This window comes from Mesorhizobium sp. M1182 (genome assembly GCF_040318335.1).
Taxonomy (GTDB): domain Bacteria; phylum Pseudomonadota; class Alphaproteobacteria; order Rhizobiales; family Rhizobiaceae; genus Mesorhizobium.
The window spans coordinates 113,191-168,167 of the sequence record NZ_JAMYMD010000005.1; the positions used below are offsets into that span (position 1 = coordinate 113,191).

55 protein-coding genes, 2 tRNA genes and 1 pseudogene (2 of these 58 only partly in view) are annotated in these 54,977 nt (G+C 63.6%); 30 read left to right on the plus strand and 28 right to left on the minus strand.

The window, feature by feature from the left end; translation table 11 throughout:
- The 3 genes from NKH33_RS09000 to NKH33_RS09010 all read right to left on the minus strand — a co-directional run.
- Positions 1–296 carry the 5' portion of an ABC transporter permease gene (locus tag NKH33_RS09000; RefSeq protein ID WP_352918995.1) on the minus strand. Its footprint begins 592 nt before the window's first position, so 296 of the gene's 888 nt are visible here — the first part of the coding sequence; the start codon lies at positions 294–296; its stop codon lies beyond the left edge, outside the window.
- Entirely contained in the window at positions 293–1,330 is a 1,038-nt protein-coding gene (locus NKH33_RS09005; protein ID WP_352919151.1) for an ABC transporter ATP-binding protein, read from the minus strand. The genes NKH33_RS09000 and NKH33_RS09005 overlap by 4 nt, the downstream gene beginning before the upstream one ends.
- A 126-nt stretch (positions 1,331–1,456) precedes the next feature.
- On the minus strand, positions 1,457–2,497 hold the full coding sequence (locus NKH33_RS09010) for an ABC transporter substrate-binding protein (protein ID WP_352470335.1): 1,041 nt from the start codon (positions 2,495–2,497) through the stop codon (positions 1,457–1,459).
- 33 nt (positions 2,498–2,530) lie between these two features.
- Between NKH33_RS09010 and NKH33_RS09015 the strand changes: the two genes are divergently transcribed.
- Positions 2,531–3,694 (plus strand): LacI family DNA-binding transcriptional regulator, encoded by a 1,164-nt coding sequence (locus NKH33_RS09015; protein ID WP_352766854.1) that lies wholly within the window; start codon positions 2,531–2,533, stop codon positions 3,692–3,694.
- A 12-nt stretch (positions 3,695–3,706) separates the two neighbouring features.
- Here NKH33_RS09015 and NKH33_RS09020 read toward each other — a convergent pair whose 3' ends face one another.
- Positions 3,707–4,291: a TetR/AcrR family transcriptional regulator gene (locus tag NKH33_RS09020; protein WP_352815731.1), complete on the minus strand. Its 585-nt coding sequence runs from the start codon at positions 4,289–4,291 to the stop codon at positions 3,707–3,709.
- A 107-nt stretch (positions 4,292–4,398) separates the two neighbouring features.
- On the opposite strand from NKH33_RS09020, the gene NKH33_RS09025 reads away from it, so the two are divergent.
- The 3 genes from NKH33_RS09025 to NKH33_RS09035 all read left to right on the plus strand — a co-directional run bounded on the left by NKH33_RS09025 (position 4,399) and on the right by NKH33_RS09035 (position 7,255).
- Entirely contained in the window at positions 4,399–5,214 is an 816-nt protein-coding gene (locus tag NKH33_RS09025; protein WP_352470337.1) for an oxidoreductase, read from the plus strand.
- An 86-nt stretch (positions 5,215–5,300) separates the two neighbouring features.
- Positions 5,301–6,248, plus strand: a complete 948-nt coding sequence (locus NKH33_RS09030; protein ID WP_352918997.1) for an alpha/beta fold hydrolase — start codon at positions 5,301–5,303, stop codon at positions 6,246–6,248.
- Positions 6,249–6,253: 5 nt separating this feature from the next.
- Complete coding sequence (locus NKH33_RS09035) at positions 6,254–7,255, plus strand: NADP-dependent oxidoreductase (protein ID WP_352918999.1); 1,002 nt, start codon at positions 6,254–6,256, stop codon at positions 7,253–7,255.
- On the opposite strand, the gene NKH33_RS09040 is transcribed toward NKH33_RS09035, so the two are convergent.
- Complete coding sequence (locus NKH33_RS09040) at positions 7,248–8,177, minus strand: sugar kinase (RefSeq protein ID WP_352919001.1); 930 nt, start codon at positions 8,175–8,177, stop codon at positions 7,248–7,250. The two genes, NKH33_RS09035 and NKH33_RS09040, sit on opposite strands and share 8 nt — an antisense overlap.
- Positions 8,178–8,334: 157 nt before the next feature.
- Here NKH33_RS09040 and NKH33_RS09045 point away from each other — a divergent pair, with 157 nt between their 5' ends.
- Positions 8,335–8,781, plus strand: coding sequence for a FixH family protein (locus NKH33_RS09045; RefSeq protein WP_352470464.1), 447 nt, complete (start codon positions 8,335–8,337; stop codon positions 8,779–8,781).
- A 7-nt stretch (positions 8,782–8,788) separates the two neighbouring features.
- Positions 8,789–9,988, plus strand: coding sequence for a cytochrome-c peroxidase (locus tag NKH33_RS09050; protein ID WP_352816925.1), 1,200 nt, complete (start codon positions 8,789–8,791; stop codon positions 9,986–9,988).
- A 24-nt stretch (positions 9,989–10,012) separates the two neighbouring features.
- On the opposite strand, the gene NKH33_RS09055 is transcribed toward NKH33_RS09050, so the two are convergent.
- Positions 10,013–10,465, minus strand: coding sequence for an Lrp/AsnC family transcriptional regulator (locus NKH33_RS09055; RefSeq protein ID WP_023676441.1), 453 nt, complete (start codon positions 10,463–10,465; stop codon positions 10,013–10,015).
- Between the two features lie 162 nt (positions 10,466–10,627).
- On the opposite strand from NKH33_RS09055, the gene putA reads away from it, so the two are divergent.
- Positions 10,628–14,239, plus strand: a complete 3,612-nt coding sequence (gene putA / locus NKH33_RS09060) for a bifunctional proline dehydrogenase/L-glutamate gamma-semialdehyde dehydrogenase PutA (RefSeq protein ID WP_352919003.1) — start codon at positions 10,628–10,630, stop codon at positions 14,237–14,239.
- A 69-nt stretch (positions 14,240–14,308) separates the two neighbouring features.
- Here the strand turns inward: putA and NKH33_RS09065 are convergent, their stop codons facing one another.
- Genes NKH33_RS09065 through NKH33_RS09075 form a run of 3 tightly spaced genes read right to left on the minus strand, consistent with a single transcriptional unit; the run spans position 14,309 to position 18,287 of the window.
- Positions 14,309–15,589, minus strand: coding sequence for an energy transducer TonB family protein (locus tag NKH33_RS09065; RefSeq protein ID WP_352919004.1), 1,281 nt, complete (start codon positions 15,587–15,589; stop codon positions 14,309–14,311).
- Positions 15,590–15,637: 48 nt separating this feature from the next.
- On the minus strand, positions 15,638–16,069 hold the full coding sequence (locus tag NKH33_RS09070; RefSeq protein WP_352919005.1) for a hypothetical protein: 432 nt from the start codon (positions 16,067–16,069) through the stop codon (positions 15,638–15,640).
- A 4-nt stretch (positions 16,070–16,073) separates the two neighbouring features.
- The gene (locus tag NKH33_RS09075; RefSeq protein ID WP_502906729.1) at positions 16,074–18,287 is read right to left on the minus strand and encodes a TonB-dependent hemoglobin/transferrin/lactoferrin family receptor; all 2,214 of its coding nucleotides are present in this window, start codon (positions 18,285–18,287) and stop codon (positions 16,074–16,076) included.
- Positions 18,288–18,488: 201 nt separating this feature from the next.
- Between NKH33_RS09075 and hemP the strand changes: the two genes are divergently transcribed.
- Genes hemP through NKH33_RS09100 form a run of 5 tightly spaced genes read left to right on the plus strand, consistent with a single transcriptional unit; the run spans position 18,489 to position 22,591 of the window.
- Entirely contained in the window at positions 18,489–18,695 is a 207-nt protein-coding gene (hemP, locus tag NKH33_RS09080; RefSeq protein ID WP_352451949.1) for a hemin uptake protein HemP, read from the plus strand.
- 9 nt (positions 18,696–18,704) lie between these two features.
- Positions 18,705–19,763, plus strand: coding sequence for a hemin-degrading factor (locus NKH33_RS09085; protein WP_352919007.1), 1,059 nt, complete (start codon positions 18,705–18,707; stop codon positions 19,761–19,763).
- A gap of 11 nt (positions 19,764–19,774) precedes the next feature.
- Positions 19,775–20,683 carry a heme/hemin ABC transporter substrate-binding protein gene (locus NKH33_RS09090; protein WP_352919008.1) on the plus strand — a complete coding sequence of 303 codons (909 nt, stop codon included), beginning with the start codon at positions 19,775–19,777 and terminating at the stop codon, positions 20,681–20,683.
- A gap of 5 nt (positions 20,684–20,688) precedes the next feature.
- The gene (locus NKH33_RS09095; RefSeq protein ID WP_352539708.1) at positions 20,689–21,792 is read left to right on the plus strand and encodes a FecCD family ABC transporter permease; all 1,104 of its coding nucleotides are present in this window, start codon (positions 20,689–20,691) and stop codon (positions 21,790–21,792) included.
- Between the two features lie 10 nt (positions 21,793–21,802).
- Positions 21,803–22,591, plus strand: a complete 789-nt coding sequence (locus tag NKH33_RS09100; protein ID WP_352919010.1) for a heme ABC transporter ATP-binding protein — start codon at positions 21,803–21,805, stop codon at positions 22,589–22,591.
- 245 nt (positions 22,592–22,836) lie between these two features.
- On the opposite strand, the gene rirA is transcribed toward NKH33_RS09100, so the two are convergent.
- On the minus strand, positions 22,837–23,298 hold the full coding sequence (rirA, locus tag NKH33_RS09105) for an iron-responsive transcriptional regulator RirA (RefSeq protein ID WP_023676431.1): 462 nt from the start codon (positions 23,296–23,298) through the stop codon (positions 22,837–22,839).
- Positions 23,299–23,489: 191 nt separating this feature from the next.
- Between rirA and NKH33_RS09110 the strand changes: the two genes are divergently transcribed.
- The 3 genes from NKH33_RS09110 (at position 23,490) to NKH33_RS09120 (ending at position 25,940) form a co-directional block, all read left to right on the plus strand.
- On the plus strand, positions 23,490–24,794 hold the full coding sequence (locus NKH33_RS09110) for a DUF445 domain-containing protein (RefSeq protein WP_352919011.1): 1,305 nt from the start codon (positions 23,490–23,492) through the stop codon (positions 24,792–24,794).
- 82 nt (positions 24,795–24,876) lie between these two features.
- The gene (locus NKH33_RS09115; protein ID WP_352830992.1) at positions 24,877–25,305 is read left to right on the plus strand and encodes a phasin family protein; all 429 of its coding nucleotides are present in this window, start codon (positions 24,877–24,879) and stop codon (positions 25,303–25,305) included.
- 137 nt (positions 25,306–25,442) lie between these two features.
- Positions 25,443–25,940 carry a MaoC family dehydratase gene (locus NKH33_RS09120; protein WP_023676428.1) on the plus strand — a complete coding sequence of 166 codons (498 nt, stop codon included), beginning with the start codon at positions 25,443–25,445 and terminating at the stop codon, positions 25,938–25,940.
- Positions 25,941–25,970: 30 nt separating this feature from the next.
- Here NKH33_RS09120 and NKH33_RS09125 read toward each other — a convergent pair whose 3' ends face one another.
- Entirely contained in the window at positions 25,971–27,374 is a 1,404-nt protein-coding gene (locus NKH33_RS09125; RefSeq protein ID WP_352919013.1) for an aminotransferase-like domain-containing protein, read from the minus strand.
- A gap of 104 nt (positions 27,375–27,478) precedes the next feature.
- Here NKH33_RS09125 and NKH33_RS09130 point away from each other — a divergent pair, with 104 nt between their 5' ends.
- Positions 27,479–28,402, plus strand: a complete 924-nt coding sequence (locus tag NKH33_RS09130) for a DMT family transporter (protein WP_352919014.1) — start codon at positions 27,479–27,481, stop codon at positions 28,400–28,402.
- A 42-nt stretch (positions 28,403–28,444) separates the two neighbouring features.
- Here the strand turns inward: NKH33_RS09130 and NKH33_RS09135 are convergent, their stop codons facing one another.
- The gene (locus tag NKH33_RS09135) at positions 28,445–29,893 is read right to left on the minus strand and encodes an MFS transporter (RefSeq protein ID WP_502906730.1); all 1,449 of its coding nucleotides are present in this window, start codon (positions 29,891–29,893) and stop codon (positions 28,445–28,447) included.
- Between the two features lie 139 nt (positions 29,894–30,032).
- On the opposite strand from NKH33_RS09135, the gene NKH33_RS09140 reads away from it, so the two are divergent.
- Positions 30,033–30,926, plus strand: coding sequence for a LysR family transcriptional regulator (locus tag NKH33_RS09140; protein ID WP_352919157.1), 894 nt, complete (start codon positions 30,033–30,035; stop codon positions 30,924–30,926).
- A gap of 19 nt (positions 30,927–30,945) precedes the next feature.
- On the opposite strand, the gene NKH33_RS09145 is transcribed toward NKH33_RS09140, so the two are convergent.
- The 3 genes from NKH33_RS09145 to NKH33_RS09155 are packed head-to-tail and all read right to left on the minus strand — an operon-like array spanning position 30,946 to position 33,377.
- Positions 30,946–31,986, minus strand: coding sequence for a zinc-dependent alcohol dehydrogenase family protein (locus NKH33_RS09145; protein WP_352919016.1), 1,041 nt, complete (start codon positions 31,984–31,986; stop codon positions 30,946–30,948).
- Positions 31,987–32,019: 33 nt separating this feature from the next.
- Positions 32,020–32,670, minus strand: a complete 651-nt coding sequence (gene maiA / locus NKH33_RS09150; RefSeq protein WP_352919017.1) for a maleylacetoacetate isomerase — start codon at positions 32,668–32,670, stop codon at positions 32,020–32,022.
- Positions 32,667–33,377, minus strand: coding sequence for a fumarylacetoacetate hydrolase family protein (locus tag NKH33_RS09155; RefSeq protein WP_352816891.1), 711 nt, complete (start codon positions 33,375–33,377; stop codon positions 32,667–32,669). Before NKH33_RS09155 ends, maiA begins: the two co-directional genes overlap by 4 nt.
- 373 nt (positions 33,378–33,750) lie before the next feature.
- Between NKH33_RS09155 and NKH33_RS09160 the strand changes: the two genes are divergently transcribed.
- Positions 33,751–34,773 carry an acyltransferase family protein gene (locus NKH33_RS09160; RefSeq protein ID WP_352919019.1) on the plus strand — a complete coding sequence of 341 codons (1,023 nt, stop codon included), beginning with the start codon at positions 33,751–33,753 and terminating at the stop codon, positions 34,771–34,773.
- A gap of 19 nt (positions 34,774–34,792) precedes the next feature.
- Here the strand turns inward: NKH33_RS09160 and NKH33_RS09165 are convergent, their stop codons facing one another.
- Both NKH33_RS09165 and NKH33_RS09170 read right to left on the minus strand, forming a co-directional pair.
- Entirely contained in the window at positions 34,793–35,290 is a 498-nt protein-coding gene (locus NKH33_RS09165) for a GNAT family N-acetyltransferase (RefSeq protein WP_352919020.1), read from the minus strand.
- Positions 35,291–35,309: 19 nt separating this feature from the next.
- Positions 35,310–36,074 carry a copper homeostasis protein CutC gene (locus NKH33_RS09170; protein ID WP_352771473.1) on the minus strand — a complete coding sequence of 255 codons (765 nt, stop codon included), beginning with the start codon at positions 36,072–36,074 and terminating at the stop codon, positions 35,310–35,312.
- A 241-nt stretch (positions 36,075–36,315) separates the two neighbouring features.
- Between NKH33_RS09170 and NKH33_RS09175 the strand changes: the two genes are divergently transcribed.
- Positions 36,316–36,771 (plus strand): carboxymuconolactone decarboxylase family protein, encoded by a 456-nt coding sequence (locus NKH33_RS09175; protein WP_352771471.1) that lies wholly within the window; start codon positions 36,316–36,318, stop codon positions 36,769–36,771.
- Between the two features lie 27 nt (positions 36,772–36,798).
- Here NKH33_RS09175 and NKH33_RS09180 read toward each other — a convergent pair whose 3' ends face one another.
- Positions 36,799–37,707 (minus strand): LysR family transcriptional regulator, encoded by a 909-nt coding sequence (locus NKH33_RS09180; protein ID WP_352919022.1) that lies wholly within the window; start codon positions 37,705–37,707, stop codon positions 36,799–36,801.
- A 128-nt stretch (positions 37,708–37,835) separates the two neighbouring features.
- Here NKH33_RS09180 and NKH33_RS09185 point away from each other — a divergent pair, with 128 nt between their 5' ends.
- From NKH33_RS09185 to NKH33_RS09200, 4 genes are all read left to right on the plus strand, one after another.
- Entirely contained in the window at positions 37,836–38,339 is a 504-nt protein-coding gene (locus tag NKH33_RS09185; RefSeq protein ID WP_352614021.1) for a nuclear transport factor 2 family protein, read from the plus strand.
- A 59-nt stretch (positions 38,340–38,398) separates the two neighbouring features.
- Positions 38,399–39,382 (plus strand): alpha/beta hydrolase, encoded by a 984-nt coding sequence (locus tag NKH33_RS09190; protein ID WP_352919024.1) that lies wholly within the window; start codon positions 38,399–38,401, stop codon positions 39,380–39,382.
- Positions 39,379–39,933, plus strand: coding sequence for a nuclear transport factor 2 family protein (locus tag NKH33_RS09195; RefSeq protein WP_352539717.1), 555 nt, complete (start codon positions 39,379–39,381; stop codon positions 39,931–39,933). Before NKH33_RS09190 ends, NKH33_RS09195 begins: the two co-directional genes overlap by 4 nt.
- A gap of 130 nt (positions 39,934–40,063) precedes the next feature.
- The gene (locus NKH33_RS09200) at positions 40,064–40,510 is read left to right on the plus strand and encodes a nuclear transport factor 2 family protein (RefSeq protein ID WP_352454540.1); all 447 of its coding nucleotides are present in this window, start codon (positions 40,064–40,066) and stop codon (positions 40,508–40,510) included.
- Positions 40,511–40,565: 55 nt separating this feature from the next.
- On the opposite strand, the pseudogene NKH33_RS09205 reads toward NKH33_RS09200, so the two are convergent.
- Positions 40,566–40,996, minus strand: a pseudogene (locus NKH33_RS09205) (cupin domain-containing protein).
- Between the two features lie 69 nt (positions 40,997–41,065).
- Positions 41,066–41,896 (minus strand): AraC family transcriptional regulator, encoded by an 831-nt coding sequence (locus NKH33_RS09210; RefSeq protein WP_352919026.1) that lies wholly within the window; start codon positions 41,894–41,896, stop codon positions 41,066–41,068.
- A gap of 84 nt (positions 41,897–41,980) precedes the next feature.
- Between NKH33_RS09210 and NKH33_RS09215 the strand changes: the two genes are divergently transcribed.
- The gene (locus tag NKH33_RS09215) at positions 41,981–43,180 is read left to right on the plus strand and encodes an amidohydrolase (RefSeq protein ID WP_352919027.1); all 1,200 of its coding nucleotides are present in this window, start codon (positions 41,981–41,983) and stop codon (positions 43,178–43,180) included.
- Here the strand turns inward: NKH33_RS09215 and NKH33_RS09220 are convergent.
- From NKH33_RS09220 to NKH33_RS09245, 6 genes are all read right to left on the minus strand, one after another.
- Complete coding sequence (locus tag NKH33_RS09220; RefSeq protein WP_352919029.1) at positions 43,158–45,380, minus strand: xanthine dehydrogenase family protein molybdopterin-binding subunit; 2,223 nt, start codon at positions 45,378–45,380, stop codon at positions 43,158–43,160. The genes NKH33_RS09215 and NKH33_RS09220 overlap by 23 nt on opposite strands.
- A complete protein-coding gene (locus tag NKH33_RS09225) occupies positions 45,377–46,366 on the minus strand; it encodes an FAD binding domain-containing protein (protein WP_352919031.1) in 990 nt (329 codons plus the stop codon). Before NKH33_RS09225 ends, NKH33_RS09220 begins: the two co-directional genes overlap by 4 nt.
- Positions 46,363–46,848 carry a (2Fe-2S)-binding protein gene (locus NKH33_RS09230; RefSeq protein ID WP_352919033.1) on the minus strand — a complete coding sequence of 162 codons (486 nt, stop codon included), beginning with the start codon at positions 46,846–46,848 and terminating at the stop codon, positions 46,363–46,365. Before NKH33_RS09230 ends, NKH33_RS09225 begins: the two co-directional genes overlap by 4 nt.
- 880 nt (positions 46,849–47,728) lie before the next feature.
- Positions 47,729–47,932, minus strand: coding sequence for a cyclophilin-like fold protein (locus NKH33_RS09235; protein WP_352919035.1), 204 nt, complete (start codon positions 47,930–47,932; stop codon positions 47,729–47,731).
- A 66-nt stretch (positions 47,933–47,998) separates the two neighbouring features.
- Complete coding sequence (locus NKH33_RS09240) at positions 47,999–49,045, minus strand: alpha/beta hydrolase (RefSeq protein ID WP_352816860.1); 1,047 nt, start codon at positions 49,043–49,045, stop codon at positions 47,999–48,001.
- A gap of 50 nt (positions 49,046–49,095) precedes the next feature.
- Positions 49,096–49,323, minus strand: coding sequence for a hypothetical protein (locus tag NKH33_RS09245; protein WP_352470377.1), 228 nt, complete (start codon positions 49,321–49,323; stop codon positions 49,096–49,098).
- A gap of 186 nt (positions 49,324–49,509) precedes the next feature.
- Between NKH33_RS09245 and NKH33_RS09250 the strand changes: the two genes are divergently transcribed.
- The gene (locus NKH33_RS09250) at positions 49,510–50,415 is read left to right on the plus strand and encodes a LysR family transcriptional regulator (protein WP_352919037.1); all 906 of its coding nucleotides are present in this window, start codon (positions 49,510–49,512) and stop codon (positions 50,413–50,415) included.
- A gap of 255 nt (positions 50,416–50,670) precedes the next feature.
- Here NKH33_RS09250 and NKH33_RS09255 read toward each other — a convergent pair.
- Positions 50,671–50,745: transfer RNA gene (locus NKH33_RS09255), tRNA-Asn, on the minus strand.
- A 220-nt stretch (positions 50,746–50,965) separates the two neighbouring features.
- Here NKH33_RS09255 and NKH33_RS09260 point away from each other — a divergent pair.
- Positions 50,966–51,226: a hypothetical protein gene (locus NKH33_RS09260; protein ID WP_352919039.1), complete on the plus strand. Its 261-nt coding sequence runs from the start codon at positions 50,966–50,968 to the stop codon at positions 51,224–51,226.
- Positions 51,227–51,290: 64 nt separating this feature from the next.
- On the opposite strand, the gene NKH33_RS09265 is transcribed toward NKH33_RS09260, so the two are convergent.
- The gene (locus tag NKH33_RS09265; RefSeq protein ID WP_352451402.1) at positions 51,291–51,491 is read right to left on the minus strand and encodes a hypothetical protein; all 201 of its coding nucleotides are present in this window, start codon (positions 51,489–51,491) and stop codon (positions 51,291–51,293) included.
- 217 nt (positions 51,492–51,708) lie between these two features.
- On the opposite strand from NKH33_RS09265, the gene NKH33_RS09270 reads away from it, so the two are divergent.
- The 4 genes from NKH33_RS09270 to NKH33_RS09285 all read left to right on the plus strand — a co-directional run.
- A tRNA-Cys gene (locus NKH33_RS09270) sits at positions 51,709–51,782 on the plus strand.
- Positions 51,783–51,871: 89 nt separating this feature from the next.
- Positions 51,872–52,540, plus strand: a complete 669-nt coding sequence (locus NKH33_RS09275) for a protein-L-isoaspartate O-methyltransferase family protein (RefSeq protein WP_352771452.1) — start codon at positions 51,872–51,874, stop codon at positions 52,538–52,540.
- Positions 52,541–52,727: 187 nt separating this feature from the next.
- Positions 52,728–54,119 (plus strand): TolC family outer membrane protein, encoded by a 1,392-nt coding sequence (locus NKH33_RS09280; RefSeq protein WP_352470406.1) that lies wholly within the window; start codon positions 52,728–52,730, stop codon positions 54,117–54,119.
- 199 nt (positions 54,120–54,318) lie between these two features.
- Positions 54,319–54,977, plus strand: partial view of a DUF2497 domain-containing protein gene (locus tag NKH33_RS09285; RefSeq protein ID WP_352685024.1) — the 5' portion only. 202 nt of this gene lie beyond the right edge of the window; the window shows 659 of its 861 coding nt (coding positions 1–659); its start codon is at positions 54,319–54,321; its stop codon lies beyond the right edge, outside the window.

Consider the following 54,977-nt stretch of genomic DNA (forward strand, 5'->3'; position numbering starts at 1 on the left):
CTGGCCAGCGCCAGCGCCAGAGGAGTGCCGAGGAGAATGCAGCCCGCCAGCGTACCCAAGGACAGTTCGAGGGTCGTGACGAGCGCCGACCACGTCAGTCCGCTCGAAAGGACCTTCTGGTAGTTGCCGACGGTGTACTCACCCCCGGTGGTCAGGAAGGATTGCCGGATGATCCAAAGGATGGGCAGTATCGCCGCCAGTCCAACGATGAACAGCGCCGGGAGCGAAAGTGAAAGAAAAAACCGCCGCTCGCGCCGCGCATCCGCCGCGAGCGCCGGGTCCCGGAGGACGATCACGCCATCGCTCCCGGTATCGCGTGAACCTTCGCTGCCGGTGCATATGCGGTCATCCGCTGACCGGCGGCAAGCTCGGCGCAGCCGCCGGCCAGCGCTGCCGGAATGCAGACAAGAACCTCTTGCCCGCCGTCAAGCGCCAGCGTCAAAAGCCAGTTCTCGCCGCGGAACGCTTTGGAGCGCAGTATTCCTTCGAGAGCCACTCCGTCTCCCCCGACGAGCTTCGCATCAAGATGGAAGCTTTCGGCGCGGATCATCAGGGTTTCGCGTGATGCTTCGGCGCCGTCGATTCTGCGCGCTGAGCCCGGGGCCACAATGTTGGCCTCGCCCATGAACTCCGCGACGAAGCGGGTCGATGGACGATCATAAATCCGCTGCGGCGTATCTATCTGCTGGATGCGGCCAGAATTCATCACCGCAATCCTGTCAGACATAATCAGCGCTTCGCGCTGGTCGTGGGTTACATAGATCGTGGTGATCCGTAGATGATCATGCAGACGCCGGATCTCATACTGCATGGTCTCGCGCAGGTTCTTGTCGAGCGCCGACAGCGGCTCGTCCATCAACATCACGCGCGGTTCGAAGACGATAGCCCGCGCCAATGCCACCCGTTGACGTTGGCCGCCGGATAGTGCGGCAATATTGCGCTCCGCCAGACCATCCAGCTTCACGCGGGCCAAGGTATCAAGCGCCCGCTGACGCGCCTCCGCTCTCGGTACCTTGCGCAGCACCAGCGGATACGCGACGTTCGCCAGGACATTCATGTGGGGAAACAAGGCGTAATTCTGGAATACTATGCCGATGTCTCGTTTGTTGGGCGGCAGGCGGGTGATGTCTCGATCGCCCAAGAAAAGTTTACCGGAATCCGGCCGGACAAAACCAGCCAGAGCCATGAGTAACGTGGTCTTGCCCGATCCCGATGGCCCTAGCAGCGTGAGGAATTCGCCAGCCTGAATGTCGAGCGAAACATCATCCAGTGCGACGTAGGACCCATAAGCCTTGTGCACGCTTTCGACGGTGATCGCGAGCGACTTCATCATGTGCTCCAGCCTTAAAGCGCGTCGCGTTCGACTGGCTTCACGCGACGCGCTTTAGGTTTCTTGTTTTCATGCATGTCGTTGTCGCGCTGCACATTTTTGCGCGACATGCGTCAGAGCTGAGAGTCAGCGAGCCATCATTTCATCGAAGGCTCTTTGGGCAGCCTCGCCATTCTTGACCCACCATTCTGAATTGGAAAACACCGAAGTGCCAGCATTTTCAGGCGCGGTCGCAAGGGTCTTCAGACGGTCCTCGGGAATAAGGCCACCCTCATATGCCGCAGGATTGACTGGGCCGTAGGCAATGAAATCGGTCAGCTTGGCAACCCGCGCGGGCTGCGTCATCGCTGCGATGAGCTTCATCGCGGCTTCCTTGTTCGGCGCTCCCTTCGGCACCCCAAGACAGTCCGTGCCGATGACCGAACCCTTGAACGTGTAGTCAGCCGCGCCGCCATCGGCTTTCACGGTTTGGGCGCGTCCGTTCCAGGTAATGACCAAATCCGCCTCACCGTCTTTCAGCAACTGCGCCGACTGGGCGCCCGAGGTCCACCACACGGCGACATCTGGTTTGATCGCTTCAAGCCGCTTGATGGCGCGCTCTAGCCCTTCCGGGGTGCTGAGCACGGAATAGACGTCCGCCGGTGCCACGCCATCGGAGAGAAGCGCGATCTCGATCGAGTCTTGCGCATTGGCGCGCAACGCGCGACGGCCAGAAAATTTGGCAACATCCCAGAATTCCGCCCACGTCTTCGGCGGGTTCTCGCCATAGGTCTTGGTGTTCCACGACATGACGGTGCCATAGGAGTCAAACGGATAGCAGTAGTCGGACTTCGCACCCTCCGGCACGGATTTCGGATCGATGATCTTGTAGTCGAGTGGCTCCAGCAGCGATTGTGCGGCCGCCTGGGCACCTTCCGGTGAGCCCAGGTGAATGACGTCGGTCGTGACCGCACCCGAGGTGACCTGCATCTTCAAGGCGGCCAGGCCGTCGCTTAGGGTCTCCTCGCGGACATCATAGCCAAGCTCTTTTGCAGCAGGGGCCCACATGGCCTCCTTCATGGCGTTGCCATAGTCGCCACCCGCGGTCGTGATTGTGACCGTCTGCGCATGCACGGGCAGGGCAGCCGAGATTGCGAATGCTGTTAAGGAAATGCGTAGCCAGGACATAGGTTCTCCTCCCCAACTTTTATGGAATATCGCTTGAAAGAGCCATTATTTTGTAATCGTAACGTTACGATTGCATCTGAATGCGCCGGAGTCAAGCTGCTTCCTGCGGGAGTTTGGATTGACCGGGATGTCGAATTCGGTAACGTTATGGCGGTCAGCAAATCAGCCGGCGCTTTCGCAAATGAAGTCGGGCGAACAATGGCCAATCTAAAGCAGATCGCCGCTGAACTTTCCCTGTCGGTGACCACGGTATCCCGCGCTCTGAAGGATGGGCCGGAGGTGCAGCCCTCGACCATAGCCCGCGTCAAGGAGGCGGCCAAGCGGGTCGGCTATCTACCAAATCATCATGGTCGCGCGCTCAAAACCGGTCGAACGCAGACGCTGACGGCAGTACTCCCGATGGAAACACGAGACCATCTGTCCGATCTATTAAAGCTTCCTTTAATCGAAGGCATGACGCTGGCGGCGCGGCAAGCCGGTTATAGTCTGTCCATCTATTCCACCACTCCCGACGACGATCCCGTTGAGAGTGTGCAGCGGCAGCTTCAGGCGCACAGCGCAGACGGCCTGGTCATCACGCGCCTGGTGTCGGCTGATCCGCGCGTCAAGCTGCTGCTGGATAAACGCATGCCGTTCGTCGCGTTTGGAAGAACCGACTTGGATATCGCGTATCCTTACGTCGATGTCGACAATGAACAGATTGCCTATGAGGCGACCCGGCGGCTCATGGATAAGGGCTGTCGACGTATTGCGCTGCAACTTCTCGTTCCGGAGGACCAGGCGAGTGCCACGCGTCTTTCCGGGTATGGAAGGGCAATGGCCGAGGCTGGCATTCCGATCGACCCATCGTTGATCGGTCATGGCATGTTCACCATGGAATCGAGCGCAGGCTGGTTCGATCGCTTGCTGGCGTCATCAGATCCGCCAACGGGCTTGGCGTGCGCCAACGAACTGGGCCTTCTGGGAGCGTTGCACGCTCTCGGCAAGCGGGGTCTCACACCAGGCCGCGACGTCCACATCGTCACCCGTGACAGCACGCGGCTGGCCCGCTTCCTGCCGGCAAAGATCGGAGTTCATTCCGTGGATATGGCGGGTGTTGGACGCAAACTTATCGAAGTCCTGGAGAGCCGGATCATCAATCCGCTCGGGCCGGTGGAGACAGTCTTGGTGCAAGGCAGATTCGAGCCGGCCGAATAGTCCGGGCGGCCCTCAGGAGGCCACCTCGTCTTGAACCGGCCGGATCAGCGCCTTTGCGGCAGCTGCTCCCGCCGCGAGGATACGATCCGATAATTCCGTTCCTTCCACGGCGCGCGCGAGTTGAAGCGCGCCGATGAGCGTTGCAAACATGCCCAACGCAGCGCCCTCGGGATCGTTCGTCTGCGGCAGAGCTTCAGCTATCTGGCGCACCAGGGATTGAGCGCGCTCGGCATAGAGGGCTCGCGTTTCAGGCGGCTGCCGCGCAATTTCCGGCAACAACGCGGCCGATGCGCAACCCTTTCCAGGATTGTCCCGGTGCTCGGCCGATAGATACGTCTCTATGGCCATTTCCGGACCGCCGGCGGCCAATGCTTCCTGCACTTCATGCGACTGCGCGTCCAAGGCCGCCGCCACGCTTTCACGGACGAGCTCCGCCTTCGACTGGAAGTGCGGATAGAAGGCGCCGTTCGTCAGCCCGGCGTCGCTCATGATGGTTGCCAGCCCGGACGCCGCGATGCCGTCAGATCGAAAACGTTCGGCGGCGACCTCCATGATCCGGCTGCGTGACGCGTTTTTTCGGCCCTTTTCGTAGCGCATGGTCTTTCTTTCCTGTCCTGCTATTGCATTATGCTCATAATCTGATATTACGACCATAATTCAATTTGTGGAAATAAGCTAGACCTCTCGAACCTGGAACATCAAAAATGAATGGGAATTCTGAAAAGACCGCAATCGTGACCGGAGCCTCCTCCGGCATCGGCCGCGCCAGCGCCGAGGCCTTGGCGCGGGCGGGTTTCACTGTCTTCGGGACAAGTCGCCGCAAGACCAGTAATGGTCCGGGCGGAGTGACCATGCTGGCATGCGACGTGACCGATGATGCGGCCGTCAATGCGCTCGTTGCGAACGTGCTCGCGCAGACCGGCCGGATCGACCTCCTGGTCAACAATGCCGGTGTCGGTCTGCTAGGCGGCGCCGAGGAATCCTCGGTCGCCCAGGTACAAGCCCTGTTCGACGTCAATCTGTTCGGCGTCATGCGGATGACCAATGCGGTGTTGCCGTCGATGCGGCGGCGCGGCGAAGGGCGCATCATCAATATCGGCTCCATTCTGGGACTGGTACCCGCGCCATACTCAGCTCATTACTCGGCGGTCAAGCACGCGCTCGAAGGCTATTCGGAATCGCTCGACCACGAGGTGCGCGCCTTCAACGTCCGCGTTTCCGTCATCGAGCCGGCATTCGTCCGCACCGTCTTCGACCAGAACGGCATCGAGCCGGATTCGCTGTTGAAGGAATACGATCGGGCTCGAGCCGGGCTCAAGGCGCTGCTGGGCGATGTGATGCCCAAAGCCGATCGGCCGGAAGTGGTGGCGGATGTGGTTGTCAAGGCAGCGACCGATGCCCGCCCGCGACGGCGCTATACCGCTGGCAACGCAGCGCGCCAGGTCAGCCTGCTGCGCCGCTTTGCCCCCGCGGGGATTTTCGACAAGAGCCTGCGCAAGCAGTTCCGACTGCCGGTCTGAACAACGGCGAGCCAGAGGATTTCACGCACATGCGACTAGCAACCACAACACATTTAGCCAGGCCCTACGAAACGGAGACGCCAAGCATGACACATAGATCCAATCGGTCGCCGCGTTCACCGGCATTGTTCCAGGACGCGCCAACGCTCTCGATCGATGTCGGCGGCATAGCTTTTGCGTACAGGGAACTCGGGCCCAGGACGGGCGTGCCGGTGATCCTGCTCAACCATCTGGCTGCTCAGCTGGACAATTTTGATCTGCGCATCGTCGATGGCCTCGCTGCGACCCGGCGGGTAATTGCCTTCGACAATCGCGGCATCGGTGCTTCGGGTGGCAAAACTCCGTCGACCATTTCCGGCATGGCGCGGGATGCAATCGCCTTTGTCCGGGCGCTGGGGTTCGAAGAAGTCGATCTCTTCGGCTTTTCACTCGGCGGCTTCGTGGCGCAAGAGATTGTGCTGACCGAGCCCAAGCTTGTGCGCAAACTCATCCTGGCTGGCACGGGGCCGGCCGGTGGGCAAGGCATCGACAAGGTGACGCCGCTGACGATCGTGGACATGATCAAGGGCGCGCTGACTTTTCGGGATCCGAAGTACTATCTCTTCTTCACAAGAACGCCGAATGGGCGCCGCGCCGCAAACGCATTTCTGGAACGGCTGAAGGAGCGCCGGAACAACCGGGACAAGGCGATATCGCTGAGCGCGTTCGTCGCGCAACTCAAGGCGATCAAGGCCTACGGACTCCAGGCGCCACAAGACCTGAGCACCATCCGCATTCCCACTTTGGTTGCGAATGGCGACCAGGACAGGATGGTGCCGAGCAGCAATACCTATGATCTCGCCGGGCGTATCCCGGGGGCGCATCTGGTCATCTATCCGGATGCCGGGCATGGCGGGATATTTCAGAACCACGCCGATTTTGTCCCGAAGGCCCTGTCCTTCCTCGAGGCTGAGGCCTTGCCGCAAGGCGGCTATGCAGCTGAAAACGTTCGGCTTGTTTCGTCCCGAACAGCAACAGACATTCTTGGAAAGTAACTGCCATGAAGGCATTCGTTGTTGATAAGTATAACAAGAAGGGCATTCTGCGGCTGGCCGAAATGCCGGAGCCGGAGCTCCAGGACAGCGATGTCTTGGTAGAGGTCCATGCCGCAGGGGTGAACCTGCTCGATTCCAAGGTCAAAACCGGAGAATTCAAGCTCATCCTGCCCTACCGCCGGCCCTTCATCCTGGGCCACGACGTGGCTGGGAAGGTTATCCGCGTAGGATCGCAAGTCAGCAAGTTCAAGGCCGGCGACGAGGTCTATGCGCGGCCGCGCGACGGCCGGATTGGGACATTCGCCGAATTCATTGCCGTGAATGAGGCCGACGTAGCCTTGAAGCCCGAGAATCTCAGTATGGAAGAGGCGGCGTCGATTCCCCTGGTCGGTCTCACCGCCTGGCAGACGCTCATCGAACGGGCAAACCTGAAGAAGGGACAGAAGGTCTTCATTCAGGCTGGTTCCGGCGGCGTCGGGACATTTGCTATTCAGTTGGCCAAGCACCTCGGCGCGACCGTTGCGACAACCGCGAGCGCGGCAAGTGCCGATCTGGTCAAAAGTCTCGGCGCCGATGTCGTCGTCGACTACAGGAAAGACGACTTCGAGAAAGTTCTGTCGGGCTACGATGTCGTCTTGAACAGCCAGGACGCCAAGACACTGGAAAAATCCGTGAGGGTGCTGAAACCGGGTGGCAAGCTCATCTCCATCTCCGGTCCACCGGATGCCGAATTTGCCAGGGAAAAGGGACTGAACTTGACGCTGAGGCTGGTGCTGCGCTTCCTGAGTCGCGGAATTCGGGCCAAAGCCAAGCGCCGCGGCGTGCAGTTTTCGTTCCTTTTCATGTGGGCGCAGGGCGATCAGCTGAGCAAAATCACCGCTCTCATCGAAGCCGGCGCGATCCGCCCGGTTGTGGATCGGGTCTTTCCATTCGAAGCGACCAATGACGCCTTGGCCTATGTCGAAACAGGACGCGCCAAGGGCAAGGTCGTCATCAAGGTCAGATAGCGGGTGCCTCGAACGCAGCCTTGAGCGTCTCGAACGGCGCCAGGGCGCCGCGCACCTGCACGACGGCGGCGGCGACGCGATGAGCGCGCAGCACGGCTTCTGCCGGGGCATGGCCGGCAAGGCGGGCGGCGAGGTAGGCGCCGTTGAAGGAGTCGCCGGCGCCGGTGGTGTCGACCGGGGTGGCGACGTGCACCGCCGGAACCGATTGCAAGGTTCCGTTTTGCGCGATCAGCGCCGGTTCCTCACCGTTCTTGACGACGACTTCGCCGGCCAGCTTTCGCAGCCGTTCGGCTGTTTTCTGCGGTGTCGTATCACCAAACAGCATCTGCTCGTCGGGAAAGGTCGGGAGCGCGATGTCGGCGACGGCGAGTGCCTCGAGGATCGCGGCCTGCGCGTCCTCGCGCCGGCGCCACAGCCGCGGCCGGTAATTGGGATCGAAGGCAATCAGCGAGCCGGCCGCGCGCGCCGTGGCCACGGCCGTCAGCAGTACCTTGCGTGGAGCCTCGTCGAGAATTGCCAAAGTTATACCGGAAAAATAGACAAGCGCCTGGTTTTCAAGGCTTTTCTGCAAAGCGGCTGGGTCCGAAGCCAACTGCCTTGCGGCCGCATCGGCCCGCCAATAGGTGAAAGAACGTTCGGCGCCGATCAGCGTGATCGCATAGAGGCCGGGGCGGGCGCCCGCTATCACCGGGCTGGCGCCGATGCCGATGCCGCTCTCGGCCAGGAACTTGATCTGGTCGCGCGAGAACGGGTCGTCGCCGAAGGCCGACACATAGGTCGCCGGCCGCTCGCCGCTCAAGGCATGCAGCGCCCATAACGTGTTGAACGTGTCGCCGGCAAAGCCCATGCGCCAGTTCGGCCCGGCCTGGCCCGAAAGCTCGAGCATGCACTCGCCGATCGAGGCGATGCCGTTTCCTGCCATGAAGCACTCCTCCATCCTGCAATTGCGGTGCTGTAGCTTTTTGCAGCCGGCAGCGCCATGCTTGGCGACGGCGGATTCTTGCACTGGGCTCGATTTCCCACAGGGGCGTGGGACGCGATCTGCCCAGCGAAACGTTATCCGCAGAACAGGAATGGGTTTGGCATCGTTATGGCGTTATCTTCTTGGAGGCCTCGGCCTGGCTGCCTTGCTCGCCGGAGTGCTGGCAATCGTCTATCTGACGGCGCCGCATGCACCCCAACCAAGTTCGGACGTCGGCCGTTCCAAGACGACGGCGAACAAGCTGTTCGTGGCGACTTTCGAGCCCGAGAAAGGCGTCATCCGGCAGGGCGAACTGGAATCCTGGCTGCTCACGCTCAAAACCGTCGAGGGTGCGCCGGTGGAAGGTGCTGCGATAACGATTTCCGGCGGCATGCCGCAGCACAAGCACGGTCTGCCGACCAGCCCGCAGGCGACCGATTACCTCGGCGCGGGGCGCTATCGCATCGACGGCGTCAAATTCACGATGAGCGGGTGGTGGCAATTGCATTTTGCCATTTCCGCTGCGGCCGGTTCGGACACTGTCGTCTTCAATGTGGTGCTGTGAGCCACTGATGAGCCGGTTTCCCAGTCTTCTCGCGTTGGTGGTGGTGGCCCTGCTTGCCGGCTGCGGCAGACCGGAGTTTTCCGATGCCGAAAAGCAGACCATCGCCTCGCTGGCACTATCCAAGCTGCCGCCGCTGAAGCCCGACACCACCAATCGCTTCGCCGATGTGCCGGCCGCCGCGGCACTCGGCTCGACGCTGTTCTTCGACACCGGGATGAGCGGCGACGGCACGGTATCGTGCTCGACCTGCCACAAGATCGACCGCCAATTCCAGGACGACTTGCCGCAAGCGGTCGCCGTCGGCCGCACCAACCGTCGTACCATGCCGTTGGCCGGCGTCGCGCATGATCCCTGGTTCTTCTGGGACGGGCGGCGCGACAGCCTGTGGGCGCAAGCGCTGACACCGCTCGAAAATCCGCTGGAGCAGGCCGGCAACCGCGCCGCCTTCGCGCATTACATCAAGGCCCGCTTCGGCGAGCGCTACGAGCGCATCTTCGGGCCGCTGCCGGACCTTTCGGGCGTGCCGGCCAATGCCGGCCCGCTCGGCACCGATGCCGAGAAGGCGGCCTGGAACGCCATGCCCGCCAGTCAAGCCGAGGAGGTCAACCGCGTCTTTGCCAACATCGGCAAGGCGATCGCCGCCTTCGAGCGCTCGATCGCGCCGCCGCAGACACGCTTCGACCGCTTCGCCATCGACCTGGCTGCGGGCGCCGAGCCGAAAGGCGACGCCGCCTTTTCGCCGGAGGAAATCCTCGGCCTGAAGCTGTTCATCGGCAAGGCCAATTGCGTGACCTGCCACAATGGCCCGCGTTTTACCGACGGCAGCTTCCACAACACCGGCGTGCCGCCGGTCGCGGGCCTGCCGCCGGATCGCGGCCGCGTCGACGCGGTGGCGCAGGTCGAGGCCGATCCGTTCAACTGTTTCGGCGCCTTTCGCGACGGCGATGCCAGCGCCTGCCGCGAGTTGCGCTTCATGGTCAAGACCGGGCCGGAACTCGTCCGCGCCTACAAGACGCCGTCGCTGCGGGGTGCCGCCACCCGGCCGCCCTACATGCACGCCGGGCAGTTTTCCTCCCTCGACGAGGTGGTGGCGCATTATTCGAAGGCACCGGCAAGCGTCGAGGGCACATCCGAGATCCACCCGCTGCAGCTTTCGGACCGCGAACGCGCGGCGCTGGTGGCGTTTTTGAAGACACTGGCGGAGTGAGGGCGGGACAACAACAGCGCTCTCCTACCGATCCTTCACCGTCTCCATCGCGACAAACGTCGAGGTCTGGGCAACGTGCGGCAGGGCGGAGATACGCTCGCCGAGTACGCGGCGGTAGGCGGCGATGTCGGTGGTGCGGACCTTCAGCAGATAGTCGAAGCTCGATGCCATCATGTGGCACTGCTCGATCTCCGGCACCGCCTGCACGGCGCGGTTGAAGGCGTCGAGCGCGGCCGAGCGGGTGTCGGACAGTTTCACCTGGACGAAGGCGACATGGCCTTCGCCCATGCGCTCACGGTCGATGATCGCCTGGTAGCCCCTGATGAAGCCGTCCTTCTCCAGCCGTTTGACTCGTGCCTGCACCGGCGTCTTCGACAGGCCGACTTTCGCCGCCAGTTCCGACATGGAAAGCCGGCCATTGCTGCCCAGAGCCGACAGGATGTTCCTGTCGATGCGGTCCAATTGGTCTTCCGTCACTGAATTCCTGGTCGAATTGGAGGTGATCAGTCCTAATGATAGATCGATCGATCTGTTCTGTCGACTTCTTTGGACCGACTGCAATCCCTACTTATGTTAGCTTGCGCCGTTCGGTCCGGCGACCGTCGGCCCGCTCCCTTATGCTCGCTCTACAGGACCGCCATGCCAGCGCTCGATACCATCCGCCAGCAGATCCGTGCCAATTATTTGCCCGACGAAGACCAGGCGGTGAAGCGGCTGGCCGAGGCGGCCGGGCTGTCCGCGCAAGACCGCAAGGCGATTTCGGCGCGTGCCGCCGATCTGGTGCGGGCGGTGCGCGGCTCGTCCGATCCGCGGCTGATGGAGGTGTTCCTGTCCGCCTATGGCCTGTCGACCAAGGAGGGCGTGGCGCTGATGTGCCTGGCCGAGGCGCTGCTGCGGGTGCCAGACACCGAGACGATGGACGACCTTATCGCCGACAAGATCGCGCCGCACGACTGGTCGGCGCATGCGGGCGGCTCGAGCTCGATCTTCATCAATGCGTCGACCTGGGCGCTGATGCTGACCGGCCGCGTGCTCGACGAGGGCGAGGGCGGCATCGAAGGCACGCTGCGCGCCATGGTGCGCCGGCTTGGCGAGCCGGTCATCCGCAAGGCCGTCGCCGCCGCCATGCGCGAAATGGGCGAGCAGTTCGTGCTCGGCCGCACCATTGCCGAGGCGGTCAGGCGCGGCCGACCGATGACGCAGAAGGGCTATCTCTATTCTTTCGACATGCTGGGCGAGGCGGCCCGCACCGAGGCCGACGCGCTGCGCTACCTCAAGGCATATGCCGATGCCATCTCTTCGCTCGATGCCGGCGCCAACGGCCCCGACATCCGCCAGAACCACGGCATCTCGGTAAAACTGTCTGCGCTGCATCCGCGTTATGAAGTGACGCAGAAGGAAAAGATGCTGCCCGTCATGGCCGAGCGGCTGTTGTCGCTGGCGCTGGCGGCGCGCCATTCGCGCATGGGCCTCAACATCGACGCCGAGGAAGCCGACCGCCTCGATTTGTCGCTCGACGTCATCGAGCGGGTGCTGGCCGAACCGGAGCTTGCCGGCTGGAACGGTTTTGGCGTCGTCGTGCAGGCCTATGGCCCGCGCGCGGCCTTCGTCATCGACTGGCTCTACGAGCTGGCGAGGAAATACGACCGCAGCATCATGGTGCGGCTGGTCAAGGGTGCCTATTGGGACACCGAGATCAAGCGGGCGCAGACGCTCGGGCTCGACGGCTATCCGGTTTTTACCCGCAAGGCCAACACCGACGTCTCCTACCTGGCCTGCGCCAAGAAGCTGTTGGCGATGACCGACCGCATCTATCCGCAATTCGCCACCCACAACGCCCACACCGTCGCCGCGATTCTGTCGATGACGACGGAGCGCGATACGTTCGAGTTCCAGCGGCTGCATGGCATGGGCGAGGCGCTGCATGAGACGGTGCGGCGGGCCGAAGGCACGCGCTGCCGCATCTATGCGCCGGTCGGTGCTCATTCCGACCTGCTCGCCTATCTGGTCCGCCGGCTGCTCGAAAACGGCGCCAATTCCTCCTTTGTCCACCAGCTCACCGACGAGGAAGTCGAGCCCGAGGACATTGCCCGCGACCCGCTCGAAACGGTGGAGAAACAAGGTCCCGCCGCCAATCCAGCGATCGTGCCGCCGTCGGCGATCTTCGGTCCCGGCCGGCGCAACTCCAAGGGTTTCGATATCACCGACACGCTGACGCTGGCTGCGATCGACAAGGCGAGGGCCGAGTTCGCCGGGCCGGAGCGCTGGCACGCCAAGCCGGTCAGCCGCGCTGCCGGCTATGGCAAGCAGCGTCCGGTGGTCAATCCTGCGAAACCTTCGGAAGTGGTCGGCACGGTCAGCGAGGCCGGCGCCAAGCAGGTCGAGACCGCCGTGCGCATCGCCGTCGAGGCACAACCGGCATGGGCAAGACGGCCGGTCGCCGAGCGCGCTGCCATCCTCAACCGGGCGGCCGATCTCTACGAAGCAAACGCCGTCGAGTTCTTTGCACTCTCCGCCCGCGAGGCCGGCAAATCGCTCGCCGACGGCGTCGCCGAAGTGCGCGAGGCGGTCGATTTCCTGCGCTACTATGCGGCTGAGGCCGCCAATGCCGAGGCGGGCACCGAGGCGCGCGGCGCCATCGCCTGCATCTCGCCGTGGAATTTTCCGCTCGCCATCTTCACCGGGCAGATCGCGGCGGCACTCGTCACCGGTAATTCGGTGATCGCCAAGCCGGCCGAACAGACGCCGCTGATCGCCTTCCGCGCTGTCCAGTTGCTGCGCGAGGCCGGCGTGCCGGAGGATGTCATCCAGCTTCTGCCCGGCGACGGCCCCTCGGTCGGCGGCCCGCTGACCGCTGACCCGCGCATTGCCGGCGTCTGCTTCACCGGCTCGACCGAGGTCGCCAAGCTGATCGAAAAGCAGCTCGCCGACACCGCCGCGCCCGACGCCATGCTGATCGCCGAGACCGGCGGCCTAAACGCCATGATTGTCGATTCCACTGCGCTGCCCGAACAGGCGGTGCGCGACATCCTGGCCTCCGCCTTCCAGAGTGCCGGCCAGCGCTGCTCGGCATTGCGCATTCTCTACGTGCAGAAGGACGTCGAGAAGAAGATGCTTGAGATGCTGAAAGGCGCGATGGAAGCGCTCAGCCTCGGCGACCCGTGGCGGATATCGACCGATGTCGGTCCGGTCATCGATGACGAGGCGCAAGCGTCGATCCGTGACTATTGCACCAAAATGGGCCTGCAGGGCCGGCTGATCGCCAAGCTCGAAGCGCCGAAGGACGGCCGCTTCGTTGCGCCGCACGTCTTTCGGGTCAAGGGCATCGAGGAGTTGGAGCGCGAGGTGTTCGGGCCGGTGCTGCATGTCGCCACCTTCGATGCCGACGAGATCGATGCGGTGATCGCGGCGATCAACCGCAAGGGCTATGGCCTGACCTTTGGCCTGCACACCCGCATCGAAGGCCGCGCCCAGCATTTCGTCGACGGCATCCACGCCGGCAACATCTACGTCAACCGCAACCAGATCGGCGCCGTCGTCGGCGCGCAGCCGTTCGGCGGCGCGGGCCTTTCCGGCACCGGGCCGAAGGCCGGTGGGCCACATTATCTCCGGCGCTTCCGCAAGGGGCCGGAAGCCGGCACCCATCTTGCCGAAGGCCGCAAGGTGACGGCGACCGAGCTCGCCGACAATCTGCCGGACCCGGCCTTTGGCGGCTGGTCGACGCGGCCGGATCGCGTCGCCATCCTGAGGAAACATCTGCGCGGCAAGGGTGCCGCGGCTATCGGCACTGCCGCCGGCATCGATTTCGGCCAAGTCGACCTGCCCGGGCCGACCGGCGAGGCCAACACGCTGTCGCTGTCGCCGCGCGGGCGCGTGCTGTGTCTGGGTCCCGACGCGGATACGCTGCTTGCGCAGACGATCCAGGCGCTGGCCGCCGGCAATGCCGTGCTCGCCGTCGCACCCGGCGCGCCGGCAGCGCTGTCGGCGCTGACCGGCAAGGGCCTGCCGCTGGCGGCCATCGACGGCCGGCCGGACCCGGTCGAAGCGCGCTCGCTGCGCGTCGATGTCGTTGCCTTTTCCGGCACGCCCGAGGCCGCGCGCATCGTGCGCAAGGTCATCGCCGAGCGCGCCGGCCCGATCGTGCCGCTGGTCAGCGAAGTCTATTATCCGGCCGCCTACGCCCACGAGCGCGCCGTCTGCGTCGACACCACGGCGGCGGGCGGCAATGCCAGCCTGCTGGCCGCTGCGTAGGTTTCGCCAGGGTTCGCGTATCGCGGGGCAGGGGCGGCGCCGACTTTGGTATCCACATGAGGACGATCATTACCTGATAGCGAGCGGAACTTCGAACTGCCAGGCCGAGCGACCGGCTCCTTCCGGAATGGGAGGAAACGGAGAAGCCCGGCGGACTGCGTCGAGTGCGGCTTTGTCCAGCGCGGCAACACCCGAACTGCCCGTCAGCCTAGCCGACCGGACGCTGCCGTTCGAGCCGACGGTAAAGGCAACGGTTGCTGTGCCGGTGGCGCGTGTGCGTGTCGAATTGAAGGCCCGCACCAGTTTTGACCTGATCTTGCCGGGATAGTTCGTGACGGCGGCATTGCCGATGCCTGATTTGCCGCCTCTGCTGGCGGTCAGGATCTTGCCGTCCTTCCTGCCGTCGGCCATGCCGCGCGCGACATCCGTTTCGTCACGGCCGCCGGAGCCGGCTTTTTTCTTCTTGGTGTCGGCTTTGGCCGCAGCCTTGCCCGCCTTCTTGCGCAGGGCCGGCTTTTCAGGCTCGTTTGGTTCGGCCTTCCTGGCCGGCTTGTTCTTTGCGGTTGCCTTCTTCGGCTGCCTGGGCTCCGGCCTGTCCGGCTTCGGTTCTTCCGCCGCGCCGACTGTCTCGGTCGTCTGAACTGTTTCGGCTGGCTTCGGATCGGCTGGTGCCGGTGCGCTTCTCTCGGCAGGCTCGGCCGTTTCGGCCGCGCTGACTGGCGGCGGCACGGCATTGCCGTCGGCAGGCACCAGCCTGTCGGTCGCAAGAATGTCGGGCGACGGGTCCTGGCGCGCCGGCTGGACAGGTTGCGCAGGCTCGGCCCGGTCGGCAACGGCAGCGATTTCCGTGGCGGCCTCGCTGACCGGCTCGACCACTTCTGTTCCCGATGCTTCGGCCGCGTCAGTGACCGGCTGGAGCGTCTCCTCTGCCGCGGCCGCCTGCGCCTCGACCGTTTCGACGGGCTTGGCGTCCAGCATGGTCACCATCGTCACGTTGGCCACGTCCGGGTCGTCTGCGACATCGCCGGCCGCCTGCTGCGGGTCGGCGCCGAGCAGCATGTCGCCCTGCTGGTCGGCACCTTCGATCCTTGGCCGGTCGTCCGGCAGCGTGAGAAAGGCCAGCGCCACGGCGACGTGGAACGCGCAAGAGCAGGCGATCGCCACCGTCCAGTTGCGGCGCCGCTGCATCTGTCGCGTCTGCCGCAATGGCTCCGCAGGCACCGTCGGCAAGTCGCCGTCGGCATCGGCGATGTAACTGTCTTCCGGCCTGTCGCGCGGCGAAACAAGCAGCGCCCCGCGCGGGATGGCGAAATCCGGATCGTCCGGTTCCGGCGGCAGGAAACCGGCCAATGGCCACGCGACGGGGTTTCGTGCGAATTCGGGTTCCGGTCCCAAAATTCAGACCCCGAAGGCGATGCCGGTCCTGGTCTGCGTCTTCAGCCCGCGCATGCAGGCATTCGGCTCGGCGCCGGCGCATTCCGTGACGCTGTTGATCAACACGCGGCTGACCTTGCCGCAATCCGTGCCGGCAAGATCGAAACGCGTCACCTTGGTCTTGCCTGCCGGCAGCTCCTTGAAGTCGAGCACGGTCAGCCGGTCGACGACGCCGGCCTCGTTGAACAGCGCGATCTCGAACGCCGCCTTGGAAAGACCGGCGCCGAGATTGTTGGTGACGACGAAGGTCAGGCGGCAGCCCTTGTCCGAGGGCTGCGCGCCGTTCAGCTCGAGGAGAAGCGCCGGCGCTTGCTGCTGTGTCCATGCTGGAGCCGCAACAAGCGACATTGCCAGCACCGCGGCGAACAGACGAAGGGATGCCGTCATGCCTGTCATTGTCTCAGCCTCCAAACCTCATCGTCGCCGCCAGCTTCAGCGTGACGCCTGGCTCGTAGACAACACTCGTCGTCGATGCGTTCAGCGGGTTGGCGTATTTGACGTCGAACAGATTGTCGGCGCGGAAATCGACCTTGAAATTGTCGGTCGCCTGGTAGCTGGCGAAGGCATTGACCAGCGTGTAGTCCCTGGCCACCGGGTTGCCCTGCGGCTTGCCGTTGTATTGCACCTCGCCGCCGACGGTCAGCCTGTCCTCGAGGAAGCGAAAGCCGAGTTGCCCGGTGACCTGGGAGGAAGGGATGGTGACAAGGTCCGCCCGTTCGCCTTCATAGGAAATCGTATGGCCGTCGGTGAACGACGCCGAAAGCCCGGCAAAGCCCCAGGCGGCATCATAGACGCCCTCCATCTCGAAACCGTGGATCTTGGCCTTGGCGAAGTTCTGATACTGGAAGCAGATCGGGATGCCCGGGCCGAACGGGCAGCCGCTGGTCGGGTCGAACGGCGAGAGCGTCACGCCGTCTATGTAATCGTCGACGTTGTTGTTGAAATAGGCCGCCTTCAGCCGCAGCGCGTCATCAGCCTCAATGACGCCGTTGGTGCTGTAATTGACGCCAAACTCCACGGTCTTGCCGGTTTCGGGCTTGAGATTGGGATTGGGGAGGAACGGGAAGCTGACGCCGGCTGGATGGTTGCCGCTGATCAGGGTCTCCGACAGCGACGGAGAACGATAGCCTTCAGCGTAGGTGCCGTAGAATTGCAGCCCGGAAAGGCTGGCGCTCTCGAAGGGCGAAATGCCCACTGTGATGCGTGGCGACAGCCGGTCGCCAGAGGTTTCGCCGACATCGCTGTCAAGCTTGTAGCTGTCGTAGCGCAGCCCGGCGATGATCTCGAGCCGGTCCCAGGTGAGCTTGTCCTGAACGTAAGCGCCGGAGACGTTCCTGTTGCCCGAGGGCGTATAGAAGCTGTCGCCGCCAGCCGTGCCGCCTGTCTCGACATCGTCGCCAACCCAGTCGCCGCCATAGGTCAGCTCATGCGCAATGCCGACGGTCTCGAATCTCGACGTGTTCCAAATGTCGATGCCGGAGGTGCCGATGTCGAACGTCGATTTCGAACCCGCCGGCAAAACCACGGGCAGACCGGTGACCGGATCAAACCGGTTTTGCGCCACAAGGGTCGTCAGATCGAGCTTGGTCTTGTTGTAGGATGCGTTGATGTGGAGGTCGAGCCAGCTCTTGTCTTCGTCGGTGATGTTGTAGCGGGCCGTGAACGTATTCGCCTTCAGGTCGGCGTCGTTCACCGGCGCGCTGCCGCTGGTCTCGGTCCATCCGTCGTTCGAGCCGATCCAGCCCAGCTTCAGCTCGCTGTTTTCGCTGGGGCGGATGGTCGTCTTGAGGAGGCCGCTCAAGACGTCGAAGCCGGTGCCCGCTACAGTGTCGCCGCCGCCATGCTTGTAATCGTCATAGTCGCGGTAGACGATATTGCCGAGCACGTCCCAGTTCTCGTTGATCCGATAGGCGCCGGTGGCGCTGGCGGTCCAGCCTTCGCCGTTGGTTTCGTAGCGCCCGGTCGCGGACGCCGCCCAGGTCTCGTCGGGCTTGAGGAAATCCTGCGCATCCTTGGTGTCGAAAAATACGACGCCGCCGATCGCCCCGGAGCCGTAGGTGTTGGCGACCGGACCGCGGATCACATCGACGGATTTGATCAATTCGGGATCGATGTAGAAGGTCGATTGCGTGCCATGATCCGAGCGCTGGAAATTCTGGCGGGCGCCGTCGACGACGACGGAGACGCGGCCGAAATCCTGCAGGCCGCGGATGTTGATGCTGGAACTGACACGCCTTGCGTCGGCCTGGACGGCGACACCTGGCACACCGAACAGCATTTCGTTGGGCGTCGTCGCCATGCGGCGCTCGAGCTGTTCCTCGTCGACATGGCTGGCTGAAGCAAGCGACTCGATCGCCGTCTCGCCGGTACGGCTGAGGATCAGGATCTTGTCGAGCAGTGTGGTACCCGCCGGGGCCGGCTTTACCTTTTCGGGCTGTTGAGACGGGTCAGTCTGCTGCTGGTCGGCTGCCGGTTGGGCGGCCTGCTGGGCGCCGGCCGGTGTGGCGAGCAGCGGGATCGCCGCCGCGCCGGCCAGCAACGCGGCCATTTTGCTTGTCATAGAACAATGTGTCAGGCCGCTGCCCGCCAGCCGTCCCCAATTCGCCAACCCCATGCTGCAGCTCCAAGAATCCATGTTCGATGCTGGCTGGCTTGGGGCTCGCTGGCATTTTTCATCGCGTCCGGCGTCTTAAATGTTGACTCATTTACTCCGGTATTGCACTGCTAGATAACATGATCATTCGAGTCAAGAATTGAATCGGCATTTCACGCAGGCGCCGAGCCAGATGCCCGGCACAGAAAAGGGATCGAACCAATGAACACGCACAATCCCAGCGACTTTCGCTATCGCGTCCGCCGTTCCGACGAAAATTCCGTCCGTTTCGATCGGGTCCAATCGGCCGTGAGAACGCTGTCCAGCAACACGCTGTTCCAGGGCGAGCACGAGATCGGCATCGAGCATCATGGTGCGCTGTACCGGCTGAAGATCACCCGGCAGGGCAAGCTCATCCTCAACAAGTAGGTGGTAGAAATGGACCAGCGCGTAAAACCCGCCCCGCACGAGATCCGGCGGGCACGGGCAGACAATCCGAAAATGCGCGAGCGCGACCTCGCCGCCCAGCTCGGTATTTCGGAGGCCGAACTGGTCGCCGCGCATTGCGGCGACTGCGTCGTGCGCGTCGAGCCGCGTGTCAACGACCTTTTGACTGGCCTCGAAGCTGTCGGTGAGGTGATGGCGCTGACCCGCAACGAAAGCGCGGTGCACGAGAAGATCGGCGTCTACGACAAGGTCGTCACCGGCAATCACAATGCCATGGTGCTCGGTGAGAATATCGACCTGCGCATTTTCCCAAAAGTCTGGGCGCACGGCTTTGCCGTGGAAAAGCGCGATGGCGCCGACATCCGCCGCAGCCTGCAGTTCTTCGATATCGCAGGCGAGGCGGTACACAAGGTGCATCTCAGGCCAGCCTCCAACCTCTACGCCTATCAGAAACTGGTGGCCGGGCTGGAATCGCCGAACCAGGAGCCGACGGTGGCGATTTCAGCGGGCACCACCGACGAGACCGAGACTGCGGACAATTCGGCGAGCATCGACGATCTGCGCGACCGCTGGAGCCAGCTGACCGACGTGCACCAGTTCTTCGGAATGCTGAAGACACTGAAGATCAGCCGCCGACAGGCGGTGCGCATGGTCGGCCAGGATTACGCCTGGCTGGTCGACAAGGATGCGGTGAACGCCATGTTCAACCACGCCGCTGCCGGCGCCATGCCGATCATGTGCTTTGTCGGCAATCGCGGCTGCATCCAGATCCATTCCGGCCCGGTCGCCTCGATCAAGCCGATGGGACCATGGCTCAACGTGCTCGACCAGAACTTCCATCTGCACCTGCGGACCGACCACATCGATGAGGTCTGGGCCGTGCGCAAGCCGACCAGGGACGGCCATGTCACGTCGCTCGAAATCTATGGCGCCGACGGCAAGATGATCATCCAGTTCTTCGGTAAGCGGCATGAAGGCGAAAGCGAGCGCGAAGACTGGCGCTTTCTGGCCGAAAACCTGCCGCGTATCCCAAGCCCGACCGCAGCCTGAGGAAAACGACGATGGTTCTTTTCTCCAGGCTGGCATCGGTCTCCAGGTCGGCGCCTGGTCCTGCGGCCGCTGTTTTCCTGGCCTTCGCCGCGCTGATGACGGCTCAAGCCGCCGAGGGCATCGCGACTTTCGCCGATCGCTCGAGGATCGTGGCTATCGGCGGCTCGATCACCGAGATCGTCTACGCGCTCGGTGAACAGGATCGTCTTGTCGCGCGCGATTCGACCAGCCGCTATCCGCAAGCGGCGGCGGAACTGCCGGATGTCGGCTACATGCGCCAGCTGTCGCCGGAGGGTGTGCTGTCGGTCAAGCCGTCGGGCATATTGGCCCTGCGCGGCAGCGGACCGAAGGAAGCCGTCGACGTCTTGAAGAAATCAAGCATCCCGTTCATCGAGGTGACCGAGCGCTATGATAATCAAGGCATTCTCGAAAAGATCCACATCGTCGGCAAGGCGCTTGGCACCGAGGCCAAGGCCGATGCGCTGGCGGCCCAGATAGACGCCAAGCTGAAGGCAGCCGAAAAGCAGACCGCCTCGATCAAGGATCGCAAGCGCGTCCTGTTCGTGCTGTCGATGCAGGGCGGCAAGCTGCTTGCCGCCGGCAGCGACACCGCCGCCGACGGCATCATCAAGCTTTCGGGCGGCATCAACGCCATCGACGGCTTTGCCGGCTACAAGCAATTGTCGGACGAGGCAGTCATCACCGCCAGGCCCGACGTGATCCTGATGATGAACAACGCCGGGCCGGCCACCGCGGATGACGAATTGTTTTCGAACCCTGCCGTGGCTTCGACGCCGGCGGGTGCCGCCCGCACGCTGATCCGCATGGACGGCGGCTATCTGCTCGGCTTCGGCCCGCGCACGGCCGACGCCATCCACGATCTCGCCGTCTCGCTCTATGGCGGCCAGGTCACGGATTGAGCGCGATGGCGGATCATTCGATCGCCGGTGCGGCGGGCATCATGGCGACGGCAGCCGAGGGTGATCGTTCGCGGCGCGCCCGCCTCGTCATCGTGCTGCTCTGCGTCGGGCTGGCTATCGCCGTGCTGTTGTCGCTGACCTCCGGCGCATCCGATGCCTCGGCCATCGGCGTCATGCATGATTGGCTGTTCGGCGCGTTGCCCGGCGACGCGGCATTGAGCGCCCGCGACCGCCTGATCATCCATGACATCCGTCTGCCGCGCGTTGTTCTGGGCGTGCTGATCGGCGCATCGCTTGCAGTCTCCGGTGCCGTCATGCAGGGGTTGTTCCGCAATCCGCTGGCCGACCCCGGCCTGATCGGCGTTTCGGCCGGATCGAGCCTCGGTGCGGTCGCCGTCATCGTGCTTGGCTCGACCATGCTGGCGCCGCTGACTTCGGCGCTCGGCACGATGGCTTTGCCGCTGGCTGCGTTCTGCGGCGGGCTGGCTACGACATTGCTGCTCTATCGGGTCGCGACACGGCAAGGCCAGACCTCCGTCGCCACCATGCTGCTCGCCGGCATCGCGCTGGCCGCGCTTGCCATGGCGCTGACCGGCATCCTGATCTTCATGGCCGACGACCGGCAATTGCGCGACCTGACCTTCTGGCAGCTCGGCTCGCTGGGCGGCGCAACCTGGCAGAAGATCGGCTCGGTCGGGCCGGTCATCGTGCTGGCGCTGGCGGCAATGCCGTTCCTGGCGCGCGGCCTCAACGCGCTGGCGCTCGGCGAGGCCACGGCCGGCCATCTCGGCATTCCGGTGCAGCGGCTGAAATACTCCGCGATTGTCGGCGTCTCGGCAGCGGTCGGCGCGTCGGTCGCCGTCAGCGGCGGCATCGGCTTCGTCGGCATCGTCGTGCCGCATTTGCTGCGCCTGCTGATCGGCCCCGACAACCGCTATTTGCTGCCGGCATCGGCACTGCTTGGTGCCGCGCTGCTGCTGTTGGCCGACGCCGTCGCCCGCACCATCGTTGCCCCGGCCGAATTGCCGATCGGCATCGTCACCGCGGTCGCCGGTGCGCCGTTCTTCCTGTGGATCCTGCTGCGCAAGCGCGGCGTCATCGACTTGTGAGACTTTGCCTATGATCGAAGCGCGCGATGTCTCGGTGGCGATTGGCGGCAAGCGCATTGTCGCCAATGTCGATTTCCAGGCGCGGCCCGGCGAAATCGCGGCCATCGTCGGCCCCAACGGCTCGGGCAAGACGACCTTCCTCAGAGCACTGTCCGGCGATCTTGGCTATTCGGGAGAGGTCACCGTCAACGGCCGCAATCTATCGGCGATGAAGCCGGTCGATGTGGCGACGGTCCGTGCGGTGCTGCCGCAGGCGACGACGCTGTCGTTTCCGTTCACCGTGCGTGAGATCGTCAGGCTAGGCCTGGTCGGCGGGCGCTCCGGCGCGTTGCCCGGCGAGGACCAGCGCCTGCCCGAACGGGCGCTGGCTCGCGTCGACCTCGACGGTTTTGCCGGCCGCTTCTACCAGGAGCTGTCCGGCGGCGAGCAGCAGCGCGTGCAGCTTGCCCGCGTACTCTGCCAGGTCTGGGCGCCGGTGCTCGATGGCAAGCCGCGCTATTTGTTCCTCGATGAGCCGGTGTCCAGCCTCGATATCAAGCACCAGCTGATCATCATGGACATCGCGCGCGATTTCGCCAGACGGGGAGGCGGCGTGGTCGCCATCCTGCACGACCTCAATTTGACGGCGATGTATGCCGACCGGATTTTCGTCATGCATCGCGGCAGGCTCGCCGCGACAGGTTCGCCGCAACAGGTGCTCAGCGACGAGCTGATCGAAAAGGTCTTCGATTGCCGACTGAAGGTCGGCGTGTTGCCGGCGGCAAACATGCCGTTCGTATTGCCGCAGTCGGTCTGTTGATGTTCAGGTGATGCCGGCCTGCAAATGGCGGTTTCCTGCGCTTCCGGCCTTCGCCGGCCGAAGCATTCATGAGAGGTGCGGCAGTTAAGGCTATGGCCGGCGCAGGCCGGTACTCACGTACCCAAACGTACGCTCGGTTCCGGTTCTCGGAACCCACCATTTTGGTCGCTTCGCGCCCGTCTTCGACTCCGGCTCGGCCTGACCTGAATCTCAACAGACCTCACCAATTGAGATGCGACCAAAAATCAGGCGGCCGGCGCCCTTTGCACCAGCATGTCGATGCCGAGCAGGTGGCGCACATTCGGGCGCGCCGCCACCAGATCGGCGATCGTGTAGCGCGACAGCACGGCGAAGAAGGCGTTGAGCGCTTCGCGCAATGCCGAATTCAGCGCGCAGCTGTCGACCAGCGGACATTCGGCGGCGTCGTTCTCGAAGCACTCGGCCATGGCAAAGCTTTCCTCCGTCACCCGCACGACATCGAACAGGCTGATTGATTCGGCCGCGCGGCCGAGCCTGACGCCGCCATTCCTGCCGCGCACCGTTTCGATCAGGCCGTTTTCGACCAGCGGCTGCAGGATCTTGAACAGGAAAAGTTCCGATACCGAATAGGCGGCGGCGATCTCGGGGATGCGGCTCAACCGCTCGGTGTTGGCGGCGCAATACATCAGAATGCGCATGGCGTAGTTGGTCTGACGGGTAAGCCGCATTGTGTCCTCACATAACAGTGGTTGGCGTCAATATGGCCTATAGTTTGGAACAATTCCAGACTGGCGCTGCATAATAGATGAATTCCGGCGTCAAGTTTGCGTGCACGATTGCGCGCACCGGAACCAGCGGCGCGCTTTCTAGGGCAGGCGGCACTAGATAAGTTCGCATACACGATCAGGAGCGGCCCATCATGTCACGACCAGCCCCGGCATTTGCATCCGTCGCGTCCGTCCGGTTCGACGCCGATGCCGACGCCAAGCTTTCGGCGCTCAGGCGCACCAAGTTCGTTGCCGCCGCAGCACTTGCGTTTTGCGTGCTGGTCTTTGCGGTGGCGAAATCGCTCGAGAGCCGGCATGCGTGGCTGGGCTTCGTCGCCGCTTTCGCCGAGGCGGCGACGATCGGCGGGCTGGCGGACTGGTATGCGGTGGTGGCGCTGTTTCGGCGGCCACTTGGCCTGCCGATCCCGCATACGGCCATCATCCCGGAAAACCAGAATCGCATCGCCGACAATCTCGGCCGCTTCATCGAGGTGAATTTCCTGGCGCCGGAACCGGTGCGCGAAAAGCTCGCCGAGGTCGACTTTTCGGCGCTGGTCGCGGACTGGCTGGCCGACCCGAACCGCGCCGCCGATTTATCGCGCTTCGTCGGCCGGCTGGTGCCGCAGACGCTGGCGGCGGTCGAGCAATCCGGACTGCGCGGCTTCGTCACCAGCCGTGTGCTGGAGCAGATCGAAAAGGTGCCGCTGGCGCCGCTCGCCGCCGAGCTGCTGTCGGCGCTGACTGACGATCGCCGCCACCAGAAACTGTTCGACGAGTTCACCAAGGTGGTCGGCCGCTTCCTGAGCGACGAGCAGGCGCTGGCGACGATACGCGAGAAGATCCGCGAGGAACTGCCGTCGCTGTTCAACCTGTTTCGCGCCGACGCCTATCTGTTGAAGAAGATCGTTGCGTCGGCCGGCTCGCTGCTCGATGAGGTGCGGGCCGATCCGCACCACCCGATGCGAGCCGAATTCGACCTTTTCGTCGAAACCTTCGTCGAGCGGCTGAGGACATCCAAACAATATGCCAGGCGCGCCGAAAAGCTGAAGCGCGATTTCCTTGCCCGGCCGGAGCTCAGCGCGCTGGCCGGCGATATGTGGGACAGCCTGCGGCTGTTCATCGAACAGGACGCCAAGGCGCCGAATTCGATGATCCGCGACCATCTCGCCACCATGTTCGTCGAGGTCGGCCGCCATCTTGCCGACGACGCGCAGATCAGGGCCGACATGAACCAGGGGTTCATCGTGGCGCTGGCCTCCTTCGTCGAAAGCCAGAAGAGCGGCGTGTCGAAGTTCATCGCCGACCAGGTCAAGCGCTGGGACCTCGCGCAACTGACAAGGCTTATCGAAATGAACATCGGCAAGGACCTGCAATATATCCGCTTCAACGGCATGATCATCGGTGGCCTTGCCGGCCTCGTGCTCTACACTGCCGAACGGCTGTTTCTTGTCGGCTGACTAGTCCGAATGGACCGCTGAGCTTCGCTGCACTATCTTCCGTGCAGTGGCGGCGTTCGCGGCAACAGGGGAGAGAACCAGCATGGCAAAACGACCGGAGTCCGAGTCCTTCATCGACATGTTCGGCAAATTCGGCCGCGACCTGAAGCTGCCGAATGTCGATGTCGAGGCGATCCTCGCCCACCACGCCAGGAACCTGGAAGCGCTGGAGAAGTCGGCACGGGCGAGCGCCGCCGGAGCGTCGGCGCTGTTGTCAAGGCAACGCGAGATGCTGCAGGACACGCTGCGCGAAATCACCCACATGGCACAAAGCTACAGAGCACCCGGCAATCCGCAGGAAATGATGCAGAAGCAGGCGGCGTTCGCCAGGAAATCCTTCGAGACCGCGCTGAAGAATGCCGGCGAGATGGCCGAACTGGCAAGGGCGTCCGGCACCGAATCAATTGAAATCCTGCGCAGCCGCATCAAGGAGGCGATGGAGGAGATCCGCGCCGGCGACGACAAGAGGTAAGCTGTTCCCCGGCAGCACGCTTGCCGGCAGCGAAGACCGGCGTTCGCGGCCGAAGATTATGGGCTGGAATCGCACTGGCGAATTGACAGGGGCGGCCCGTCGTGGTCCGGAACAGGCAAGCGATCGGGAAAGCAGGAATGACGCAGATACGGCCGAGGACGCCGCCGACCTTCGAGCAACTCAGGGCGATGGCCGGGCAGGAGTTGGGCGTTTCGGACTGGACGCTGGTCGATCAGCACCGCATCGACCAGTTTGCCGAATGCACGGGCGATCATCAATGGATCCATGTCGATCCCGAGCGGGCGAAGCGGCAAAGCCCGTTCCGCACCACGATCGCGCATGGCTATCTGACTCTGTCGATCATCGGCGCGCTGGCGCTCGAGATGGGGATCGTACCTGAAAACACGCAGGCCGCGTTCAACTACGGTTTCGACAAAGTGCGCTTCGTGGCGCCGGTCAGGGTCGGCTCGCGAATCAGGCTGCGCACCACGCTGTTGTCGATGGAAGACAAAGGTCCGGGGCAATATCTGATGAAGGCCGCCAATACGGTCGAGATCGAAGGCGAGCAGAGGCCGGCGCTGACCGCCGAGACGCTCGTCATGCTTTATGCACGCCGCAAGCGGGCAGGGGCCTGAGAGTTCAGCCTCAGTTTTGCGGCAGCGCAATCAACGCGACATCGCCTGTTCAAGCGCCCTGAAAACCCGGTCGTCTCCCGATTGGGCGACGTTGAAGCGCATGTAACGGCTGGCCGAACGAGACAGGCTGAACGCATTGCCGGGCGCAAGCACGACATTGGCCGACAGAGCATGGCGGGCGACGTCCGCGGCATCTATCCCCTCCGGCAGCCTGCACCATAGAAACATGCCGGCGGGCTGATCTATCCATGGCACGATGCCGATCGCCCTGAGGCGGGTGCCGGTTTCTTCCATGGCGCGCGAGAGCCGCGCGCGCAGCAGATCGACGTGCTTGCGATAGAGGCCGTCCTTCAGCAGCGTCAGTACCAGTTCGGATGCAAGCCGACCGCTGCCAAACGACGTGGCGATCTTGAGATCGGTCAATCCTTCCATCCAGTCGCGAGGAGCGGCGATGAAGCCGCAGCGCACCGATGCCGACAGCGTCTTGGAAAAGCTTCCGATATGAATGACCCGGCTGAGGCCGTCGAAGGCAGCCAGCCTGGGCGCCGGTGTGTGTTCGAAATCGGCGAAGATATCGTCCTCGATGATCGTCAGCCCCGACTGGTCGGCGAGCTTCAGCAGCCGATGGGCAACGACCGGGGACAATATCGCGCCGGTCGGATTGTGGAGCGCCGAATTGGTGATGTAGAGGCGCGGCCGGTGCTCGTTCAGCGCTTGCGCGAACCGTTCGATGTCCGGACCCGAGCGCGTGTAGGGGACGCTGATCACCTTGGCCCGATGGGCGCGCAACAGGGCATGGAAGTTGAAGTAGCAGGGATCGTCGACCAACACCGTGTCACCCGGTTCGAGCAGGAACCGGCACAGCAGGTCGATCGCCTGAGTGCCCGATTCCGCCAGCATGATCTGGTCCGGGGAGGCTTCGATACCGTGCTCGGCCATGCGCCGCGCCAGCAGATGGCGTAGCGCCGGCAAGCCGAGCGGCGTGCCGTAATCGGTCAGCGCTGCGTCGTCGGCGCGGGCCATCGTCCGCAGCGCGCGACGCAATCCGGCCTCGGGCATCCATGACGCCGGCAACCAGCCGCAACCCGGTTTCAGGACGCCGTCGCCGGCTTCCAGCGATTGGCGCGAGACCCAGAGCGGGTCGACAGCACGGTCAAGCCTGGGGCCGATCTCGGCCAGCGACAACGGAGCCAGCGGTCCGGCGGCATAGAAGCCCGAGCCCGGCCGCGAGCGGATCATGCCTTCCGCCGCAAGACGCTCATAGGCTTCGACCACGGTGGATTTGGAAACCTGCATGGCCTTGGCGAACGCCCGGATCGAAGGCAGCCGCATTCCCGGTGTGAGGCTGCGCGCGGCGATCCTGTGCCTGATCGTCGCCATGACGCTTTCGACAAGCGTCCGGCCGCCCTCATCTGTTGTCGTCTGCTCATCCATCCGTACTGCTCGCCCTACCATAACGGTTTTGTCAAACTGTACCTGATTGTCTCTGGCGGAGCCATACGCCCGGCCCGATAGAGGGCGAAATCAGCGGGGCATCAATGAACAAGGCGGCGAGTCGTTGGGCGGCGAGTAGTTGGGCGGCGAGTAGTTGGGCGGCGAGTAGTTGGGCGGCGAGTGGCTGGGTTAACGGGTTCATAGGCGTGCTGATCTTCAGCGGTTCGCTTCCGGCGACGCGCGTGGCGGTGATGGATTTCGATCCGGTGTTCGTAACGGTCGCCCGTGCGGCTTCGGCGGGCATCCTCGGCCTGGCGCTGCTGCTCATTTTTCGTCAGAAGCGTCCGGAGCGGCGAGATCTGTTCCCGCTGGCGATCGTGGCGCTTGGCGTCGTGGTCGGCTTTCCCCTGCTGACGGCGCTGGCGCTCAAGCACATCACGTCGGCTCACTCCATCATCTTCGTCGGCCTGTTGCCGTTGGCGACCGCGATCTTCGGTGTGGTTCGAGGCGGTGATCGCCCGAAGCCGGCGTTCTGGCTGTTCTCGTGCCTCGGCAGCGCCCTTGTCGCCGGTTTCGCAGTCACCCAAGGCCTGTCGGTCTCGCCGCTCGGCGACATCTTGATGCTGGCCGCCATCATCGTGTGTGGATTGGGCTATGCCGAAGGAGCGGCGCTGTCGCGCAAACTCGGCGGTTGGCAGGTGATTTCGTGGGCGCTGGTGCTGTCGCTGCCCCTCATGCTGGCGCTGACGTTCATCACTTTGCCGCCGTCGCTCGAAAGTGCCGGCAGGGGCGCCTGGATCGGCTTGGCCTATGTTTCGCTGTTCAGCATGCTGATCGGTTTCGTGTTCTGGTATCGCGGCCTGGCGCAAGGCGGCATCGCCGCCGTTGGGCAGTTGCAACTGCTGCAGCCCTTCTTCGGCCTCGGGCTGGCGGCAGCGCTGCTGCATGAGCAGGTCAGTCCCGCCATGATCGCCGTCACCGCCGCCGTCGTGCTTTGCGTCGTCGGTGCCAAGAGATATGCGAGATAGGTGCGCCGGCTGCCGGAGTTGCATGCGAACCGGGTGGAATCCTCAAGGATGCTTGGCAATGATATCTGTTCGCCCGGCAGTGGCGCGGGCTGAAAATACCGCAAGGATCAGCGCCATCAGCACCAGGCCCGTCGCCACCTGGAAAGTGACCTGCATCCCTCGTGCCGCTGCCGCAGGTGCCAACACTGCCAAGCCAGTGCCTTCCCCAGCCGATGCGAAGGCGAACACCGCGCCCATCACCGACGCACCGGTGATCAGGCCGAGATTGCGCGACAGATTGAGCAGGCCGGAGACGACGCCACGCTGGTCGGATGCGACGCCGGTCATCACGGCCGAATTGTTGGAGGTCTGAAACAGGCTGTAGCCGGTGCAGACGATGATGATTGGTACGGCATAGCCGGCAATACCGAATTCCGCCCGCGACAGAGCAAAGGTGCCAATAGCGAGATCGAACAGGCCGACGATCATGATCCGGTTCGCCCCGAAACGATCGACCAGGCGTCCGGCCGGCAGCGCCGCCAATGCGGTAACCAGAGGGCCGGTCGACAGAACCAGCCCGACCATGGCTGCGTTCAGCCCGAGCGCGCGCGACAGATAGAATGGTGCGACCACCAGCGTCGCCATCATCACCGTGGCGACGATCAGGTTCATGGCGAGGCTTGCGTTCAACGCCTGGTCGCGGAACCTCGCAGGTTGAATCAAAGGGTTCTGGACCCTTGTCTGCGCAATGACAAACAGCAGGCCAGCCACGGTGGCGGCAATCAGCAAGCCGACATTGAGAGAACCGAAACTGCCACGCCCAAGGGTCATGGCGAGCGCATAAGCGGCTAGCGTCAGCGCGAGCAAGGCCGTGCCGATGCCGTCGAAACCGCGCCGATCTGGCGTCTTTTTTCCGGCCGGCAGGAAGCGCCAGGCAAGCGCAAAGGCCAGCACCCCCAACGGCAGATTGATGAGGAAGATCGCGCGCCAGCCGAGGCCGGCAATCAACAGTCCGCCAAGGGAGGGGCCAAGCGTGGTGCCGATCGCCGACATGGCGCCGAGCAGGCCCATGGCGCTGCCGGTTTTATCCGGGGGAACCGCGTCGGCAACAAAGGCCAGCGTCAGAGCCATCATGACGGCCGCGCCGAGCCCCTGTGCCGCCCGTGCGGCGATCAGCAGCCAGAGCGTCGGCGCGAGCCCGCAAAGCACCGATGCGAAGGTGAACAGGGCAATGCCGCCGAGCAATAGCGGTCGGCGGCCGAATATGTCGGCGAGCCGCCCGACGCTGACGATCAAGGTGGTGATGGCGAGCAGATAGGCCAGGACGACCCATTGCACGAGCTGGAACGATGCGCCGAATGCCTGCATCAGCGATGGCAGCCCGACGCTGGCGATGCTGGTGGCGAGCGACGACAGCAGCGTTGAAAGCGACAGGCTTGCCAATGCCCATCGGGTCGAGCGTGCGCTCACCGGGGCAACTTCGTCCCAGGTCTTTTCAGCGGTCGATGCCAAGGTGAACTCCTTTGCCGGCAGCCCCCAATCGGAGCTGTCGGACGCTATTCCCTCGCATGATGTGGCGGAAGGCGCAGTATTTGCATCTTATTCGTGCATGAAACGCCACATCGCGGCCGAGCTGTGCTACGGTCCTTCCATGTCGTCGCCAGATCTCAATCTGCTTGTCGCCCTCGATGTGCTGCTGAGCGAGGGCAGTGTGGCGCGCGCGGCCGGGCGGCTGCGCCTCAGTCCCTCGGCGATGAGCCGGACGTTGGCGCGGTTGCGCCAGGCGACAGGCGACCCATTGTTGGTCCGGGCCGGCCGTGGCCTGGTTGCGACGCCGCGCGCGCTCGAATTGCAGCAACAGGTAGGCCGAGTCGTTCAGGATGCGGAAGCGCTGCTGCGCCCGGCCAAGCTCCTCGACCTCTCTGCTCTCGACAAGGTCTTCACGCTGCGCGCCAACGAAAGTTTCGTCGAGGAGTTCGCACCGCGTCTTCTGACCCGTGTCGAAGCGGACGCACCTGGCGTACGGCTGCGTTTTGCGCCGAAATCCGACAAGAACGACATCTCGTTGCGTGACGCGGCGGTTGATCTCGAAATCGGGGTTGCCAGTGAAACGAGCCCTGAAATGCGCATTCAGGCGCTGTTTTGCGACCGCTTCATCGGTGCGGTGCGAACGGGTCACAGGCTGGGCGAGGGCCCAATGACGCCGGAACGCTATGCTGCCGGCCGCCACATCAGCGTTTCGCGGCGTGGCCGCGAAAAGGGCCCGATCGACGAGGCCTTGAAACAGCTCGGTCTCCAGCGGACGATCGTGTGCATGGTTTCCAGCTTCTCGGCCACGCTCGCCATGGCGCGCGCCTCCGATCTGATCGCCAGCGTCCCCGAACGGCACACGCTGGGCGCGCGCACGGGCATGTACAGCTTCCCGTTGCCGGTCGATATCGAGGAGGTCACCATTTCGATGCTGTGGCATCCGCGGCTCGATGCCGATCCGGCGCAGCGCTGGCTGCGAGCCTGCGTGCAGGGGGTCTGCGCGTCGTTTCGCTGATCCAGACTCAGGGCGTGATCTAGAATCTGGTCACCACGCCGATGCCTATGCCTTCGAAGCCGCCCATCGCCATTAATGCGGCCGGCGCCTCTTCGAGGCTGATCTTCTTGCCGACCAGCAGTTCGGGTTTCAGCTTGCCGGTACGGATCATCTCCATCATCGCCTGGTAGCGAAACGCCTGCATGCCGTGGCTGCCGCGGATTTCGAGCTCGAATGCGATCACCTTGTCCATCGGTATCTGCGGCCTGGCATGGTCGCCGAGCATCAGGCCGACCTGCACGTGGCGGCCGCGACGGCGCAGGTTCGCGATCGAGTTGAAAGAGGTTGTGGGGTGGCCGAGCGCGTCCATCGACATATGCGCGCCGCCATTGGTGATCTGCTTGACCGCCTTGACCACGTTCGGCGTCTTTGCCGCGTTGATCGTCGCCACCGCGCCGATCTTTTTGGCAAAGTCCAGCTTCTCGTCCGTGAGGTCGATGGCGACGACATTGGCGCCCATGGCGCTGGCGATCATGATCGCCGACAGGCCGACGCCGCCGCAGCCATGCACGGCAACCCATTCGCCGGGCGTCACCCGGCCCTGATCGACGATGGCGCGGAACGAGGTGACGAAGCGGCAGCCGAGGCTAGCGGTGGTGGCGAATTCCATCTCGTCGGGCAAGCGTACGAGATTGGTGTCGGCATGGTCGATGGCGACATATTCGGCGAACGAACCCCAGGCGCTGAAGCCGGGCTGGAACTGATGTTCGCAGACCTGGTGGTTGCCCGACGTGCATTCGAAGCAGCGGCCGCAGCCGACGGCAAACGGCACAGTGACGCGCTCGCCGCCCTTCCAGCGGGTCACCTGGTTGCCCACCGCGGCCACGACGCCGGCAAGCTCGTGGCCAGGCACATGCGGCAGGCGGATACCGTCGTCGTGCCCCATCCAGCCATGCCAGTCGCTGCGGCAGAGGCCGGTGGCCTCAACCTTGATGACGACGCCTTCCGGCGCCGGCGTCGGATCCGGCACGGTCTGGATCGTCGGCGCCTCGCCGAATTTTTCGAAGACGACGGCTTTCATCGGCTGTTCCTCATGACTTCTGCGATTTGCGGTCTATTCGGCATCGATCTGGTTCTCAGGCGCGGCCTTCTGGAACGCCGGCAGCGCCGTGCAGGCGGCATTGATGCGCGAGATCGTCGGGTAGGGCGTCATGTCGACGCCGAAGCGGGCATTGCTGGTGACCTGTGCGACCAGGCAGATGTCGGCCAGCCCCGGCGTGTCGCCATGGCAGAATGTCTTGGTCTCGGGCGAGGAAGCCAGAATCTTTTCAAGCGGCTGGAAGCCTTCGTTGACCCAGTGCCGGAACCAGTTGACGACATCCTGGTCGCCGGCGCCGAACAGTGTGCGCAGCGAGGTCAGCACGCGCAGATTGTTCACCGGATGGACGTCGCAGGCGATCATCTGCGCCAGCATCCTGACGCGGGCGCGGCCAGGCGCATCCGTGGGCAGCAGCGGTGGCTCAGGCGTGGTCTCGTCGAGATATTCGATGATCGCCAGCGATTGCGTCAGTAGCCTGCCGTCGTCCAGGACCAGTGCCGGCACCAGCCCTTGCGGATTGACCGCGAGGTAGGCGGGTTCGAGATGCTCGCCGTGGCGCAAATGATGCGGCACGTAGTCGTAGGACAGGCCCTTCATCTCCAGCGCGATCCGCACCCGGTAAGAGGTCGAGGAGCGGTAGTAGTTATGGAGGACGATGTCGCTCATCGGATCGGTTGGCCGATGGTCAGTTCGATTTCGCCGATGCCGTCGACGCCACCGGTGATCTTTTCGCCCGGCCCGACGGCGCCGACGCCAGCCGGTGTTCCGGTGAAGATCAGGTCGCCGGGCTTAAGCTCTAGCGCCTCGCTGCAAATCGAGACGATGTCGGGAACCGGCCAGATCAGTTCGGCGAGGTCGCCGTCCTGCCTGATCTCGCCGTCGACCGCGAGCCAGATGCGGCCCTTGTCGGGATGACCGGATTTTTGCGCCGGAACCAGCGGGCCGCAGGGCGCTGAACGGTCGAAGGCTTTCGACCAGTCCCACGGCCTTGCCGCCTTTTTTGCCTCGTCCTGAAGGTCGCGGCGAGTCAGGTCGACGCCGACGCCGTAGCCCCAGACATGGTCCAGCGCGCGCTCGCGCCGGATGCGGAAGCCGGCTCCGCCGATCGCGACGACCAGCTCGATTTCGTGATGCAGGTTTTGGGTCAGCGGCGGGTAGGGGATAATCGTGCCCGAACCGACCGCCGCATCGACCACTGCGTCGCCTGGCTTCGTGAAGAAGAAGGGCGGGTCGCGCTCGTCATTGCCGAGCTCGCGGGCATGAGCGGCGTAGTTGCGGCCGACGCAGAAGATCCGGCGCACGGCAAAACGCTCCGGCGAGCCGGCCACGGCCACCGACGGGGTTGCGGGCAGGGGAAGGACGAGGCCGGTCATGCACTATCTCTGTTCAGTGGATCTGTCCCCGGCACATTCGGCCGATTTGGGCAAACGGGCAAGGCATTGGATGGCGGAAGAGCAGGCCTGCCGCACGGTGCCGCGGAAATCACCGGTACATTTTGCTCTGCCGGCCAAGATGGAGATGTACCATTTGCCGTTAGGCTGGCCATGGCGCGCAGCGCCTGCCGCCAACGCCTGAGACTGTCGACCGTTGGTTTCGGGGAACGGACGTGACAGCCCCCTTTCGGTCCGCCCCCGTACTTCGGGCGTGTCGTTATCTCGCACTTGCACAAAGCTCTGGTGCGCTGCAATATAGCTGGAGGAATGCGGCCTCCAGCCCACCTTTCGCAGGTTCAATGAAGGGACCGGCATGACGGACATCTCCGCGACGCGTCTTGTCGTGTCCAGGCCTGTCGCCGATAGCTCGGCAAGAACCAGGCTTGCCTATCTCGACGGCTGGCGCGGCCTGTCGATCGCGCTGGTGCTGATCGGCCATTTCTTCCCCGTTCCCGGCATCAATCTCGGCGTCCTGGGCGTCGAATTCTTCTTCGTGCTCAGCGGCCGGCTGATGGCCGAGATCCTGTTTGTCGAATACTATCCGCTGAAGAAATTCTTCAAGCGCCGGTTCTCCCGCATCTACCCGGCACTGCTGATTTTTGTCGTCGCCGCGATGGTTGCCCTGTCCGGCACATTCATCGCCTTCAAGTGGAAGGCGGCGCTGACGGCGCTGACGTTCACCTACAACTATGCCGGAATTCTCGTCACCCGCGCCGGCGCGCTCGACCATATCTGGTCGCTCTGCGTCGAAGAGCACGCCTATATCATCCTGGCGCTGATCAGCGTCGTCGTCTCGGGGCGGTCCCGGGTCATCATGTTGCTCGGTGCATTGTCGGTGCTGGCCATGGCAAACGGCGCCATCTCCTACTGGGTGCTCGCAATAGGCTACGAGGGCACCTATTGGCGCACCGACGTGCACATCGCCTCGATCCTGCTGTCGGCGGTGATATGCCTGCTCAAGGCCGACGACAGGCTGCCGGCGCTGTTCAAGGGGCCACATGTCGCCCTGGCGGCCTCAGTACTGGCTGTGCTCCTTTTCATGGCTGCCGTGCCAACCCCGATCCATTATCTGGTCGCGGTGCCGCTGCTGGCACTCGCCGTCAATTCGCTCGACTTCAGCAGCCGGTATCTGACCGGGTTTCTATCGTCCCTGCCGATGACGATGCTGGGGCTGTGGTCGTATTCGCTCTATCTCTGGCAGCAGCCCTTTTATCAATTCGTCGACATAAAAGGCAGTTCGCCATGGTTGATGCTTGCGGCGGCGTTCGCTTGCGCGCTGTGCAGCTACTACATCATCGAAAAGCCGGCCCGCTCCTGGCTGAACCGCAATTGGTAGGGCAAACGGCGCCCGCCGTTCAGCCGGCGATCCGTCTTGCATAATACCGCACGGCTTTCCTGCCGCCGTGGATTACCGCGTCGCCCACTTTCGCAAAGCCGAGTGCGGCATGGAAGGCGTCCGAACCCGGATTGGGTGGCTCGGCATTGACTTCGCAGGTGACGATCGCCTGGCCCGCGCGTGACGCCTGCTCGAACAGATCTTCATACAGCCGTCGGGCATGGCCGCGCCCGCGCGCTGCGGCGGCGACCACGACGCGATCGACATAGGCGAACCGCGGGTAACGCTGGCGAAACCACAGGAAGTTCGGGCTGTCGTAGCTGGCGTCCTGGTCGAAGGTCATGATGAAGGCTTCGAGCATGCCGATGCGGCGCGTGTAAAACGCTTCGCCGAGCAGAAAGGACAGGCGCTCGGGTTCGAGCCACGACAATTCGGCGGCATGCTCGTTGTTGAGCGCGAGGATGGCGGGCTCATCCTGCGGCGAAACCCGTTCGATTGGCAAACGCACTTCGATCATGTTGTTCGATCGTCCTGGATCACAGCCGGGCGGCTGCGATGGTCGCCGCCACCAGCGCCTCGTCGGTCACGGTGTTGCGGTATTCGCGGTCGAGGTCGGTGCCGCCCATGCCGACTTTCGGATTGCGGTAACGCATGGCACTCGGCACGTCCTTGAGCGCGGCGAAGTGCATTTCGCTCAACCCGGTTTTCCTCCGCACCTTGCCGATGTTCTCGGGATCAAGCCCGCCGCAGCCGAGGATGATGATGCGGTCGCCGGCCTGCCTGACAAGATCGGCGAGCAGGTCAGCGCCCTCGAGCGCCGTGTCGCGCTGGCCGCTGGTCAGCACGCGGCCGACCTTGCAGCGGATCAGCGCTTCCAGCGCCTCGGTCGGGTCGCGGGTCATGTCGAAGGCGCGGTGGCAGGTGACGTTTAAGCTTCCCGCCGCCTTAACCAATTCGCTCATGCGTTGTTCGTCGATGGTGCCGTCGGCAGTGAGGCAACCGACGACGACACCGGCGACGCCGAGCTCGGCAAGCGCGCCGACATCGGCGAGCATCGAACGATATTCGGCTTCGCCATAGAGAAAATCGCCGCCGCGCGGCCGCACGATGACGTGGAAGGGGATCGTCGCCAGCTCGAGCGCCGTGCGCACCGTGCCGAAGCTCGGTGTGATGCCGCCCTCGATCAGGCTGGCACAGAGCTCGACACGGTCGGCGCCTGCGGCTTGCGCGGCCAGCAGGCCGTCTATGCCTTCGACGCAGATCTCGATCAGCGGCAGGCGAGGGCGTTCGGTCTCGATCATAGGCGATCCGTCGATGATTTCAGCTGCCCAGCGGTAGCATCGGGCATGGTGCGATGAAAGCCGGAACTGTTGGCTCAACACGCGACAGGGCGGCCGGCGGTGCTCCAATTTTGCCGCTTGACACATCCATAACCGTTCAGCTATATGTCGATTCATAGCCAGCGAGTTATTGATTGATTAACAGCACAGCCGACCGAAAGCTAAATGTGCGGCCGGCAGAAACACGCCTAAGGAGACCACCATGCAAGCACGGTTGAAAAACCCGGTGATGCTCATTCCCGGCGCCTTGCAGGCACTGCTCGCGCTGGACAAGTCGACGGAGACGGCCGACCTGTCCTATGTGACGCGCAAGCTCGTCCATTTACGCGCCAGCCAGATCAACGGATGCAGCCTCTGCGTCGATATGCATGCGCGCGAATTGAAGAAGGCCGGCGAAAAGGACGAGCGCATCTTTGCCGTGTCCGCATGGCGGGAGACACCCTACTTCACCGACGCCGAACGCGCCGCGCTGGCACTGACCGAGGCGGCAACCCGGTTGGCCGATCGGCCGGATCCGGTGCCGGATGCAGTCTGGGACGAGGCCGCCCGGCACTATGACGAAAAGGCGCTTGCCGCCCTGGTCGTCCAGATTGCCCTGATCAACGCATTCAACCGGCTCAACGCAACCACCAGGCAGATTGTCGGCGCCTGGGGCTGAACGGGGCTCGCTTTTCGCAACGGCACGTCAGATCCGCAACTCGTGAGCGTTCGCGCGGACGAAGTCGATGAAGGCCCGCAGCTTCGGCGGTACGAGGCGGCGGCTCGGATAATAGAGGTGGAGCGGCTCGTAAGCGGGACAGAAAGGCTCCAGCACCTTGACCAGCGCGCCTGAGGCGAGAAGCGGCGCGGCGAGGCCCTCGACCGCGAAGGCGAGGCCAAGCCCTTGCGCGGCGGCGGTAATGCACAGCGGAAGCGTGTTCACGACCAGGCATGCGTCCGGCGTAAATGCGACTTCGCGTCCCTCCACAATGAATTCCCAGGGTGAAATCGTGCGGGTGCGGGTGAGGGCGAATGCGATGCAGCGATGGGCGGCGAGGTCTGCCGGCCGCTTCGGCGTACCGTTGCGCGCCAGATAATCGGGGCTGCCCACCACGACCATCTGCAGTGGCCCGCCCAGACGCGCGCCGATCATGTCTTTCTCGAGAAGCTCGCCGATGCGCAGGCCGGCATCGAAGCCCTCGGCGGCGATGTCGACGAAGCTGTCGTCGAAAATCAGACTAAGCCGCACTTCGGGATAAGCATCCATGAACGGCCGCATCAGTGGCTCTATCAGCAGCGGCGCGGCGATCCAGGGCAGGCTGAGGCGCAGCGTGCCGGCGGGACGATCGCGAGCTTCGCGCAGTGCCGCGCCAGCCGCCCAGATATCTTCGGCTGCCGGGCGCACGTGGTCGAGGTATTCAGCGCCAGCTTCGGTCAAGCCAACGCTGCGGGTCGTCCGGTTGAGCAGCCGCACCCCCAGGCGCTCCTCGAGCCCCTTGATCGCCTCGCTCAACGAGGCCGGAGCGACGCCGAGCTCGGCGGCGGCGCGGGTGAAGCTTTTGGCCTCCGCAACCTTGACGAAGGCGACGATGCCGCTGAATTGGTCGAGGCGCATTGTAAGGATTGTCCAAATAGCCCTGTCGAATTCTACCGGTTTTTCCGGCGAACGAAAGGCGTCATGTTGGGTCTGACGAACGGGCCTCGGTGTTGGGAACGGCTCGAACAGGCAAGGAGACAGGACCGATGACCAGGCTTGCTTTACTCGCCGCCGGCACTCTTCTGGCGGTGTCTGCCGCCCCGGCGCACAGCGGGCCACTGGAAGACCGCAATATCCAGCTCATCAAAGGCTATTACGCAGCTTACGCGACCGGTAATCCCGAGGCCGTGCGGCCCTTCCTCGCGCCTGATATCGTGTGGCGCATTCCCGGCCATCATCCGCTCGCCGGCGACAAGCGCGGGCCGGACGAGGTGGTCGCCTTCTTCCGCGGCCTGGCCGATGGCAAGTTCAAGGCCGAGCCGATCTTCTTCCAGGCGCAAGGCGACCTCGTTGTCGACGTCCATCGCGGCTGGTCGAATGTCGGCTCAGGTCCCGAGATCGACCAGTTCTACGCGCTGATGTTCCGCATCAAGGACGGCAAGATCGCCGAGGCACAGAATTTTTTGACCGACATGTACCAGTCGGACGCTTTCTACTGGGCGCATTACCCGCTGAAGCCGCTGCCCGGCCGACTGGCTGGCGAGCGCTGAGACGGCGGTCTTTCTCGCAACGCGCAGCGCTTCTCACTCCAAGCCAAAGGAGACTTGCGATGTTTAAAACCCTGACACTTGCCGTAGCAACCACCGCCGCGCTCGCCGTCACCAATGCCGTCGCCGCACCGCGCGTCGAGCACGTCACATTCTCCTCGCATGGTGAGCAGCTTGTCGGCGAGCTCTATCTGCCGGAGGATATGGACGCGGCAAAACCTCGGCCGGCGCTGGTCGTGACCGGCGCCTGGATGACGGTGAAGGAACAGATGCCGGCCCGCTACGCCCGCGAGATGGCCGATCGTGGCTTCGTCGCCTTGACCTTCGATTTTCGCGGTTGGGGCGAAAGCGGCGGCCTACGCCGCCAGTACGAGGATCCTAGGGCCAAGATCGCCGACATCGAAGCGGCGGTCGCCTATCTCTCGAGCCGGCCCGAAGCCGATCAGGACCGCATCGGCGGGCTCGGCATTTGCGCCAGCTCCGGCTATATGGTCACCGCCGCCGCCGAAAACGCGGCGATCAAATCGGTCGCCCTCGTTGCGCCCTGGTTACAGGATGCCGAAGTGGTCGAGCAGGCCTATGGCGGCAGGCATGGCGTCGCCAGGCTTGAAGCCACGAGCGATGCGGCAGAGGCGGAATATCGCCGCACCGGCAGACAGGCATTCCTTCCGGCCGCGAGCCTGATCGACGAGCGCGCGATCATGTTCAAGGTGCCTTACTACACCGAACCCGATCGCGGCATGATCCCGGCCTGGCGCAACGAGGCCGATCCGGCGTTCTGGCGCGGCTGGCTGACGTTCGACGTCATCCAGGCTGCTCCGCGCCTGCGCCAGCCTTTTTTGATGGTGCACAGCGAGGCGGCTGCCATTCCGAAGGGGGCGCACAAATTCTACACGCGGCTGAACAGTTCCAGGCGGGAGCTGTGGCTCGACAACGTCACCCAATTCGATTTCTACGATCGTGCCGCGCCGGTGGAGGCCGCAAGCGATGCCGTCGCCGCGCACTTCCGCGCGACGCTGGGCAGTGCGGGGGAGGCGGGACAATGAGCCTCGTCACGCGCCGGCATGTCCTGGCCTCGGCGGTTTCCGCTGCGATGATTTCCGCCGTCTCGGCGCCCGCCTCGAGCGCTCCGGGAGATGCGCTGACGGTCAAAGACAGGATCGCAATCGCCGAGGCGATTGCCGGGATCGGCCTCTATGCCGATCTGCGTGAATGGAACCGGGTCAGATCCTATCTCGCAGCCCGTGTCACGACCGACTACACCAGCCTCTTCGGCGGCAAGGTCACGACTAGCGGCCGCGACGCGTTGATCGCGCAGTGGCAAGGGCTGCTGCCGGGCTTCGACGCCACCCAGCACCTCATAACCAACATCACCGTCGAGGGCGCGGGCAATGACGCGGTCGCACGCAGCCATGTCCGCGCAACCCACTGGATCGGCGGGCGGTTCTGGACGGTCGGTGGCAGCTACCTCCACCGGCTGGTGCGGACGCCGGAAGGTTGGCGCGTCAAGGCAATCTCCATCCGCCGCTTGTACGAAGAGGGGGATCGCGCCGTGCTGGCCGCCGCTGCCGGCCGGGTAAAGGCGGAGGCCAAATGAGTGTTCGGGTTTGCGCAGGCCCAGTCGCGCGGCGAGGTTGCTCGGAGCATCGGCAACGTGAATATTGATCGAAATGTCGGGGCAGGCTTGGCGCATGCGGCATTAGTGCCGCCAACCGCGGAGACAGGACATGACCCTTTCATTGCAGGAGGTTTCCGATAGGCTTGAGATCGAACAGCTGCTTGTTCGCTATTGCTATGCGGTGGACGATCGCGACTGGGAAGCCTATCGCAAAATATTCACACCCGATGCCGTGCTTGACGACACTGTAACAGGTGGAATCAGGAGCGGTGTGGACGAGCATGTTGCTTACATGAAAGGCGCCCTTTCGAAGATATTGATCTCGCAACACGCCATTTCGACAATCCTTCTGGATCTCCGAGGGGATGAGGCCAGCGCGCGCGTGCATTGTTCATGCCCGATGGTGGTCGACCTCGGCGAAGGCAAAAGGCAGGTCTTCTTCCAGGGGCTTTGGTATCGAGACCGCGTCGTACGCACGTCCGAGGGCTGGCGCATAAGTGAACTTGTCGAGGAAGGCTATTGGAATCACAATTTGCCGGAGGGGTTCGCGTTCTGACGTCTGTTACGCGCTGTGCTGGATCCGCCCTGGACGCCGTTCTCAGACCTGGCAGCTACTGGCGCAACACCGTGTTCTTGGTGCCTTCTTCGACCTGGTCGATGACCAGCAGCTTGACCGGGTCGGCGCCGACATTGGTCGCCTGATGCCATTGCCCGATCATCTCGATGATGAATCACCTGTTTGATAGGTGTTGCTCTTGCCGGTCTCGACATTGGTGACCTGAAGCGTGCCGGCCTCGACATAGGCATAGCGCGGAAACGGATGCTTGTGGACCGGCAAGGTCGCGCCCGGCGCGATCTGATAGGCCGAGACCAGGACCTGGACGTTGTTCTGCGGCAGCGTGATCGGCTGGCCGGACGCGGTCTCGGTGCGAGAGGCAAGCGGGGTCACCACTACCGGCGTCCCGCTGGCATCCAGCGCCTGGGCAGCCGTTGCGGATAGAACTACCGCGAGCAGCAGCGTCGATACCAAGATTTTTCGCATGATCCCCCCGAGCTGCGCCAGCATTGCGCAGCGCGCATTGGCGCGCAAGCTTGTCCTGTTCAGCAGCGTTTATCCCGCTTTTCTGAACATGCCTGGCGTCATGCCGTGCATGGCCCGGAATGTACGGGACAGATGGCTCTGGTCGGCGAAACCGGCCGCGATGGCGGCGTCGGCAAGGCCAAATCCCTGTTCGATCAGCGTGCTCGCCCGGCGCAATCGCCGGTCGCGGATATAGGCCGCCGGCGTCAGGCCAATTGCCTTGTTGAAGTCGCGGATGACCTGGAACCGGGTCACGCCAGCCGCGCCGGCAAGCCGCTTGAGATCGAGCCGTGAGCCAAGCTCGTTTTCGACAAGATCGCGGTAGAGCGAAAATCTTCGCTGTGATCCGGAGCTTTCGATCTCTTCGGCCTGTCCGCTCGAATCGCCATGGCGAACGATCAGCCGTCGCAGCGCCACGAGCAGGGACGTCTCGGCCGTCATCGTGTCCGGGGATGTCGAGCCCTGGTGCGCTGCCGTCAATACTGCGGCGAGACTGCTGTCTTCGATCGTCGCGCGCGAAAACACCGGAGCGCCGTCGCGGCCGAGTTCGCGGGCAAGCGCGCTCATCAGCGGCACCGAAGGATAAAACGTCCGGTAGGCCCAGCCTTCATCCGCCCCGCGTTCGCCGTCATGCCACTCCTCGGGATTGACGACGGCAATGGTGCCTGCCGGAGCGAGAACGCTTTTGCGGCCGATGCGAATGCGCTCGCAGCCAGAGGTGATCAGGGCGATCACATAGGTCGGGTGCGTGTGCAAGTCATAGCGATGCCGGGTGAAGCGCGCCTCGAACAGGCCAAGGTCGGGGAAGCACGGATGGCGCCAGTATTTCCCGGTCTCTGCCGCTTCGTTTGTCCTTGCCATGGTCAATCCGGTTCAAGACGCCTCTCGCGGGGCCTTCTATGGCTGGCAAACCAAGCCGCCTTTTGTCGGCGGAAAGGAGGCATCATGTTGCATAATGACCCCGTCGCCGCGCTGACACCAGAGGTTATAGGCTGGCGGCACCATCTCCATGCCAATCCGGAGCTCGCATTCAATGAATACGAAACGGCGCGTTTCGTTGCAGAGAAGCTGCGCTCCTTCGGCGTCGACGAGGTGCATGAAGGGATCGGCGGCACCGGCGTCGTCGGTGTCCTGCGCAGCGGTGGCGGCGCACGCGCCATCGGCCTTCGCGCCGAGCTCGACGCGCTTCCGGTGCTGGAGAAAACCGGCTTGGCCTATGCCTCCAGGAAAGAAGCAGTAATGCACGCCTGCGGCCATGACGGCCACACCGCCATGCTGCTCGGCGCCGCCAAACTGCTCAGTCAATCGCGCGCCTTCGACGGCGCCGTCACTTTCATCTTCCAGCCGGCCGAGGAAAACGAGGGCGGCAGCATGCGCATGATCGAGGACGGCCTGTTCAAGCGCTTTCCGGTCAAGGCGGTCTATGCGGTCCACAACTGGCCGGGCGTCAGGCTGGGGACGATCGCCGCCCGCACTGGTGCGCAAATGGCGGCCGTCGATAATTTCGAACTGACCTTCCAGGGTCTTGGCGCGCATGCCGCGATGCCACAGCTCGGCGACGACCCGATCCTGGCCGCCGGCGCCTTCGTGCAAGCCGTCCAGCGCATCGTCAGCCGCTCGGTCGACCCGCAGAGCGCGCTTGTCGTCAGCATCGCGCAGATCCATGGCGGCAATGTCGGCAACATCGTGCCGGGCAAGGTCTGGCTGCAAGGCACCTGCCGCTTCTTCGAGCACGGCCTTTCCGACCATTGCGAGAGGCTGATCGGCGAGATCGCACAAGGTATTGCTGCCGCGCATTCGCTCAAGGCCAGGCTCGACTACAGGAAGGGCTATCCGCCGCTGATCAATACGGCGGATGCGACGGCCCGCGCGGTCGAGGCCGCCGCCTCCGTCGTCGGCCGGGAGAATGTCTTGACCGAGTTCAGCCCCAGTCTCGGCTGCGAGGATTTCGCTTTCATGATCCGCGCCGCCGGCGGCTGTTATGCGTGGATCGGTGCCGGCGAGGTCGGCCCGGGCGAAGGCCTGCACGGCGACCGCTACGTTTTCAACGACGAAATCGTGCCGACGGTGATGCGCTATTACGTCAACCTCGTCGAGCAGACGCTTTCGCGGGCCGGTCCTTCTACAGCAGTTTTTCCGGCGTGATCGGCAACTCCCGGATCCGCTTACCTGTGGCGTCAAAGACGGCGTTGGCAACAGCAGCGGCAACGCCGGTGGCGCCGAGTTCGCCGATGCCTTTGCCGCCGATCGGGCTGGCATGCTCGTCCACCTCATCGACGAAGTGGATTATGATGTCGCCGGGAATGTCGGCGTTGACCGGAATGGCGACCCCGGAAAGGTTCTTCGACAGGAACCGCCCTAGCACCGGTTCGTGCCTGCTCTGCTCCATTGCCGCCATGCCCCAGCCCCAGATGATGCCGCCCGTCATCTGGCTGCGTGCGGTGCGGGGATTGACGATGCGGCCGGCGCTGTAGCTGCCGACGGCGCGACGGAGCCTGAGCAGGCCGAGCCCCGGATCGACGCCGACCTCCATGAAAATCGCGCCGAAAGTGCGCATGGCGAGGCCTTTGCCATGCTGCGCCGGATCGAACGAGCCGGAGCCGGTGATCTCGCCGATGTCGGTATGGCTCATCACATCGGCGATCGTCTGACCGCCGGCAGCGCCTCTGCGGCGAATCTTGCCGTCCTGCATCTCCACCTCGTCCGGCAGCAGATTGGCAAGACGGGCAAGCTGCGAACGCGCATCTTCGGCGGCGGCAAGCACCGCCGCGCCCACCCCCATGGTCGATGACGAGCCATAGGTCGGTCCCGCCTCCGGCAGCTGCGTATCGCCCATTTCCAACTTGATCTTCTCCATCGGCAGGCCCAGCACGTCGGCTGCGATCTGCGGAAAGATGGTGAGTGTTCCGGTCCCTATGTCCTGCGTGCCGGTGCGGATGAGCACCGTGCCGTCCCTGTGCAGCCTGACCTCGGCTGCAGGCGTCGGGTGGCGGAAACAACCCATGGTACAGGTCGCCATGCCGTAGCCGATCAGCCAATCGCCGTCGCGTTGTGGCTTGCGCGGGCGCTCGCGCCAGCCGAACAGGCGGGCGCCTTCCTCATAGGCCGCGCGCAGCTTCTTCGATGACCAGGGCTGGCCCGTGGCCGGATCCGTGTCCGCATGGTTGATCAGACGCAGGTCGAGCGGATCGATGCCCAGGCGGTGGGCGAGCTCGTCCATCGCGCTTTCGAGGGCCCAGGTGCCTGGACCCTCGACCGGCGCGCGCAGCGCCGTCGGCATGGCGACGTTCGCGCGCTCGACGCGCTGGCTGAGACGCATCGCCGGCGTGGCGTAGAGACCCTTCGAGGCTTCGGTGGCGAACTCGACGAAATCGTCGCTCACGGTGGTCAGGTTGATCACGTCCTGTTGCACGGCGGTCAGCTTGCCCGAGCTGTCCGCCGCCAGCACGATCTTCTGCGCCATGCGCGGCTGATAGCCGAGACAGGAATAGGCGTTGGCGCGGCTTAGCGCCAGCCTGACCGGGCGCTGCATGATGCGCGCAGCGGCGGCGGCCAGCACCTGATGCGGCCAGATCCAACCCTTGCCGCCGAAGCCGCCGCCGGTATGGCGGGAAATCACGCGGACCTTCTCGGCCGGGACATTCATGCGGGCGGCAAGCACCTGGCGGACACCGTAGACGTGCTGCGTGGCATCGTGCAGCGTCAGCTCTCCGTCATTCCACTCAGCGAGCGTCGCCGAGGGCTCCATCGCGTTGTGATGGCGCGACGGCTGCAGGTAGACGGCTTCGACCATGGCGGCTGCGTCGCTAAGCCCGCGGTCGACCTCGCCCTTGGTAAACGTCGGCTCCAGGAACAGGAAGCCGCTCTCCCTCGGCACGACCGCAGCCTTGTCGATGGCGGTCCACTCCGCCGGTGCCGGCAATTCCGGCTCGGCGAACTCGTAGCGTAATGCGACGCGGCGAGCGCCGGCCTCCGCCGCCTCCAGCGTCTCGCCCAGCACAATGGCAAGCGGCTGACCCTCGTGACGTATCTCGTCGCCCTGCATGGGCATGAAGCTCTGCGCTGCCGGCGGGCCTTCGGCCTGCTGCATCTGCGTATCGGGCTCGGCTCTCGGCGATGCGAACCGGCCGAATTTGGGCATGTCCTCATGCGTGAGCACACGCACGACGCCCTCCTCGGCGAGCGCGTCGTCGACCATGATCGACGTCACGCGGCCGGCCGGAACGGGCGCGGTCACGAGTACCGCATAGAGCAGGTCGGGGGTGAAATAGTCGGCCGCATAGCGGGCGCGGCCGGTGACCTTGACGCCGCCGTCAGGGCGGGCAACAGGCTGGCTGATCATCATGACGGCATCCTCGCTGCTCTTTCGATCGCCCGCAAAGCGGCGGTCTTGGCCAGTTCGATCTTGTAGGCGTTCTGCGACAAGGGACGCGCTTCGGCGAAGGATTGCTCGATAGCGGTGCTCAACGCCTCGCGATCGCCGATTTCGGCACCGGCGAGCTGCTCCTCGGCGGTGCTCAGCCGCCACGGCCGCAGCGCGACGGACCCCAGCGCCAGGGCAGCCCGACGGATGGTTTGGCCGTCCATCTCCAGCACAGCGGCGGCGGAGACGATGGCGTATTCGTAGGATTCGCGCTCGCGCACCTTGAGGTAAGCCGATCGCGGCGCCGGCGCCGGCAGCTCGATTGCCGTGATCAGTTCGCCTTGCTGCAACACATTGTCCGCCTCGGGCCGCGTATCGGGAAGCAGGTGGAATTCGGCTGCCGGAATGCGCCGGCCGCCGCTGCGGTGCGCGGTGACGATGACCGCATCAAGTGCTGCCAGCGCCACGGCCGGGTCGGATGGCTGGGTGGCGACGCAATCCTCGGTCCAGCCGAATATCGCGTGATTGTCGTTGATGCCATGCAATGCGGAGCAGCCGGAGCCGAGCTGACGCTTGTTGCATGGCAGCTGCTCTTCGGCACGGAAATAGGCGCAGCGCGTCTTCTGCAGCAGATTGCCGCCTATCGTTGCGAGGTTTCTCAGCTGCGGCGACGCTGCGTTGAGGATCGCCTGGCTCAACACCGGATAATCGCGCATCACCAGCGCATGCTGCGCGACATCGTTGAGATGCATCAGCGCGCCGATCGTCAAGCCGCCGCCTGGCAGTGCCTCGATCTGATCCAGCCCATCGAGGCGGGAGATATCGATGATCCGCGCCGGCCCGGCAATTCCAAGGCGCAGCCAATTGAGCAATTCGGTGCCGCCGGCGAGAAAGGCGCTGTCCGGCGCGGCACCGGCCGCGATCGTGTCGCCCAGGCTATCGGCGCGCGCGTAGACGAATGGGGTCATTGGCTCACCCTCCCGGCCGCCGCGCGCACCGCCTCGGCGATTTGCGGATAGGCGGAGCAGCGGCACAGATTGCCGCTCATCCATTCGCGGATCTCGGCATCGGAGCCGGTATGTCCCTCCTCGATCAGCGCCGCCGCCGACATCACCTGGCCGGGCGTGCAGAATCCGCACTGGAAACCATCATGATCGATGAACGCCTGCTGCACGGGATGAAGCGCGTCGCCGTCTGCCAGCCCTTCGATCGTCGTGACCTCGCGTCCCTCGCAGGACACGGCAAGTATCATGCAGGCATTCACACGCCGTCCGTCGAGGTGCACGGTGCAGGCGCCGCACTCGCCGAAATTGCATCCCTTTTTCGTTCCGGTCAGATGAAGCCGCTCGCGCAGCAGGTCGAGCAGCGTGACGCGGGGATCGAGATCGGAAAGGCTGTGGTCCTCTCCGTTCACCCGCAACCGCAATAGGTGCCGATCGTGGAAGTCCATTGGGGGTTACCTGGAAGCACATGCCGTACTCGCCGCAAGGGACTCGTCCAGCAAGCAGCCACCCACCTGTCGAGGCGAAATAGGGCGGTCAATTCCGGTGAAAAGGCGCTGCCGGTCAGGGAAGGCTAAAAAACGCGCATTTGAGATTTGCGGCGGAAACGCCCTGAATGCCGCCGCAAAAAGTGTCACCGTAATTCCGTAATTCCCGTCATTCAGGTTGGCTTGGGCGGCCTGCATTGGGAACATTGCCGCGCCGCTGTCCAATCTAGGGCAGGCGGCTTTCCAGGGCAGGGCGGCCTTGCGACTGGCAATGTCGTCCGGCAAATGAAAGATGAAGCTGAGAACTACGAGTTCGCGATCGGACGACGCCAGGATTCGCCGCAAGCGCACAGGAAACGAAACGTGACGGTGATCGCACTGAGGCGCTACTCGTTGCCGGCGGGCCGAGGAGGATTGCTCGTGAAGGTCGGCTAGGGACGGTATCGCGCGGCAGTGTTGAACGCGGCCTGGGGATCAGTACGATCACGAGGGAAATCAGGGAGCGGGTCGCCGCGGTGGCAAGGAGGTGCTCCATGCCGGTCGTGGCGTCTGTGACCGCAGGGGCAGGCGCTGTCGAAATCCGCACCCGGCTCGTGCCGCTGTTTCCCGTGATGCCACCGCGCTGCACACGCCTCAGCCAGCACGTTCAATTCTCACCGTGACGGAACCGGGACGATCAAAGGTCGAAACATCGCCGGCGACCTTCCCGAGCACACGATGCCGGGCGACGGGATGCGACCATTCCGATAGCAGATTACGAAATGATCGGAACTCCACAGCCCGAGCGTGCCGACCGAGAAGTCGCGCTGCCGTGTCTGTTCCGGAAATGGAGCCGGTAGATTTACCGGTCTTCTTCCTGGCGAAGGTGGTCGCTCATCTCAATGGTAAGCGGCAACATCTGAGCAAGAGATTTTGCGGCTTCGTTATCGGCAAGATCGGCCGTGACCTCGCCCCAGTCTGATAAAATGCGAATACGTTCTTGAGCCATCCTGGGTCCAACCATTCCAAATGCGATAACGCCAGCGCTCAGCAGTGATTTCAGCACGGGTCATTCCTCCGTTTTCTAGGCAGATGGAGCCCGCCCCAGCAAACACAGGCTCCATCTCGTCAGTCACGCGGAGAGGTGCTGATTGAAGAAGCTGGTAAGCCTGTCGAACGGAATCAGGTCCACACGGTCGTAGAGATCGACGTGACCGGCGCCCTGGACCCAAACCAGTTCCTTGGGCTCGGCTGCCAGTCTGTAGGCTTCCTCGCTGAATTCCCTCGAATGCGCCTGATCGCCGCTGATGAACAGCATTGGGCGCGGCGAGATCGTCTCGATGTCATTGAACGGGTAGAAGTTCATGAATTTGACGTTGCTGGTCAGCGTCGGCTTAGTCGTTATCTGGTCGGAGACACCCGCCGGGGTAAACTCTCCGCGGGGTGTCCGATAGAAATCGTAGAACTCGCGCTGGATGGGATGCGTCGACGCGGTCAGTTCGAGATCAGTGCCGGCCGTATACTGGACTTGGCCGCCTTCGAATTCGGAGTAGCGCTGTTCGGCGGCCGCTGCGATGATCTGCTTCCGTTGCTCGACGCTTAGCGAGTGATTGAGTGCGTTTCGGTTCGCCGCGCCCATGTCATACATGCTGACCGTGGCGATGGCGCGCATGCGCGGGTCGATCTTGGCGGCGCTGATGACGAAGCTGCCGCTGCCGCAGACACCAATCGCGCCAATGCGGTTGCGGTCCACGAACGCGTGTGTCCCGAGGAAGTCCACCGCCGCGCTGAACGCCTCGGCGTAGACATCCGGCGAAACGATCTGTCGGGCTTCGCCCTCGCTCTCGCCCCAGGATGGCAGGTCGATCGCCATGGCGATGAAGCCCTGCTCGGCCATCTTGGTGGCATAGAGGGTCGCGCTTTGCTCTTTCACCGCGCCCATTGGATGGCCGACGACGATGGCCGGATGACGTGCATTGCGGTCGAGGTTCTTGGGAACGAGCAGATTTCCCGCAATATTCATCTGGTATTGGCTTTTGAAGGTCACTTTCTCCAGCGTCACCTGACCGCTTGTATAGAAATTGTTTGCACCGTTTGACATGTCTTGAGCCTTTGCGAAGGGAAAGTTGAAGAGTGACGCCCCACTGAAGGCGGCGATGCCGGAGCCGGTCAGCTTCAAAAGCTCCCGCCGGTGGATTTCACGCGCTGGTATTTTCGTATCAGGGGTATTCAAAGGCATTTCCGATCTCCTGTAAGTTTGGGTTGGAATTGAACCACTCGCCACTTTGGCCAGTCCTCTTCGAGTTTGAGCAGACGCCGACCGTTGCCGATCAGCGCGATTGCGAAGCCGGCCAGAACCAAGCTGCCGATGAAGATCGCGGAGATCGTCAGACCATACAGCAGCACCCCTCCGACTACCGCGCCCAGAAGGATCGAAGCCTGGATCGCCGCGACCATCAGGCTTGCCGGCGGCCTCGGCCGCATTTTGCGACATCCATGTCATCCAAATCACCGACATCGCGGTAATGCATTGTTGCAGTGCAAACCTAATGGTTTTGCCATAAAGCGATTACCCATATAAATCGGCATGAACCTATCGACTATATCGAATAATCCGCTGCAAGCGACGGAGAGAGAAACTTCATGGCCAGAACCGATCTCAACCAGTTGACGTGGTTTCAGGCTGTCGCAGAAGAGCGCAGCTTCACCAAGGCGGCGGCAAAGCTCGGCGTCGCGCAATCGACGCTCAGTCACACGATCAAGCAGCTCGAAACACGCATGGGCATACGCCTTCTGACCCGCACGACGCGTAATGTCGCGACGACCGTTGCGGGCGAAAGGCTGCTACAGACGATCACCCCGCGCATTGGTGAAATCGAAGACGAGATCACAGCGCTGATGGCGCTCCGCGAAAAGCCGTCAGGCTCGATCAGGTTGACCCTGTCGGACCACGCGCTCGAAAGCGTGGTCTGGCCGAAGCTTAAGCCGGTCCTCAGCGGCTATCCCGACATTGGCGTCGAACTGATCCTGGACAGCACCTTCCGCAACATTGTCGAGGAAGGCTTTGATGCCGGTGTCCGGCTTGGAGAGAGCGTCGAGAAAGACATGATCGCGGTCCGCATCGGCCCGGACTGGCGCTTAGTCGCCGTGGCTTCGCCGCGATACTTCGCGGCGCACGGCGTGCCTGTGCATCCGCAGGATCTGGTCCGGCACGTCTGCATCAACATGCGTCACGAAACCGCCGGTGGTCTGTACGCATGGGAGTTCGAGCAGGATGGACAGGCGCTGCGTGTCCGTGTGGACGGTCAACTTACCTTCAACAACTCCTACGCCATGATCGACGCGGCAGCGAGTGGCTATGGCATCGCCTATGTTCCCGAGAACATCGTGGAGCGGCACGTCGTCTCAGGATTGCTGGTGAAGGTCCTCGACGACTGGTCACCCTTCTTCGATGGCTATTTCCTCTATTATCCGAGCCGCCGCCAAAACCTTCCTGCGTACAAGATCATTGTCGACGCGTTGCGGCATAGGGATCCGTCGGGATCGTGATGTCCCTTCGTCATATTGCACTCAGGGGCGTGGTCGATAGCGGCTCATTCCTGAATCTCGATAGGCGCAGCAGGAAAGGCTTAGGTCGAGGTCCGGTATCCAACTTGAAGCGTTCGTTATAACCAGAACATCGCGTCGATGCTTGCGCGGGCGTTGGCCACAACTTTCTTCCCCATCGCGCCGGCTGGAGCGAAGCGCATGATCCTACAGGGAAATTGAATAGGTCGCAGCCGCATCGCACCGCAGCATGCATGTTGGCTCCCCGGGCCGGATTCGAACCAGCGACCAACCGGTTAACAGCCGGTTGCTCTACCACTGAGCTACCGGGGAACAGAGGCTCTTGCGTGAGTGGGGCAGCCTATAGCAAACCCGTTTCGGCTTTGCAAAGAAGCATTTCGCATTTTTTCGATGCTTTTTGGCGCAGGGCTTGCTGGCAATGGCCGGCGAGCGCCCTCATATGAGCTATCTCTCGCATGTCACGGAACAGAAAAGGCCGTTGCGGCTTTCTCCGGCTGACGGTGCTACTGATGCAAACGGATCGACATTTCACATGACGGCAACGAGCGACGAACAGCCACCGGCCCGGAAAATCTCGGTCTTCGGCCGCCAGTTCACCATGCCGCGCTCGCGCGGCCTCAGGATTGCGATCGGCGTCGTGCTGATCATCGGCGGCATTCTCGGCTTCCTGCCGATCCTGGGTTTCTGGATGGTACCGATCGGACTGCTGGTGCTCTCCTACGAATTTGCCCTGGTGCGTCGTCATCGGCGCCGCTTCGTCGTCTGGTGGGAGCGACGGCGCCGGCCTGACTGAGATTGCCCCGCTGACGGCCGCCAGCCTGCCATATGTCGGCGAGCGGCGTCGTCCGCCCATACGTTTACCGAGGTTGGTCGAAGCAGCTCTCCAGACGTTCGCAAAGCTCCTTGAGAACGGCGGTAGCCGATGCCAGCCGCGCCCGGTCGCGCGGCGGCAGGGTGTTTGCGCCTTCTATGCTGAGGCGGTCGATGGCATAGCGCACAAGCTCTGCAGACTGCGACAATCCGCGCGACGTGCCGTCCTTCGTAGCTGCTCGACGCATGGCGGAGCCTCCTCTTTGCCCAACGTGGCCGCCGGTTTCGGGTTCCCGTCGCCCAGAATCATGCTTAACGATAAGCTAATATGTTATTGCTAAGATGGGCATTGCGTTGATAAGGCAGGGCATGGAAGGTCGAGGAACCGTTGGGAATGCATGGTGGCCGCTTGACGGCATTTTCGCCGCAACCTATTGGAGCCGGGTGGAACGCTGGGAGCAATGAGGCCTCGTGGCGGAGTGGTTACGCAGAGGACTGCAAATCCTTGCACCCCGGTTCGATTCCGGGCGAGGCCTCCAATGCCCGAGCTCCCGCGCGTCAGCGCCAGGGGGCTTCAGTTCCGGTCGAAACAGCCGCGGCCTTTGCGCGGCAAGCGGATGGTTGGAACATGAGCGCTGATTTTGCCGAACGCCGGGTGAAGATGGTCGACGGCCAGATCCGCACCACCGACGTGACCAGCGCGCCGTTGCTCGAGGCGATGCTTGTGGTGCCGCGCGAGGCCTTTGTTGCCCCCGGCCAGCGCGATCTTGCCTATATCGACGAGGACATCCGCATTGCCGATACGGCCGATGGCCCGCGCTATCTGATGGAACCGTCGCCATTGGCCAAGCTGATGCAGCTGGCCGATATCGGCCCAAGCGATTCGGCACTCGATGTCGGCTGCGGCACCGGCTATGCGGCGGCGATCCTGTCGCGGCTGGCAAGGTCCGTGGTGGCGCTGGAAAGCGATCCGGCGCTGGCCGAGACCGCCACTTCGACGCTTGCGGCGCTGGGTTGCGGCAATGTCACGGTGGTCCACGGGCCGCTGCCGCAAGGCCACGCAGAGAAGTCGCCTTACGACGTCATCCTGATCGGCGGCAGCGTCGGCGAGGTGCCGGCGGCGCTGTTCGACCAGCTTGCCGAAGGCGGCCGACTCGTCGCCGTTGAAGGGCAGGGCAATTCGGGCGTAGCCCGGCTTTTTTTTAAGACTGGAGGGGTTGTAACGGGAAGACGCGCATTTAATGCGGCAATTAAGCCACTACCGGGATTCGAACGCATTCCCGCCTTCGAATTCTGAGTGATTTTGCCTTGCAGCGAAGGCGCTGTCATGATCGCTTGCGTTTGAACAATCGTTGCTGATCTGCATAACCGGGTGTTTCTTGGGGGCTTTCAGCGGGGGAACGATAAAAAACGCGGCGCCGGCTGATCAGAAGGAGAAGCCAGCGTGGCGCAGTTCCCGTGCAAAACGAATGAGGGAATATAACGTGCCGTCTGTACGCAAGTTGCTTTTTACCGCTGTCCTCGTTTCGGCGACCGCGCTTTCTCCAATGGCCGCCTCGGCCGAAACCATTCTCGGGGCACTTTCAAAGGCCTATCAGAACAATTCCTCTCTCAATTCTTCACGCGCCGGCGTTCGCGTCACCGACGAGGGCGTTGCCATCGCCAAGTCCGGCTGGCGCCCGACCATCACCGGTTCCGGAAGTATTGATTATACCGCCAGCCACAGCAACCTGTTGCACCGAAACATCTCGTTGACCACCGGCAACTTTGGCGTCGAGATCGACCAGACGCTGTTTGACGGTTTTCAGACCAGGAACAATGTGGCGGCCGCCGAATCGCGGGTCCGCGCTTCGTTCGAAAGCCTGCGCAACGCCGAAGAAAACACTCTTTTCAACGCGGCAAGCGCCTATATGGACGTCATCCGCGACCGTCAGGTCGCCGTGCTGACCGAACAGAACCTGCAATTCCTGACCGAGCAGGCGCGTGCGGCGCGTTCGCGCTTCGAGGTCGGCGAAGGTACGCGCACCGACGTCGCGCAAGCCGACGCCCAGCGTGCCTCCGCGGTGGCGCAGTTGAGCGCCGCCCGCGCCACGGCGCTGGCAAGCGCCGCGACCTATCGCCAGATCGTCGGCGACGAGCCGGGCAGGCTCAGGCCGGCTTCGCCGGTGTCGAAGCTGTTGCCGTCGAGCCTCGATGCAGCGATCGCGATCGCATCGGCCGAGCATCCGGCCATCCTCGCCACCGCGCATCTGGTCGACGCGGCGGCGTTTTCGGTGAAGTCTGCCGAAGGCGCGCTGCTGCCGCAACTCTCGGCGTCGGCGGGTGTTTCGAGCGCCTATCGCGGCACCGCGCCCGGCTCGCTCTCCTCGACACAGGATGGCGTAACCAATTCGGCGAACATCGGTGCGACATTGACGATACCGATCTATTCCGGCGGCCGGACCTCGGCATTGGTTCGCCAATCAAAGGAATCACTTAGCCAGGCCCGTATCGAGGTCGATGTCAGCCGCGACACCGTGCGCCAGGCGGTGACCTCGGCATGGTCGCAATACACCGCCGCGCAGCAAAGCGTCACGGCCAACCGGCAGGTGGTCGCCGCCGCGCAGCTTGCCCTGAACGGCGTCATCGAAGAGCGCAATGTCGGCCAGCGCACCACGCTCGACGTGCTCAACGCGCAGGCGACCCTCATCACCGCCAAGATCAATCTTGTCAGCGCCGAACGCGACGTGGTGGTGGCGAGCTATGCCATCCTCTCGGCGGTTGGCCATTTGTCGGCAGACCGCCTTGCGCTCAACGTGACGAAGTACAGGCCCGAAGAGCATTACAACGCCGTCAAGGACAAGTGGATCGGTCTGCGCACGCCGGACGGCCGCTGATCGCCAGGCCGTGTTTTCAGTCCGCGCTCGAACGACGCGCGGGCTTTCAACTCCCGACCCTAATCTGTTGAAATCCGAGATGTCGCCAGATTGGGGATTCTCGCAAGCCGTTCCGTCGGTTACGCTGTTGCCATGATTCGAATCCGGCATTGCCGGACAGGAAATCTGGGAACGAGTCACAAGGGCGGCGGATGTGACGATGGCGACGGCAAGCAGCGTACAGCGCGAACCTTCCATGGAAGAAATACTAGCTTCCATCAGAAGGATCATCGAGGACAGCGATACCGGCCGCAAGCAGCCGGGCGACGCCGACGAGCTGCGCCAGGATCTGCAACCGGCGCCGGCAGCCGGACGGGCAGCGGAGGGGGATGCGTTCCGCTCCGAACTGCGCGGCGGGCTGGAGATCGCCAAGCCGGCCACGCGCGCCGAGGTGCAGCCAACGGCCGCGCCGGTCATTGAGCCCCTGGAAACGCCGCTGCGCGCCGGCCCGGAAAAGGCAGCGGTGACGCTGGCTGAGGTGAACACCGCTCCCGCAAAGCCGGATCGGCCTGCGACAGCCAAGGCTGCCGAGACGACCGACACCATCATCGCCGATTGGCGGCGCGAGATCGCGGCGGTCGGCGACGCGATGGCCAAGCCGGAGCGCGCCGAGCCACGCCGGACGCCGGACGCCGAGCCGAAAGCCGAGGTTTTCGAGAACGAGGCGACTGCTGAACCTGTGCCGGAGCCTTCGGAAATTGGGCCGGAGCCTTCGGAAAGCGGCCCGGAACGTTCTAAAATCGGCCCGGAATCTTCTAGAATCGGATTGGCGCGTCCGGCGGCCAGCGAGGCGCCGTCCCTTCGGCCGGCGATCCTTTC

What these genes read in the sequence shown, in the direction of transcription:
- NKH33_RS09005 (WP_352919151.1), bottom strand. Translation starts at nt 1,330, where the DNA reads ATGAAGTCGCTCGCGATCACCGTCGAAAGCGTGCACAAGGCTTATGGG.
- NKH33_RS09010 (WP_352470335.1), bottom strand. Translation starts at nt 2,497, where the DNA reads ATGTCCTGGCTACGCATTTCCTTAACAGCATTCGCAATCTCGGCTGCC.
- NKH33_RS09020 (WP_352815731.1), bottom strand. Translation starts at nt 4,291, where the DNA reads ATGCGCTACGAAAAGGGCCGAAAAAACGCGTCACGCAGCCGGATCATG.
- NKH33_RS09025 (WP_352470337.1), top strand. Translation starts at nt 4,399, where the DNA reads ATGAATGGGAATTCTGAAAAGACCGCAATCGTGACCGGAGCCTCCTCC.
- NKH33_RS09030 (WP_352918997.1), top strand. Translation starts at nt 5,301, where the DNA reads ATGACACATAGATCCAATCGGTCGCCGCGTTCACCGGCATTGTTCCAG.
- NKH33_RS09035 (WP_352918999.1), top strand. Translation starts at nt 6,254, where the DNA reads ATGAAGGCATTCGTTGTTGATAAGTATAACAAGAAGGGCATTCTGCGG.
- NKH33_RS09040 (WP_352919001.1), bottom strand. Translation starts at nt 8,177, where the DNA reads ATGGCAGGAAACGGCATCGCCTCGATCGGCGAGTGCATGCTCGAGCTT.
- NKH33_RS09050 (WP_352816925.1), top strand. Translation starts at nt 8,789, where the DNA reads ATGAGCCGGTTTCCCAGTCTTCTCGCGTTGGTGGTGGTGGCCCTGCTT.
- putA (WP_352919003.1), top strand. Translation starts at nt 10,628, where the DNA reads ATGCCAGCGCTCGATACCATCCGCCAGCAGATCCGTGCCAATTATTTG.
- NKH33_RS09070 (WP_352919005.1), bottom strand. Translation starts at nt 16,069, where the DNA reads ATGACAGGCATGACGGCATCCCTTCGTCTGTTCGCCGCGGTGCTGGCA.
- NKH33_RS09075 (WP_502906729.1), bottom strand. Translation starts at nt 18,287, where the DNA reads ATGGGGTTGGCGAATTGGGGACGGCTGGCGGGCAGCGGCCTGACACAT.
- hemP (WP_352451949.1), top strand. Translation starts at nt 18,489, where the DNA reads ATGAACACGCACAATCCCAGCGACTTTCGCTATCGCGTCCGCCGTTCC.
- NKH33_RS09085 (WP_352919007.1), top strand. Translation starts at nt 18,705, where the DNA reads ATGGACCAGCGCGTAAAACCCGCCCCGCACGAGATCCGGCGGGCACGG.
- NKH33_RS09090 (WP_352919008.1), top strand. Translation starts at nt 19,775, where the DNA reads ATGGTTCTTTTCTCCAGGCTGGCATCGGTCTCCAGGTCGGCGCCTGGT.
- NKH33_RS09095 (WP_352539708.1), top strand. Translation starts at nt 20,689, where the DNA reads ATGGCGGATCATTCGATCGCCGGTGCGGCGGGCATCATGGCGACGGCA.
- NKH33_RS09100 (WP_352919010.1), top strand. Translation starts at nt 21,803, where the DNA reads ATGATCGAAGCGCGCGATGTCTCGGTGGCGATTGGCGGCAAGCGCATT.
- rirA (WP_023676431.1), bottom strand. Translation starts at nt 23,298, where the DNA reads ATGCGGCTTACCCGTCAGACCAACTACGCCATGCGCATTCTGATGTAT.
- NKH33_RS09110 (WP_352919011.1), top strand. Translation starts at nt 23,490, where the DNA reads ATGTCACGACCAGCCCCGGCATTTGCATCCGTCGCGTCCGTCCGGTTC.
- NKH33_RS09115 (WP_352830992.1), top strand. Translation starts at nt 24,877, where the DNA reads ATGGCAAAACGACCGGAGTCCGAGTCCTTCATCGACATGTTCGGCAAA.
- NKH33_RS09120 (WP_023676428.1), top strand. Translation starts at nt 25,443, where the DNA reads ATGACGCAGATACGGCCGAGGACGCCGCCGACCTTCGAGCAACTCAGG.
- NKH33_RS09125 (WP_352919013.1), bottom strand. Translation starts at nt 27,374, where the DNA reads ATGGATGAGCAGACGACAACAGATGAGGGCGGCCGGACGCTTGTCGAA.
- NKH33_RS09130 (WP_352919014.1), top strand. Translation starts at nt 27,479, where the DNA reads ATGAACAAGGCGGCGAGTCGTTGGGCGGCGAGTAGTTGGGCGGCGAGT.
- NKH33_RS09140 (WP_352919157.1), top strand. Translation starts at nt 30,033, where the DNA reads ATGTCGTCGCCAGATCTCAATCTGCTTGTCGCCCTCGATGTGCTGCTG.
- NKH33_RS09145 (WP_352919016.1), bottom strand. Translation starts at nt 31,986, where the DNA reads ATGAAAGCCGTCGTCTTCGAAAAATTCGGCGAGGCGCCGACGATCCAG.
- maiA (WP_352919017.1), bottom strand. Translation starts at nt 32,670, where the DNA reads ATGAGCGACATCGTCCTCCATAACTACTACCGCTCCTCGACCTCTTAC.
- NKH33_RS09155 (WP_352816891.1), bottom strand. Translation starts at nt 33,377, where the DNA reads ATGACCGGCCTCGTCCTTCCCCTGCCCGCAACCCCGTCGGTGGCCGTG.
- NKH33_RS09160 (WP_352919019.1), top strand. Translation starts at nt 33,751, where the DNA reads ATGACGGACATCTCCGCGACGCGTCTTGTCGTGTCCAGGCCTGTCGCC.
- NKH33_RS09165 (WP_352919020.1), bottom strand. Translation starts at nt 35,290, where the DNA reads ATGATCGAAGTGCGTTTGCCAATCGAACGGGTTTCGCCGCAGGATGAG.
- NKH33_RS09170 (WP_352771473.1), bottom strand. Translation starts at nt 36,074, where the DNA reads ATGATCGAGACCGAACGCCCTCGCCTGCCGCTGATCGAGATCTGCGTC.
- NKH33_RS09175 (WP_352771471.1), top strand. Translation starts at nt 36,316, where the DNA reads ATGCAAGCACGGTTGAAAAACCCGGTGATGCTCATTCCCGGCGCCTTG.
- NKH33_RS09180 (WP_352919022.1), bottom strand. Translation starts at nt 37,707, where the DNA reads ATGCGCCTCGACCAATTCAGCGGCATCGTCGCCTTCGTCAAGGTTGCG.
- NKH33_RS09185 (WP_352614021.1), top strand. Translation starts at nt 37,836, where the DNA reads ATGACCAGGCTTGCTTTACTCGCCGCCGGCACTCTTCTGGCGGTGTCT.
- NKH33_RS09190 (WP_352919024.1), top strand. Translation starts at nt 38,399, where the DNA reads ATGTTTAAAACCCTGACACTTGCCGTAGCAACCACCGCCGCGCTCGCC.
- NKH33_RS09195 (WP_352539717.1), top strand. Translation starts at nt 39,379, where the DNA reads ATGAGCCTCGTCACGCGCCGGCATGTCCTGGCCTCGGCGGTTTCCGCT.
- NKH33_RS09200 (WP_352454540.1), top strand. Translation starts at nt 40,064, where the DNA reads ATGACCCTTTCATTGCAGGAGGTTTCCGATAGGCTTGAGATCGAACAG.
- NKH33_RS09210 (WP_352919026.1), bottom strand. Translation starts at nt 41,896, where the DNA reads ATGGCAAGGACAAACGAAGCGGCAGAGACCGGGAAATACTGGCGCCAT.
- NKH33_RS09215 (WP_352919027.1), top strand. Translation starts at nt 41,981, where the DNA reads ATGTTGCATAATGACCCCGTCGCCGCGCTGACACCAGAGGTTATAGGC.
- NKH33_RS09220 (WP_352919029.1), bottom strand. Translation starts at nt 45,380, where the DNA reads ATGATGATCAGCCAGCCTGTTGCCCGCCCTGACGGCGGCGTCAAGGTC.
- NKH33_RS09225 (WP_352919031.1), bottom strand. Translation starts at nt 46,366, where the DNA reads ATGACCCCATTCGTCTACGCGCGCGCCGATAGCCTGGGCGACACGATC.
- NKH33_RS09230 (WP_352919033.1), bottom strand. Translation starts at nt 46,848, where the DNA reads ATGGACTTCCACGATCGGCACCTATTGCGGTTGCGGGTGAACGGAGAG.
- NKH33_RS09245 (WP_352470377.1), bottom strand. Translation starts at nt 49,323, where the DNA reads ATGGTCGCGGCGATCCAGGCTTCGATCCTTCTGGGCGCGGTAGTCGGA.
- NKH33_RS09250 (WP_352919037.1), top strand. Translation starts at nt 49,510, where the DNA reads ATGGCCAGAACCGATCTCAACCAGTTGACGTGGTTTCAGGCTGTCGCA.
- NKH33_RS09260 (WP_352919039.1), top strand. Translation starts at nt 50,966, where the DNA reads ATGACGGCAACGAGCGACGAACAGCCACCGGCCCGGAAAATCTCGGTC.
- NKH33_RS09265 (WP_352451402.1), bottom strand. Translation starts at nt 51,491, where the DNA reads ATGCGTCGAGCAGCTACGAAGGACGGCACGTCGCGCGGATTGTCGCAG.
- NKH33_RS09275 (WP_352771452.1), top strand. Translation starts at nt 51,872, where the DNA reads ATGAGCGCTGATTTTGCCGAACGCCGGGTGAAGATGGTCGACGGCCAG.